General features: G+C 66.3%; 53 protein-coding genes (1 of these 53 running past the window's edge). 35 read left to right on the top strand and 18 right to left on the bottom strand.

All coding sequences use genetic code 11. The annotated features are described in order from the left end of the window. The 5 genes in view from argB to HUW43_RS03500 are tightly spaced (at most 45 nt apart) and all read left to right on the top strand, a layout consistent with a single transcriptional unit that may run on beyond the window. Positions 1 to 716 carry the 3' portion of an acetylglutamate kinase gene (argB, locus tag HUW43_RS03520; protein WP_411157924.1) on the top strand. 193 nt of this gene lie to the left of the window's left edge, so the window shows 716 of its 909 coding nt (coding positions 194–909); its start codon lies off the left edge, out of view; the stop codon is at positions 714 to 716. A 45-nt stretch (positions 717 to 761) separates the two neighbouring features. Beyond that, positions 762 to 1,061 carry a YggT family protein gene (locus HUW43_RS03515; protein ID WP_188236131.1) on the top strand — a complete coding sequence of 100 codons (300 nt, stop codon included), beginning with the start codon at positions 762 to 764 and terminating at the stop codon, positions 1,059 to 1,061. A 3-nt stretch (positions 1,062 to 1,064) separates the two neighbouring features. Further along, positions 1,065 to 1,973: a bifunctional methylenetetrahydrofolate dehydrogenase/methenyltetrahydrofolate cyclohydrolase FolD gene (gene folD, locus HUW43_RS03510; protein WP_188236117.1), complete on the top strand. Its 909-nt coding sequence runs from the start codon at positions 1,065 to 1,067 to the stop codon at positions 1,971 to 1,973. Beyond that, complete coding sequence (locus HUW43_RS03505; RefSeq protein WP_188236116.1) at positions 1,973 to 2,644, top strand: hypothetical protein; 672 nt, start codon at positions 1,973 to 1,975, stop codon at positions 2,642 to 2,644. Before folD ends, HUW43_RS03505 begins: the two co-directional genes overlap by 1 nt. Continuing rightward, complete coding sequence (locus HUW43_RS03500) at positions 2,641 to 3,270, top strand: MarC family protein (RefSeq protein WP_188236115.1); 630 nt, start codon at positions 2,641 to 2,643, stop codon at positions 3,268 to 3,270. The genes HUW43_RS03505 and HUW43_RS03500 overlap by 4 nt, the downstream gene beginning before the upstream one ends. A gap of 123 nt (positions 3,271 to 3,393) precedes the next feature. On the opposite strand, the gene HUW43_RS03495 is transcribed toward HUW43_RS03500, so the two are convergent. Continuing rightward, positions 3,394 to 4,083, bottom strand: coding sequence for an OmpA family protein (locus HUW43_RS03495; RefSeq protein ID WP_188236114.1), 690 nt, complete (start codon positions 4,081 to 4,083; stop codon positions 3,394 to 3,396). Between the two features lie 217 nt (positions 4,084 to 4,300). On the opposite strand from HUW43_RS03495, the gene HUW43_RS03490 reads away from it, so the two are divergent. Continuing rightward, on the top strand, positions 4,301 to 5,623 hold the full coding sequence (locus HUW43_RS03490) for a hemolysin family protein (protein WP_188236113.1): 1,323 nt from the start codon (positions 4,301 to 4,303) through the stop codon (positions 5,621 to 5,623). Positions 5,624 to 5,752: 129 nt separating this feature from the next. Here the strand turns inward: HUW43_RS03490 and HUW43_RS03485 are convergent, their stop codons facing one another. After that, on the bottom strand, positions 5,753 to 6,463 hold the full coding sequence (locus tag HUW43_RS03485) for a hypothetical protein (RefSeq protein WP_188236112.1): 711 nt from the start codon (positions 6,461 to 6,463) through the stop codon (positions 5,753 to 5,755). 125 nt (positions 6,464 to 6,588) lie between these two features. Next, positions 6,589 to 7,866: a phosphoribosylamine--glycine ligase gene (purD, locus tag HUW43_RS03480; RefSeq protein ID WP_188236111.1), complete on the bottom strand. Its 1,278-nt coding sequence runs from the start codon at positions 7,864 to 7,866 to the stop codon at positions 6,589 to 6,591. Here purD and xseA point away from each other — a divergent pair. The 4 genes from xseA to HUW43_RS03460 all read left to right on the top strand — a co-directional run bounded on the left by xseA (position 7,865) and on the right by HUW43_RS03460 (position 13,826). Further along, the gene (xseA, locus tag HUW43_RS03475; RefSeq protein ID WP_188236110.1) at positions 7,865 to 9,292 is read left to right on the top strand and encodes an exodeoxyribonuclease VII large subunit; all 1,428 of its coding nucleotides are present in this window, start codon (positions 7,865 to 7,867) and stop codon (positions 9,290 to 9,292) included. The genes purD and xseA overlap by 2 nt on opposite strands. Positions 9,293 to 9,369: 77 nt before the next feature. Beyond that, positions 9,370 to 9,582, top strand: a complete 213-nt coding sequence (locus HUW43_RS03470; protein WP_188236109.1) for a DUF2093 domain-containing protein — start codon at positions 9,370 to 9,372, stop codon at positions 9,580 to 9,582. Next, entirely contained in the window at positions 9,579 to 10,487 is a 909-nt protein-coding gene (locus HUW43_RS03465) for a M23 family metallopeptidase (RefSeq protein WP_188236108.1), read from the top strand. The genes HUW43_RS03470 and HUW43_RS03465 overlap by 4 nt, the downstream gene beginning before the upstream one ends. 276 nt (positions 10,488 to 10,763) lie before the next feature. After that, positions 10,764 to 13,826, top strand: coding sequence for a TonB-dependent receptor domain-containing protein (locus HUW43_RS03460; protein ID WP_188236107.1), 3,063 nt, complete (start codon positions 10,764 to 10,766; stop codon positions 13,824 to 13,826). Here the strand turns inward: HUW43_RS03460 and HUW43_RS03455 are convergent. Both HUW43_RS03455 and HUW43_RS03450 read right to left on the bottom strand, forming a co-directional pair. Beyond that, positions 13,823 to 14,053, bottom strand: a complete 231-nt coding sequence (locus HUW43_RS03455) for a hypothetical protein (protein ID WP_188236106.1) — start codon at positions 14,051 to 14,053, stop codon at positions 13,823 to 13,825. The genes HUW43_RS03460 and HUW43_RS03455 overlap by 4 nt on opposite strands. 169 nt (positions 14,054 to 14,222) lie before the next feature. Further along, positions 14,223 to 15,230 (bottom strand): hypothetical protein, encoded by a 1,008-nt coding sequence (locus tag HUW43_RS03450; RefSeq protein WP_317450808.1) that lies wholly within the window; start codon positions 15,228 to 15,230, stop codon positions 14,223 to 14,225. Between the two features lie 55 nt (positions 15,231 to 15,285). Between HUW43_RS03450 and HUW43_RS03445 the strand changes: the two genes are divergently transcribed. The 3 genes from HUW43_RS03445 to HUW43_RS03435 all read left to right on the top strand — a co-directional run bounded on the left by HUW43_RS03445 (position 15,286) and on the right by HUW43_RS03435 (position 17,236). Further along, on the top strand, positions 15,286 to 16,476 hold the full coding sequence (locus tag HUW43_RS03445) for an aspartyl/asparaginyl beta-hydroxylase domain-containing protein (RefSeq protein ID WP_223181252.1): 1,191 nt from the start codon (positions 15,286 to 15,288) through the stop codon (positions 16,474 to 16,476). Between the two features lie 96 nt (positions 16,477 to 16,572). Next, complete coding sequence (locus HUW43_RS03440) at positions 16,573 to 16,890, top strand: hypothetical protein (protein WP_188236103.1); 318 nt, start codon at positions 16,573 to 16,575, stop codon at positions 16,888 to 16,890. Between the two features lie 37 nt (positions 16,891 to 16,927). Next, the gene (locus HUW43_RS03435; RefSeq protein WP_188236102.1) at positions 16,928 to 17,236 is read left to right on the top strand and encodes a hypothetical protein; all 309 of its coding nucleotides are present in this window, start codon (positions 16,928 to 16,930) and stop codon (positions 17,234 to 17,236) included. Positions 17,237 to 17,266: 30 nt separating this feature from the next. On the opposite strand, the gene clpB is transcribed toward HUW43_RS03435, so the two are convergent. Then, on the bottom strand, positions 17,267 to 19,846 hold the full coding sequence (gene clpB / locus HUW43_RS03430) for an ATP-dependent chaperone ClpB (RefSeq protein WP_188236101.1): 2,580 nt from the start codon (positions 19,844 to 19,846) through the stop codon (positions 17,267 to 17,269). Positions 19,847 to 20,034: 188 nt separating this feature from the next. Then, positions 20,035 to 21,603: a leucyl aminopeptidase gene (locus HUW43_RS03425; RefSeq protein WP_223181251.1), complete on the bottom strand. Its 1,569-nt coding sequence runs from the start codon at positions 21,601 to 21,603 to the stop codon at positions 20,035 to 20,037. A gap of 153 nt (positions 21,604 to 21,756) precedes the next feature. Between HUW43_RS03425 and HUW43_RS03420 the strand changes: the two genes are divergently transcribed. The 4 genes from HUW43_RS03420 (at position 21,757) to HUW43_RS03405 (ending at position 29,246) form a co-directional block, all read left to right on the top strand. Continuing rightward, complete coding sequence (locus HUW43_RS03420) at positions 21,757 to 23,946, top strand: acylase (RefSeq protein ID WP_188236099.1); 2,190 nt, start codon at positions 21,757 to 21,759, stop codon at positions 23,944 to 23,946. Positions 23,947 to 24,041: 95 nt separating this feature from the next. Continuing rightward, complete coding sequence (locus tag HUW43_RS03415; protein WP_188236098.1) at positions 24,042 to 26,921, top strand: M16 family metallopeptidase; 2,880 nt, start codon at positions 24,042 to 24,044, stop codon at positions 26,919 to 26,921. 26 nt (positions 26,922 to 26,947) lie between these two features. Continuing rightward, a complete protein-coding gene (locus tag HUW43_RS03410; RefSeq protein WP_120220910.1) occupies positions 26,948 to 27,250 on the top strand; it encodes a hypothetical protein in 303 nt (100 codons plus the stop codon). A gap of 241 nt (positions 27,251 to 27,491) precedes the next feature. Then, positions 27,492 to 29,246, top strand: coding sequence for a GGDEF domain-containing protein (locus HUW43_RS03405; protein ID WP_188236097.1), 1,755 nt, complete (start codon positions 27,492 to 27,494; stop codon positions 29,244 to 29,246). A 21-nt stretch (positions 29,247 to 29,267) separates the two neighbouring features. Here the strand turns inward: HUW43_RS03405 and HUW43_RS03400 are convergent, their stop codons facing one another. Then, entirely contained in the window at positions 29,268 to 29,663 is a 396-nt protein-coding gene (locus tag HUW43_RS03400) for a polymer-forming cytoskeletal protein (RefSeq protein ID WP_120222320.1), read from the bottom strand. A 1-nt stretch (position 29,664) separates the two neighbouring features. Beyond that, positions 29,665 to 30,873: a M23 family metallopeptidase gene (locus tag HUW43_RS03395; protein ID WP_188236095.1), complete on the bottom strand. Its 1,209-nt coding sequence runs from the start codon at positions 30,871 to 30,873 to the stop codon at positions 29,665 to 29,667. Positions 30,874 to 31,112: 239 nt separating this feature from the next. Here HUW43_RS03395 and HUW43_RS03390 point away from each other — a divergent pair, with 239 nt between their 5' ends. After that, positions 31,113 to 32,510: an isoprenylcysteine carboxylmethyltransferase family protein gene (locus HUW43_RS03390; RefSeq protein ID WP_223181250.1), complete on the top strand. Its 1,398-nt coding sequence runs from the start codon at positions 31,113 to 31,115 to the stop codon at positions 32,508 to 32,510. A 60-nt stretch (positions 32,511 to 32,570) separates the two neighbouring features. Here HUW43_RS03390 and HUW43_RS03385 read toward each other — a convergent pair whose 3' ends face one another. The 5 genes from HUW43_RS03385 to HUW43_RS03365 all read right to left on the bottom strand — a co-directional run bounded on the left by HUW43_RS03385 (position 32,571) and on the right by HUW43_RS03365 (position 37,334). Beyond that, a complete protein-coding gene (locus HUW43_RS03385) occupies positions 32,571 to 34,811 on the bottom strand; it encodes a TonB-dependent receptor (protein ID WP_223181249.1) in 2,241 nt (746 codons plus the stop codon). A gap of 279 nt (positions 34,812 to 35,090) precedes the next feature. Continuing rightward, entirely contained in the window at positions 35,091 to 35,543 is a 453-nt protein-coding gene (locus HUW43_RS03380) for a Dps family protein (RefSeq protein WP_188236093.1), read from the bottom strand. A gap of 113 nt (positions 35,544 to 35,656) precedes the next feature. Beyond that, positions 35,657 to 36,211: a hypothetical protein gene (locus HUW43_RS03375; RefSeq protein ID WP_223181248.1), complete on the bottom strand. Its 555-nt coding sequence runs from the start codon at positions 36,209 to 36,211 to the stop codon at positions 35,657 to 35,659. 45 nt (positions 36,212 to 36,256) lie between these two features. Further along, positions 36,257 to 36,586, bottom strand: coding sequence for a hypothetical protein (locus tag HUW43_RS03370; protein ID WP_188236091.1), 330 nt, complete (start codon positions 36,584 to 36,586; stop codon positions 36,257 to 36,259). A gap of 52 nt (positions 36,587 to 36,638) precedes the next feature. Beyond that, positions 36,639 to 37,334: a GGDEF domain-containing protein gene (locus HUW43_RS03365; protein ID WP_223181247.1), complete on the bottom strand. Its 696-nt coding sequence runs from the start codon at positions 37,332 to 37,334 to the stop codon at positions 36,639 to 36,641. A gap of 157 nt (positions 37,335 to 37,491) precedes the next feature. Between HUW43_RS03365 and purE the strand changes: the two genes are divergently transcribed. The 8 genes from purE to HUW43_RS03325 all read left to right on the top strand — a co-directional run bounded on the left by purE (position 37,492) and on the right by HUW43_RS03325 (position 45,748). Next, positions 37,492 to 38,001, top strand: a complete 510-nt coding sequence (gene purE / locus HUW43_RS03360) for a 5-(carboxyamino)imidazole ribonucleotide mutase (RefSeq protein ID WP_188236090.1) — start codon at positions 37,492 to 37,494, stop codon at positions 37,999 to 38,001. A gap of 4 nt (positions 38,002 to 38,005) precedes the next feature. Further along, entirely contained in the window at positions 38,006 to 39,091 is a 1,086-nt protein-coding gene (locus HUW43_RS03355; RefSeq protein WP_188236089.1) for a 5-(carboxyamino)imidazole ribonucleotide synthase, read from the top strand. Next, complete coding sequence (locus HUW43_RS03350) at positions 39,088 to 39,579, top strand: dihydrofolate reductase (protein ID WP_188236088.1); 492 nt, start codon at positions 39,088 to 39,090, stop codon at positions 39,577 to 39,579. The genes HUW43_RS03355 and HUW43_RS03350 overlap by 4 nt, the downstream gene beginning before the upstream one ends. A 2-nt stretch (positions 39,580 to 39,581) precedes the next feature. Then, positions 39,582 to 40,763: a dipeptidase gene (locus HUW43_RS03345; protein ID WP_188236087.1), complete on the top strand. Its 1,182-nt coding sequence runs from the start codon at positions 39,582 to 39,584 to the stop codon at positions 40,761 to 40,763. Then, positions 40,760 to 41,689: a bifunctional riboflavin kinase/FAD synthetase gene (locus tag HUW43_RS03340; RefSeq protein ID WP_188236086.1), complete on the top strand. Its 930-nt coding sequence runs from the start codon at positions 40,760 to 40,762 to the stop codon at positions 41,687 to 41,689. Before HUW43_RS03345 ends, HUW43_RS03340 begins: the two co-directional genes overlap by 4 nt. Before the next feature lie 138 nt (positions 41,690 to 41,827). After that, on the top strand, positions 41,828 to 44,785 hold the full coding sequence (gene ileS, locus HUW43_RS03335) for an isoleucine--tRNA ligase (protein ID WP_188236085.1): 2,958 nt from the start codon (positions 41,828 to 41,830) through the stop codon (positions 44,783 to 44,785). After that, positions 44,782 to 45,303: a signal peptidase II gene (lspA, locus tag HUW43_RS03330; RefSeq protein WP_188236084.1), complete on the top strand. Its 522-nt coding sequence runs from the start codon at positions 44,782 to 44,784 to the stop codon at positions 45,301 to 45,303. Before ileS ends, lspA begins: the two co-directional genes overlap by 4 nt. Positions 45,304 to 45,328: 25 nt before the next feature. Next, complete coding sequence (locus HUW43_RS03325) at positions 45,329 to 45,748, top strand: DUF3035 domain-containing protein (protein ID WP_188236083.1); 420 nt, start codon at positions 45,329 to 45,331, stop codon at positions 45,746 to 45,748. A gap of 15 nt (positions 45,749 to 45,763) precedes the next feature. Here the strand turns inward: HUW43_RS03325 and HUW43_RS03320 are convergent, their stop codons facing one another. Next, entirely contained in the window at positions 45,764 to 46,123 is a 360-nt protein-coding gene (locus HUW43_RS03320) for a winged helix-turn-helix transcriptional regulator (RefSeq protein WP_188236082.1), read from the bottom strand. Positions 46,124 to 46,202: 79 nt separating this feature from the next. Between HUW43_RS03320 and HUW43_RS03315 the strand changes: the two genes are divergently transcribed. Further along, positions 46,203 to 46,637 (top strand): PaaI family thioesterase, encoded by a 435-nt coding sequence (locus HUW43_RS03315; RefSeq protein WP_188236081.1) that lies wholly within the window; start codon positions 46,203 to 46,205, stop codon positions 46,635 to 46,637. Positions 46,638 to 46,667: 30 nt separating this feature from the next. Here the strand turns inward: HUW43_RS03315 and dxs are convergent, their stop codons facing one another. Together dxs and HUW43_RS03305 are read right to left on the bottom strand one after the other, a co-directional pair. Next, positions 46,668 to 48,596: a 1-deoxy-D-xylulose-5-phosphate synthase gene (dxs, locus tag HUW43_RS03310; protein WP_188236080.1), complete on the bottom strand. Its 1,929-nt coding sequence runs from the start codon at positions 48,594 to 48,596 to the stop codon at positions 46,668 to 46,670. 46 nt (positions 48,597 to 48,642) lie between these two features. Then, positions 48,643 to 48,882 (bottom strand): hypothetical protein, encoded by a 240-nt coding sequence (locus tag HUW43_RS03305; RefSeq protein ID WP_223181246.1) that lies wholly within the window; start codon positions 48,880 to 48,882, stop codon positions 48,643 to 48,645. Positions 48,883 to 49,055: 173 nt separating this feature from the next. Between HUW43_RS03305 and HUW43_RS03300 the strand changes: the two genes are divergently transcribed. Further along, complete coding sequence (locus tag HUW43_RS03300; protein WP_188236078.1) at positions 49,056 to 50,066, top strand: MipA/OmpV family protein; 1,011 nt, start codon at positions 49,056 to 49,058, stop codon at positions 50,064 to 50,066. 236 nt (positions 50,067 to 50,302) lie between these two features. Continuing rightward, positions 50,303 to 50,761, top strand: coding sequence for a DMT family transporter (locus tag HUW43_RS03295; protein ID WP_188236077.1), 459 nt, complete (start codon positions 50,303 to 50,305; stop codon positions 50,759 to 50,761). A 97-nt stretch (positions 50,762 to 50,858) separates the two neighbouring features. On the opposite strand, the gene HUW43_RS15915 is transcribed toward HUW43_RS03295, so the two are convergent. Beyond that, entirely contained in the window at positions 50,859 to 51,617 is a 759-nt protein-coding gene (locus HUW43_RS15915) for a cold-shock protein (protein ID WP_188236076.1), read from the bottom strand. 261 nt (positions 51,618 to 51,878) lie between these two features. On the opposite strand from HUW43_RS15915, the gene HUW43_RS03285 reads away from it, so the two are divergent. The 6 genes from HUW43_RS03285 to HUW43_RS03260 all read left to right on the top strand — a co-directional run. Beyond that, on the top strand, positions 51,879 to 52,496 hold the full coding sequence (locus tag HUW43_RS03285; RefSeq protein ID WP_188236075.1) for a ribonuclease D: 618 nt from the start codon (positions 51,879 to 51,881) through the stop codon (positions 52,494 to 52,496). 17 nt (positions 52,497 to 52,513) lie between these two features. Beyond that, positions 52,514 to 53,152 (top strand): LPS export ABC transporter periplasmic protein LptC, encoded by a 639-nt coding sequence (lptC, locus tag HUW43_RS03280; protein ID WP_188236074.1) that lies wholly within the window; start codon positions 52,514 to 52,516, stop codon positions 53,150 to 53,152. Continuing rightward, positions 53,149 to 53,724 carry an LptA/OstA family protein gene (locus tag HUW43_RS03275; protein WP_188236073.1) on the top strand — a complete coding sequence of 192 codons (576 nt, stop codon included), beginning with the start codon at positions 53,149 to 53,151 and terminating at the stop codon, positions 53,722 to 53,724. Before lptC ends, HUW43_RS03275 begins: the two co-directional genes overlap by 4 nt. Before the next feature lie 106 nt (positions 53,725 to 53,830). Beyond that, positions 53,831 to 53,980 (top strand): hypothetical protein, encoded by a 150-nt coding sequence (locus tag HUW43_RS03270; RefSeq protein ID WP_188236072.1) that lies wholly within the window; start codon positions 53,831 to 53,833, stop codon positions 53,978 to 53,980. A gap of 119 nt (positions 53,981 to 54,099) precedes the next feature. After that, positions 54,100 to 55,914, top strand: a complete 1,815-nt coding sequence (locus HUW43_RS03265) for an ABCB family ABC transporter ATP-binding protein/permease (RefSeq protein WP_188236071.1) — start codon at positions 54,100 to 54,102, stop codon at positions 55,912 to 55,914. Beyond that, positions 55,914 to 56,291: hypothetical protein (locus HUW43_RS03260; RefSeq protein ID WP_223181245.1), on the top strand; the 378-nt coding region annotated here is incomplete at its 3' end. The genes HUW43_RS03265 and HUW43_RS03260, both read left to right, overlap by 1 nt.

The following is a 56,291-nucleotide window of genomic DNA, read 5'->3' as shown; positions in this document are numbered from 1 at the left end:
TCAATCCCGTCGTCGTTCACGGCGGCGGGCCGCAGATCGGTTCGATGCTGAAACAGTTGGGGATCGAATCGACCTTCGTCGGCGGGCTGCGCGTCACCGACGCGGCGACCGCCGAGGTCGCCGAGATGGTGCTCGCGGGCAAGATCAACAAGGAAATCGTCGGCTGGATCGCGGGGCTGGGCGGCCGCGCGGTCGGCATTTCGGGCAAGGACGCCAATCTCGTCCTCGCTGAAAAGGTGAAGCGCGGCGAGGCCGATCCCAATTCGGGGATAGAGCGCCACGTCGATCTGGGTTTCGTCGGCGAGCCGGTTGCGGTCGACCCGACGATCCTGGCAAACCTCACGAACGACAATTTCATTCCGGTCGTGGCGCCCGTCGCGCTCGGTGCCGACGGGGCGACCTATAATATCAACGCCGACACGATGGCGGGGGCGATCGCCGGAGCGCTCGGCGCCAGGCGTTTCTTTCTGCTGACCGATGTTGCCGGGGTGCTCGACAAGGCGGGCGAACTGCTCACCGACCTCGACCGCGCGGCGATCGATGCGCTGAAGGACGATGGCACGATCACTGGCGGCATGATTCCCAAGGTCGAAACCTGCGTCGCCGCGGTCGACGCCGGGGTCGAGGCGGCGGTCATCCTTGACGGGCGCATCCCGCACGCGATGCTGCTCGAAATTTTCACCGCAAGGGGTGCGGGGACGCTCATTCACCGCTAGAGATGGCGCCATCGACCCTTTGGCCGGAGACAGTCCTTGTATTTCATGCTTCTCGATATTCTGTCGATCCTGCTCAACATCCTGTGGTGGATCATCATCGTCCAGGCGGTGATGTCGTGGCTGATCGCCTTCAACGTCATCAACACGCACAATGATTTCGTGGGGCAGCTCTGGTATGTGCTCGACCGGATTACCGAGCCGCTCTATCGCCCCTTTCGCCGCATCATTCCCGATTTCGGCGGCATCGACCTGACGCCGATGGTGGTGCTGATCCTGCTCATCATTCTCCAGGGTCCGGTGATGGCCTATCTTTACCGGCTCGGGATGCAGGCGGGGATGGCCTGACGCATGACCAGCGCCGTTACCGACGTCAAAGTGATCGACGGCAAGGCGTTCGCCGCGGGGCTGCGCGCGCGAATCGCCGGTGCCGTGCCGGCGTTCAGGGCGGCGACGGGACGCGTTCCGGGGCTTGCCGTCGTGCTCGTCGGCGACGATCCGGCGAGCGCGGTCTATGTCGCCTCGAAGGGCAAGGCGACGGTCGCGGCGGGCATGGCAAGTTTTGAACATCACTTGCCCGCGACGGCGACACAGGATGAGGTCGAGGCGCTGCTCCGCCAGCTCAACGCCGACGACGCGGTCGACGGCATCCTGCTGCAACTGCCGCTGCCCGGCCATCTCGACGAACAGGCGGCGGTGGCGACGATCGATCCCGACAAGGATGTCGACGGGCTGACGCCGGTGAGCGCCGGGCGGCTTGCGCTTGGCATCCCCGGCATGGTGCCCTGCACCCCCTATGGCTGCCTGTTGCTCCTCCAGGACCGGCTCGGTGATCTGAGTGGCAAGGAGGCGATCGTCGTCGGCCGTTCCATCCTTGTCGGCAAGCCGATGGGCCAGCTGCTGCTCGGCGCCAATTGCACGGTGACGATGGCGCACAGCCGGACCCGCGATCTGCCCGCGCTTGTCCGCCGCGCCGACATCGTCGTGGCGGCAGTTGGCCGCGCCGAGATGGTGAAGGGCGACTGGATCAAGCCCGGCGCGGTCGTGATCGACGTCGGCATCAACCGCCTGCCACCGGCTGAGGGCGCGGCGAAGGGGCGGCTGGTCGGCGATGTCGATTATGCCGCGGTGGCGGAGGTTGCCGAAGCGATCACCCCGGTTCCGGGCGGGGTCGGGCCGATGACGATCGCCTGTCTGCTGCGCAACACGCTCGTCGCCGCGCACCGCCGCGCGGGGCTGGCCGATCCGGAGGGGTTCTGATGCGCCTGCTGCTTGCCGTGATTGCGGCCTCGATGCTTGCGGCTTGTGCCGGGCCGCAGGGCGGGCCGCAGGGCGGGCCGCTCGCCGCCAACCCCAGCGGTTTCATCGCGGCCGAAATCGCCTTTGCCCGGCTCGCGCAGGAAAAGGGGCAGTGGACCGCGTTCCGCGAGACCGCGCATCCCGACGCCGTCATGTTCGTGCCCGAACGGGTCAGGGCGCGGGACTGGCTGAAGGCGCAGACCGACCCCGCCGAAGCCGTGAAGTGGCAGCCGCATGCTGTCTATGTCAGCTGTGACGGCAATGCCGCGGCGACGACCGGGGCGTGGCAGAAGGGGACGGCGAACGGCTATTTCACGACCGTCTGGTTGCGCGACCCCAGAAGCGGCAGGACCGAATGGATTCTCGACCATGGCGACGGGTTGGCGAACCCCCGCCCGGCGCCCGAGTTCATCGCATCGAAACAGTCGGCGTGCGGGTCGCGTCCCGCCGTGCCGATCGAGGCGGGCGGCGAGGGCGAGGACATGGCGGTCGGCCTGGCGCCCGACCAGACGCTCAGCTGGACTTCGACCGTCCGCGCCGACAAGTCGCGACGCGTCACCGTCCGGCTGTGGGACGGCAAGGATATGGCGACCGTCATCGACGACCGGGTCGCGGCGCCGAAACAGCCATGATCGACCTGTTCGTCTCGGCCTTTGTCACGCTGTTCGTCGTGATCGACCCGCCGGGCTGCGCGCCGATCTATGCCAGTCTGACGAGCGGGGCGAGCGCGCAGCAGCGCCGGTCGATGGCGATTCGCGCGACGATCATTGCCGGGGCGATCCTCGTCTTTTTCGCGATGTTCGGCGAGGCGCTGCTCGGCTTCCTGCACATCGACCTCGACAGTTTCCGTATCGCGGGCGGCATCATGCTGTTCATCATCGCGATCGACATGGTGTTCGAGAAACGCACCGAGCGCCGCGAGCAGCGCGCCGAAAAGATCAAGGCGAGCCCGGAGGTCGAGGATGTGTCGGTGTTCCCGATGGCGATGCCGATGCTCGCCGGGCCGGGGTCGATCGCCTCGGTGATGCTGCTCGTGTCGCAGAACAGCGGCATCGAGCGCGCCTTCGTCATCTTTGGCGCGCTGCTTCTCGTTCTTCTCCTGACGCTCGCGGCGTTGCTGGCGGCGGGGCCGCTGATGCGGCTGATCGGCCACAAGGGCGAGGCGGTGATCACGCGCCTGCTCGGCGTGCTGCTCGCCGCGCTCGCCGCGCAGTTCGTGATCGACGGGCTGAAGGCGAGTTTTCCGAGTTTGGCCTAAGCGCGCGAATAAGCCGCGTATCCCCGCGAAGGCGGGGATCCATCTCCCCCGTTCAAAAGGACCCCGACCGGCGATGCGCCCCCGCTTTTGCGGAGGCGCACGGAGTTTCCCTTAAGATCAGGCTTAGCCCGCCGCGTTGACGTCGGCCTGCGTCACTGGCGCAATGCGGATTTCGACGCGCCGGTTGCACTGATAATCGGCCTCGCTGCGTTCGGGCGCGCATTTCAGCTGCGATTCGCCATAGCCCAGCGTCGCCATCCGCGCGCGCTGGATGCCGCGCCCGGCGAGATAGTCGGCGACCGACGTGGCGCGGCGTTCGGACAGACCCTGGTTATAGCTGTCGCTGCCGGTCGAATCGGTGTGACCATAAACGTCGATATAGGTGCTCGGATATTCGGCGAGTGTCGCGGCGACATTGTCGAGCGCGCTGCGGAACTGCGGTTTCACGAGCGCGCTGTTATAGTCGAAGGTGACGTCGCCGGGCATGTTGAGCACGAGCTGGTCGCCCTGGCGTTCGACGTCGATGCCGGTGCCCGCGGTGCGTTCGCGAAGCTTCTTTTCCTGCTGGTCCATATAATAGCCGACGCCCGCGCCAGCGACCGCGCCGATGCCCGCGCCGACGATCTTTTCGGTGCGGTCGCTGCGCCCGCCGATCAGATCGCCCAGCAGATAGCCGCCGAGCGCGCCGCCGACGCCGCCGATCGCCGCCTTGGAAATCTTGCGTTCGCCGGTTACCGGATCGGTGACGCAGCCGGTCAGCGCGATCGCGCCGAGGCCGGTCAGAATTGCGAGCCTGGTCGTCCTGCTTTTCATCATGTCGCTCCCTTGTTCGGGCGGATGCCTCTGGTCCTGTGCACGCCGCTGTTTTCCGATAACATCTGGTGGGCGTTCTGGTTCCAGAAAATGACTGAACGGTGGCTGAGCCGGGCGTTCAGCATTGCGCCATTGTGCAGTGCCGCGCCTTTCGCCTATAGGGAGCCATGACCGAAGCCGACAGGGGCCGCACGCCGACGCGCCGCATTGCCGCCCGATGACCCCTTTTCCCTGGTCCGACGTCGCGATCATCGCGATCCTCATCCTCTTGAACGGCCTGTTCGCCATGTCCGAACTGGCGATCGTGTCGGCGCGGCAGCCGCGATTGCAGGCGGCCGAAAAGCGCGGCAGCCGCGGCGCGAAAATCGCGCGCCAGCTGGCGTCGGACCCCGGCCGTTTCCTGTCGACGGTACAGGTCGGCATCACGCTGATCGGCGTGCTTACCGGCGCCTATTCGGGCGCCAGCCTGGGGCAGCCGGTCGCCGACCGGCTTGCCGCCTGGCTGGGGCTCGATGCCGAAATGGCCGAGGCGGCGGGGTTCGCCGCGGTGATCGCGCTCACCACCTATGTCTCGCTGATCGCGGGCGAGCTTGTCCCCAAACAGTTCGCGCTGCGGGCGCCGGAACCGATCGCGATCCTTGTCGCGGTGCCGATGTTCTGGCTGTCGCGCATCGCGGCGCCGCTTGTCTGGCTGCTCGACAATAGTTCGGGGCTGGTGTTCCGTCTGCTCGGCCTCAGCCGCGAATCGGAAGAGCGGGTGACCGCCGAGGAACTGCATCTGATCGTCGCCGAAGCGTCGAAATCCGGGGTGATCGAGGAAAGCGAGCGCGCGATCATTTCGGGCGTCGTGCGCCTTGCCGACCGGCCGGTGCGCGAGGTGATGACGCCGCGCAAGGATGTCGACTGGATCGATATGTCGCTCGACGCGCGCGCGCTGCGCGACCGGCTGCTCGAAACGCCGCACAGCCGCCTGCCCGTCGCGCGGGGGTCGGTCGACGAGATTGTGGGCGTGGTGCAGGCGCGCGACATCGCCGCGGCGCTGTTCGCCGGCCAGACGCTTGATCTGGAACAGCTGATGCGTCCGGCCAAGGTCATCCACGATCAGATCGACGCGATGGACGCGCTCGAAGCCCTGCGCGTCGCCGAAGTCCCGATGCTGCTCGTCCACGACGAATATGGTCATTTCGACGGGCTGGTGACGCCGGCCGACCTGCTTTCGGCGATCGCGGGTGAATTTGCGTCGGACCAGGATATCGGCAGCGACCCTTTCGTGGTCGAGCGCGACGACGGCAGCCTGCTGATCGCCGGGGCGATGCCCGCCGACCAGATGGCCGAACGGCTGGGGATCGAACTGGCCGACGATCGCGACTATGCCACCGCGGCGGGCCACGCGCTCGCGATCCTGAAACATCTGCCCGAAGAGGGTGAAAGCTTTACCGACCGGGGCTGGAGGTTCGAGATCATCGACATGGACGGGCGCAAGATCGACAAGCTGCTCGTTACCGAAGTCCGCAAGCCGAAAGGGGCGGAGGCGGAATAGGCCGGAAAGACGCGGGGACGAAGCATCCCAGGGTTCGGGAAAGGTCAGTCTTGTGCGGCCGCCCAGGCCCCCATGCTAAAGGGAGGGGCTTTCTTTCGGGTTATGGCCGCTTCCGGTCGAATCGGGTCGTCAGAGATCACCTCCCAGCGCGCCATATTTCGCCTCGAACCCGGCCTTGTCGCCACGCGCGAGATAGCTGGCCTGGTCGACGAGATTGTCGCGCGCGATGCGTCCCTGAAAGGCGCCAAGCTGCGCGTCGATGCGCGCGACGTCGGCGTCGGTCCACTCCGCGATCTGCTGGAAACGCGTAACGCCGAGGCTGTTCAGAAGGACGACCAGCTTGGGGCCGACGCCCTTCAGCAATTGCAGATTGTCGGCCTTGACGGCCGTCGGCGCGGGTTCCGGTGCGGGCGGCGGGACGGTCGGCTCGGCGGGAATTGCCGCGGCGTCGGCTGGCGGTTTGGCCGCGACCTTTTTTGACGTGCCTTTGGCGGCCGGGGTTTTGGTTGCGGTTTTTTTTGCCGCCTGTTTGGGCTTTGTCGGCGTCTCGGCCACCGGCTCTGCCACAGGGGCCGGGGGCGGCGTGGCCGCGGGTCCGGCGGCAGGCGGCGGCGCGGGTGCGACGGGTGCCGGTTTGGGCTCGACCGGTTTGAAGCGCGCGGGTTCGGCGGCGATGATTTCGGGCTTTGCGGGTTCAAGCGGCTTCGCTGGTTTGCTCGGTTCCGCCGTCGGCGGCGCGATCTCGGTCGGCTTGGCGCGGCCGAAAAGCCACCAGAGGAGCAGGGCCGCCACGACAAGGCCGACGACCGCAATTACCCAGTTATCCTGAAGCCATATCATCACGATCTCCCTGTTTTGCAGGCCAGATTATGCGCACCCGGTCCTCGCGTCCAGCCCTGGCCATTCTTTATCCATCCCTCCGGCGACCACCGCGATACCGGCCTTCGCGGGGATGACGGGGTGGGCTATTTCGCCTCGCGCGCGACTTCGCGCCAGCCGATGTCGCGGCGGCAGAAGCCGCTGGGAAAATCGATCCTGTCGAGCGCGGCATAGGCGCGCGCTTGCGCCTCGGTCACGCTCTTGCCCGTTGCGGTGACATTCAGCACGCGCCCGCCCGCGGCGACGAGCGTGCGATCCTCGCGCGCGGTGCCGGCGTGGAAGACGCGCACGCCCCCCGCCTCGGCATCGGCGATGCGGCGTATCGCGCCGCCTTTTTGGGGGGTGCCCGGATAGCCATTGGCCGCCATCACCACCGTGAGCGCGTAATCGTGCGAAAAGACGGGCGGTTCGGCCGCGGCGAGCGCGCCCGTCGCGGCGGCGTGGAGCAGCGCGGCAAGATCGCCGCGGAAGCGCATCATCAGCACCTGGCATTCGGGGTCGCCGAAACGGCAATTATATTCGATGAGCTTCGGCCCGTCGGCGGTGAGCATCAGCCCGGCGAAAAGGACGCCGACATAGGGCGCGCCATCGGCGGCGAGCGTCCCCACCGTCGGGCGGATGATGCGGTCCATCACCGCGGCTTCGAGATCGGGGGTGAGCACGGGGGCCGGGCTGTATGCGCCCATGCCGCCGGTGTTCGGGCCGGTGTCGCCGTCGCCGACGCGCTTGTGATCCTGCGCACTGCCGAAGGCGATCACGTCCTGGCCATCGGAGAGCGCGAAAAAGCTCGCCTCCTCGCCGGTCATATATTCCTCGATCACCACCTCGGCGCCCGCGCCGCCAAAGGCGCCGGCGAACATGTCGGCGATCGCCGCTTCGGCGTCGGCGCGCGTTTCGGCGATGACGACACCCTTGCCCGCGGCGAGGCCGTCGGCCTTGATAACCACGGGAACGGCAAAGCCGTCGAGGGCGGCAAGCGCTTCGTCGGCGCTGGCGCAGCGGACATAGGCGGCGGTGGGGATACCTGCGCGCGCACACAGATCCTTGGTAAAGCCCTTTGACCCTTCGAGTCGCGCCGCGGCGGCCGAGGGACCGAAGACCGGCACGCCGACGGCGCGCAGCCGGTCGGCAAGGCCCGCGACGAGCGGCGCTTCGGGACCGACGACGACGAAGTCGATCGCGTGCGCGCGCACGAAGACGATCAGGCCATCGAGATCGTCGGCGGCGATCGGCACGCATTCGGCGTGGAGTTCGATTCCGGGATTGCCCGGCGCGGCATAGAGCTTGGCGCAGCTTGGCGATTGTGCCAGTTGCCAGCTCAGCGCATGTTCGCGGCCCCCCGACCCGATGAGCAGGATATTCATGGCAGTTCCTTTTCCCGATGAAGCGCCCGGCGACGGCACCGACGCGCGGCTGTTAGCCGAGGCGGCGCCCGGCGACAATGCGCCGCCGCTGTCCGTCAGCCAATTGTCGGCGGCGATCCGGCGCACCGTCGAGGACGGTTTCGCGCGCGTGCGCGTGCGCGGCGAGCTGTCGGGCGCGAAGCGCGCGGCATCGGGGCATTTTTATGCGGCGCTGAAAGACGACAATGCCCTCATCGACATGGTGATGTGGAAGGGGCAGGCGGCGCGGCTCGCCTTCCGGCCCGAGGACGGAATCGAGGTGATCGCGACGGGTAAGCTCACCACTTATCCCGGACGCTCCAAATATCAGCTCGTCGTCGAAAGCCTCGAGGTCGCGGGCGAAGGTGCGCTGATGCTGCTCTTTGAGAAATTGAAGGCGCGGCTGGGCGGCGAGGGGCTGTTCGATCGCGACAGAAAGCAGCCGCTTCCCTATCTGCCGCGCACGATCGGCGTGGTGACATCGCCCACGGGGGCGGTGATCCGCGACATCCTCCACCGGCTCGCCGACCGCTGCCCCAGCCATGTGATCGTCTGGCCGGTGCTTGTGCAGGGCGAAGGCGCCGCAGCGCAGGTTGCCAGGGCGATTCGCGGTTTCGACGCGCTCGCGCCCGGCGGGCCGGTGCCGCGCCCCGACCTGGTGATCGTCGCGCGCGGCGGCGGGTCGATCGAGGATCTGTGGGCGTTCAACGAGGAGGTGGTCGTTCGCGCGATCGCCGACTGCCGCATCCCGACGATCAGCGCGGTGGGGCATGAAACCGACGTGACGCTCGCCGATTACGCCGCCGACATGCGTGCGCCGACGCCGACCGCCGCCGCCGAGATGGCGGTGCCGGTGCGCGCCGAACTGCAAGCGCAGCTGGCGACGTGGGGCGGGCGGATGATCGGCGCTGCGAACCGGCAGCAGGCTTTGCGGGGCGAGCGGCTGACGGCGCTCGCGCGGCACCTGCCGCGGCGCGACGCGCTCTATGCGCCGCAGCGCCAGCGGCTCGACGATGCCGGCGAACGGCTCGACCGCGGACAAAGGCAGCGGCTGGGGATGCTGGGCGAGCGGCTTGGCGCGCGCGGCGCGGCGCTGCGCCCGGCCCTGCTGGCGCGCGCGTGGGACCGCGACCGCGCGAAGCTTGACGGGCTGGGGCGCCTGCTCGCCTCGCTCGACCCGCGCGCACTCTTGTCGCGCGGCTATGCGATGGTGCGCGATGCTGGCGGGGTGATTGTGACCAGCGCGGCGAAGGCGCGCGACGCGGGGCATCTGCGGCTCCAGTTCGCCGACGGCGAGCTGCCCGTGACCGTCGGAGAGGGGGGTGATCTGGCGCCATCGTCAATGCCGCGCCCGGCACGCAAGGCATCGCCGCCTGCGCCGAAAGCGGGTCAGGGCGAGTTGTTCTGAGCGCGCGGGGGTGGCTCGCGCAGCCGATCCTGCTATAATCGCCGCCCAACCTCCCCCGTTCACCGGATATATGCGCCATGTTGATCGCCAGCCGTAACCGTCTTGCCCGCCTCCACTATGGGCCGAACGGCTATCGCGTGCTGGCGCCCGGCGACCATGTGCTGTGCGCGGTGACCGGCGTGCCGATCGGGCTTGACGAGCTTCGCTATTGGTCGGTGGCGCGGCAGGAAGCCTATGCGAGCGCGGCGATATCGGTGCAGGCGGAACTGGACGCCGCGCGCACGGCATGAGCTTGTGGACGCACGGGCGCTGCGGTGCGGCCGTGGCGCTGCTGGCGGCGGCAGCCTGCGTTCCCGTGGCGGAGCGCGAAAGCCGTCCCCCGCCGCCTGCCGCTGTGGCGCCTGTCCCCGCGCCGCCGCCCCAGCGGGTGCGCCATGATCTCGTCCTGACCGGCGCCGCCGAACAGGGCGCCGTCATCACCGGGCGTGCGTCATCCGGCCTCAACAGCCTGACTTTGGATGGCATGCCGGTCCCGGTGGCGCGCGACGGGGCTTTCCTGATCGGCTTCGATCGCGACGCGGGGGCCGAGGTCGAGCTGGTCGCGACCTTCACCGACGGGCAGCGTATCGTGCGGCCGATCACGGTTGCCGCGGGACGCTGGCGAATCGAGCATGTGGGCGCGCCCTGGCGTGGCAGCGCAACGAGCGACGCCGATTTCGCGCGCCGTCGCCCCGCCGAACTGGCGCAGATTGCGGCGGCGCGCGCGAAGGCGGTCGAATCGGACGGCTGGCGGCAGGCGTTCCGCTGGCCGGTGACGGGGCGCTTGTCGGGCTTTTTCGGGTCGCAGCGCGTCTATCAGGGCAAGCCCGGCGCCTATCACAGCGGCGCCGACATCGCGGTCCCCGCGGGAACCCCTTTTGTCGCGCCGGCCGACGGGGTGGTCACGCTCGCCGCCGGGACGCCCTTCACGCTGGAGGGCCATCTGCTGATCGTCGATCACGGCATGGGGCTGTCGAGCGCCTTCCTCCATTGCCAGCGACTCGATGTGAAGGTCGGCGATCGCGTCGTGCAGGGGCAAAGGCTGGGCACCGTCGGCCGCACCGGGCGCGCGACGGGGCCGCACATGCACTGGGGGCTGACGTGGCGGGGCAAACGGCTCGACCCTGGCAAGCTTGCGGGGCCGATCGGCGATTGACCCCTGATCGCGGCGACCGCGCCCGTGAAATCGTAACCATTGAAACAATATGTCGCGAAACATGGTCGCACGACGCCTTGTGTGTCGCGACCTTCAGCGGATGTTGCAAATACGTCACAATGCGCCGCGAAACCGCGGTTAGCTGGGCAAATTTCCTTTACTCGAACTGCACGAGGGGTCATCCCGCACCCTATCGGGGCATCTGCACGCGTCGGCTTTGGTCCGTCGCATCAGGGGTCCGGGTAGTTCAATCCACCAGTAGCAAGGGACTGCACTGTGAAGAAAACCCACTATTCCAAGCTGAAACTGGGTGCTGCGCCGCTCGTGCTGAGCGTCGCCCTGGTTTCGGCTCCTGCCTTTGCGCAGGATGCCGAGGAAGGCGCTACCGGCAGCAGCGAAATCGTTGTCACCGGCACGCTGATCCGCAACCCGAACCTTGAACAGTCGACGCCGGTCAACGTCACGACCGCCGACACGATCGAGCTGAAGCAGTCGAACGTCGCCGAAGAGGTTCTGCGCGAACTGCCGGGTGTCGTCGCCAACATCGGTTCGGCGGTCAACAACGGCAACGGCGGTGCGTCATATGTCGACCTTCGCGGTCTCGGTTCGATCCGCAACATCGTGCTCTTGAACGGCAACCGCGTTGCGCCGTCGGACGTCAACGGCCGCGTCGACCTTAACAACATCCCGCTCGCGCTGATCGAGCGCGTCGATGCGCTGACCGGCGCGGCGGTGACCACCTATGGCGCCGACGCGATCACCGGCGTCGTCAACTTCGTGACCAAGCGCGACTTCGCGGGTCTGGAAGTCACTGCGTCGAACCAGATCACCGAGCGCGGCGATGGCCATATCTTCCGCGTCGACGCGACGATCGGCGCGAATTTTGACGACGGTCGCGGCAACGCGGTGCTCAGCATCGGTTACCAGCAGGCCGACCCCGTCTATCAGGGCGCGCGTCCCTTCTCGGAAAACACGCTCGACAGCTATTCGAACAGCTTCATCGGGTCGGGCACCTCGGTTCCGTCGCGTTTCTCGGGCACCCGCCCGCTTGACCCGGTCACCGGACAGCCGAGCACCAATCCGGCGGTGGCCAACGGTGGTCTGCGTCAGGTCAATGCCGCCGGCGCGGCGGTCGGCACCTTCGCGACCTATAACTTCAACCCGTTCAACATCTTCCAGACGCCGTTCGAGCGCTTCAACATCTACGCTCAGGCCAATTATGAAGTGTCGGACTCGGTCGAAGTCTACACGCGCGGCATGTTCTCGAAGAACACCGTTTCGACGATCATCGCCCCGTCGGGTTCGTTCGGCGGCACGGTGACGATCAACCTCAACAATCCTTATCTGCCGTCGACGCTGCGCAACCAGTTCTGTGCGTTCAACGTCGCCGCGGCAGGATCGGGTCTCTATACCCCGCGCTTCACGCCCGCCGAATGCGCGGCTGCGGCCACCGCGACGGGTCGTACCGATCCCAACTATCGTGAAGTGACCGTCACGCTGAACCGTCGCACGCCCGAAGTCGGTCCGCGTATCAGCGATTATCAGACGACCTTCTTCGACTATCGCGTCGGCGCCCGCGGCGGCATCACCGACTCGATCGACTGGACCCTCGAAGGCGCTTATGGCGAATCGGAGAATATCCAGACGATTCAGAACTATACGTTGCAGTCGCGCTTCCGCGAAGCGTCGCTGGCGAATAACACGACCACCTGCCAGAGCGGCAATGCTGCGTGCGTTCCGGTCAATCTGTTCGGCCCCGAAGGCTCGATCACGCCCGAAATGGCCGACTATCTGTCGGAAAACAGCTCGACCACCAACCGCACCTCGCTGGCGCAGGTTCGTGCGATCGTGTCGGGCGACCTCGGCTTCGCCTCGCCGGGCGCGGTTCAGCCGATCGGCTTCGCGCTGGGCGGCGAATATCGCAAATATACCGCGCAGCAGGCGTCGGATCTGCTCGCCAAGACGCCGGGCGAACTCGGCGGCGCTGGCGGTGCGGCCCCGGACATCGACGGCGCCTATGACGTCTATGAAGCCTATGCCGAAATCGTCGCGCCGCTGATCGAGGACAAGCCTTTCTTTGAAAGCCTGACCCTCGAAGCCGGCGTGCGCTATTCGGACTACAGCATCCGCGGCGCCGGTGGCTATGACACCTGGACCTGGAAAGCCGGTGGCAGCTGGGAACCGGGCGCGGGCGTCAAGTTCCGCGGCAACTACAGCCGCGCGGTTCGCGCGCCCAACATCGGCGAGCTGTTCACGCCGCAGACGGTCGGCCTCACCAACCTCGGCATCGACCCCTGCGCCGGGGCCGCGCCGACGACCAACGCCAACCTGCGCGCTGTCTGTATCGCGCAGGGCGCTCCGGCGGGGACGATCGGTTCGATCACCAACCCGACCGCGGCGCAGGCCAATATCACGGTCGGCGGTAACCTGAACCTGCAGCCCGAAAAGGCGGACACCTGGACGATTGGTCTGGTCTGGCAGCCCGACTTCCTGCCGCGCTTCAACATGTCGATCGACTATTACAACATCAAGATCAACGACGTGTTGGGCACCCCGCTGCCGGGCGACATCATCGCCGCCTGTTTCGACAATATCACGGCGGCGAGCGCGAGCGACCCCGCCTGTACGTCGATCCGCCGCAACCCGGTCACCGGCGGCCTCGACGGCGACCCGGCGACCACGCCCGGCCTGTTCGGCCTGACGAACAACCAGGGCCGCCTGTTCACCGACGGTATCGACCTGTTGATGAACTATAGCACCGACCTTGGCTTCGCCAGCCTCGACTGGTCGTTTGTCGGCAACTGGACGAACAGCTCGAAGTTCAACGCCAATGTCGCCAACCCGGATTCGCTCAACCGCGAATGCGTCGGCTACTACAGCGTGAACTGCTCGTTCACCGGCTCGATCCAGCCGGAGTTCCAGTTCTCGAACCGCTTCACGCTGGGCTTCGACAAGGTTGACGTGTCGCTGCTGTGGCGCTGGATCGACCGGGTCGATTTCGAACCCCAGCAGCTGGCCGACGACATCGCCGCGGCGGTTGCTGCCGGCACCAATCCGGTCACCGGTTGCCCGGATCCGACCGGGACCGACCCGAACGGCTGCGTCGTCGATCCGCAGTTCCGCTCGGTCAAGGCGCAGCACTATTTCGACCTGACGGCGCGTTTCAACGTCAGCGAAAATCTGGTGTTCACCGCGACGGTGCAGAACCTGCTCGACAACAAGCCGCCGCTGCTTGGCAACACGATCGGTTCGACCACCTACAACAGCGGCAACACCTATCCGTCGACCTACGACGCGCTGGGCCGCCGCTATGCGGTGTCGGCGAAGCTGAAGTTCTAGTCGAACCCACGCTTTGGCAAGAATTGGGGGCGGACAGCGATGTCCGCCCCTTTTTCTATGCGGATGGCGAGGCGGGTCGATGCCGCGTCGGCGGCGGCGTGAGACAGGATGAAACTCGCGCAGCGGCCGCAGAGCGCGCAGAGGCGATGAACGGCGTTCTTGCGGAGATGCGGATACGCGGAGAGAAAAAGGCCCGCGCGGCGATTGGCCACCGGATCGTCCGGCAACCACGCGCGGCATGTTGAGCGGCTCTGCCGCTTCATCCCCTTCTTCTCCGCGTATCCGCGTGAACAATATCCCGACTGTCGGCGCGCCTTGCGGCCTCTGCGCGACGTCGGTTCCTGCACGTCCTTCCAGCCATCGCAGCTATCGGCTGCAACGGCCGTTTGGGGCGTGTCAGCCTGTCGGCAGTGCCTTTGGCAGCGTCAGCGGAATCCCCGCTTGCGCGGCGACGGCTTCGGCCCAGCCGACAACCTGAGAAATCTCCTCGCCATAGGCTGTCTCGGCCGCCGCGAGGTCGCGCTGCCGTTCGCCCGGAGCGAATGCCGCGCCCGATTTACTGTTGCGCGCCAGCGCCGGATGACCGGCGATCGCGGCGCGATCGCACGCGAGGCGCAGGTGATTCATCGCCGCTGCGACCGCCGCAGCCGGATCCCGCGTCAACGTCTCGCTGTCGAGCGATGCGATTCGTTCGGGCGCCCAGCCCAGCAGCGCGGCAAAGGCCTGTTGCTGCGCGAGCCAGCCGACCGCCGCGACCTGCAGGTCGGACTGGCGAAAATAGTCGCGCGGCTCAAACGCCAGTCGGACGAAACCGTCGGCGAGATAATTTTCGAGAAGCTCGCGGCACCACAGACGACACCACAGCCCCTTGCGCGCCACCGAGAGCAGGAAGGCGCGCAGCGGCGCGTAAAGCAGGATTGCGCGCGCCTGCGGCCGCAGCGTCAGCGCGCCGCGCGCGAGCGGGTTGAAAATGTTCGACGGTTTGACGACCACCGCCTCGCCGTCCGCGAAACCGCGCCCAAGCATGGCGAGCGCATCGTCCATGACGCGGCCGTGCATCCGCGGATCGGCGCCGCGTCGCCGCCACCCGATCATGTCATTGAGCAGCACCGGTTCGGAAAGCGTCGTCGCAACGCCCGGCTGATCGAGCGCATGCGCGAGCATTGTCGAGGCGCAATAGGCCGAATGGAACAGAAAATGGACCGGTGCCCGCTGGTCCGGCGCCGCGGCGGCGCAATCGGAACGGCGCAGCACCAGCGGCGACGCTTCGTCGCCCAGATGTTGATCGGTGAGAAAGGGGGTCGCGGCGCGGACGGTCCGCGCGACGCGGCGAAAGTGAAAGGCGTCGTGGTCGGGATCATAGCGATGCGCAAGCCAGGCGGCGTCGTCGATTACGGCGGACACGGATGGCGCGGCGGGCATTGATCGACCTTGCCGATCGATCCAGCCGATGGCAAGCATGGCTATGGCCAGCGCAACTCCTCCCGTCCCTGCCGTCGAAGCGAACCGTCGTGGCATTGCAGCCTTGCAGGCCGGGGATCATGCAGCGGCCGCGCAGCATTTTGCCGCCGCCATCGCCGCCGATCCACATTCGGGCGCTTTGCAGCGCAATCTGGCGTCGGCGCTGCGTGCGCTTGGCGACGATGCGGGGGAACTGGCTGCGCTTGATGCGGCGCTGGCGATCGATCGTCGCGATCTGATCGCATGGATACGCAAGGGCGAACGACATGAAGCGCGCGGCGAGATGGGGCCGGCGCTGGCCGCGTGGAGCGCCGCCGTCGCCCTTGGCGCGCAGCTCGATCCGGTGCCGCCGCCGCTCGCGCCGCTGCTTGCGCATGGACAGGATTTCGTCAACCGGGCGACGGGCGCGATGTTCACCGCCGCATCGGCGGCGTTTGAAGACATGCGCGGCAACCTGACCGAAACCGAGGCGCGGCGCGGTGAAGCCTTTGTCGCAAGCGCGCTTGGACGCCGTCGCATCTATCGCAACGAATGCGCCGGCGTCTATTATCCCTTTCTGCCCGCCGACGAGTTTTTCGATCGGGGCCATTTTCCCTGGTTTGCCGAGATCGAGGCGCAAACCGACGCGATTCGGGCCGAATTGCGGGCGTTGCTTGCCGATCCGGGCGACGCGCTCAGGCCCTATGTGCGGATGGAGGCGGGGTCGCCGGATACGATCTGGTCGCCGCTCGACAATCGGCTGGACTGGGGCGCCTGCTTTCTGTGGGAATATGGCGAACCCAACCAGCCGGTGCTCGATCGCTGTCCGGCGACGGCGGCGGCGCTCGCCGCCGTTCCGGGTGCACGCATTCCAGGCCGGGCGCCGAGCGCCTTCTTCTCGATGCTGAAACCGCACACGCGCATTCCGCCGCACACCGGCGTCACCAACACGCGCGCGATCGTGCATCTGCCGCTGATCGTGCCGCCGGGTTGCGGCTTTCGGGTAGGGGGCGAGACGCGCCAGTGGCAGGAAGGGGTCGCCTTCGCCTTTGACGATACGATCGAACATGAAGCGTGGAACGACAGCGACGAGCTGCGTGCGGTGCTGATTTTCGACGTGTGGAATCCGCACATGACGGCGGGTGAACGCGAATTGCTGCTGCGCTATTTCGCGTCGGCCGATGCGTCGGGTTATGCGGTGCCGCGCTAGGCGCTTGCGACGATCGATTCGGCCTTGCGAAAGAGCGTATCGCCAATAAGATAGCGAGCATGATCCTGCGGAAATGGCCGCGACAGGAGATATCGCATGACCCGAACTGCAGCTGCTTTTTTCGCCACGGTCGGCCTGCTGTCGGCTTCCGCCGCCCTTGCCGCCGATCAGGCGGCGCCTGCCAAGGCGCCATCGGCGATGACGCCAACCGAGATCAACGCGCATAACGAGGGGCTGGCCCCCACCGATCCCGCCTATATCAAATGCCGCAAGACGCTCGAGATCGGATCGCTGGTGAAGAAGAACCGCGTTTGCCACACCAACGAACAGTGGAAGGAAGTCAGCGCAAGAGGCAACCAGAATGCGCGCGACACGGCCGAGGCGATGACGAGCAAGGCGGGCAATTCGAACTGATCCGCTATCGGGGATCGAGCAGGGAAGGGATATTCCGATGTTGAACTTTGTGGTCATTGCGCTGTTCGCCGCCGCACCCGCGGCCGAAGCGAACGCCGACCGGGCACCCCCGACGCAGGCGCCGTCGGAAATGACCAATGCCGAGATCAAGGCGCATAATGAGGGGCTGGCCGCGACCCATCCCCATTATATCAAGTGCCGCAAGATCGAGGAGATCGGCTCGTGGGTGAAAAAGGCGCGCGTGTGCCGGACGAACGAGCAGTGGAAAAAGGCGTGGGCCCAGGGCAACCAGAATGCGCGCGACACCGCCGAGGCGATGACGCGCGCACCCGTCAACAGCAACTGACGATCATCGAAGGCGGTCGCTGACGCGGCCTCAGGCCACGGTCAGCGCCAGCCCGCCGTCGCCTTCATCGACCCGCACCGTCGATCCGTCCTTGACCTCGCCCTTCAGGATCAGGTCCGCGAGCGGGTCTTGCAGATATTTCTGCACCGCGCGCTTCAGCGGCCGCGCGCCATAGACCGGATCGTAACCGACGCGGCCCAGCCACGCGCGCGCGGCATCGGTCAGGTCGAGCCTGACCTTGCGGTCGTCGAGCAATTTCTGCACGCGCGCGACCTGAATGTCGACGATGCCGCCCATATGCTGCTGCCCCAGGCGGTGGAACAGCACAATCTCGTCAAGCCGGTTCAGGAACTCCGGCCGGAAATGCGCGCGCACCACCTCCATGACCGCGGGTTCGGCCTGTTCGACCGGCGCGTCGTCGGGAAGCGCGGCGATCGCCTGGCTGCCGAGGTTCGAAGTCAGGATGATCAGCGTGTTGGTGAAATCGACCGTGCGCCCCTGCCCGTCGGTCAGGCGCCCGTCGTCGAGCACCTGGAGCAGGATGTTGAACACGTCGCCATGCGCCTTTTCGACCTCGTCGAAGAGCACGACCTGATAGGGGCGGCGGCGCACCGCTTCGGTCAGCGTCCCGCCCTCTTCATAGCCGACATAGCCCGGCGGGGCGCCGACGAGCCGCGCGACGCTGTGCTTTTCCATATATTCGGACATGTCGATGCGGACCATCGCATTGTCGTCGTCGAACAGGAAACGCGCCAGCGCCTTGGTGAGCTCGGTCTTGCCGACGCCCGTGGGGCCGAGGAAGAGGAAGCTGCCGAGCGGGCGATTGGGGTCTTGCAACCCCGCGCGCGCGCGTCGCACGGCGGTTGAAACGGCGCGCACCGCTTCGTCCTGGCCGATCACGCGCCTGCCCAGCGCCTCTTCCATGCCGAGCAATTTCTCGCGCTCGCCCTCCATCATCCGGTCGACGGGGATGCCGGTCCAGCGGCTCACCACCGCCGCGATATCGTCGGCGGTCACTTCCTCGCGCAGCATCGCATTGCCCGATGCCGCCTCGGCCTCGGCGAGCCTCTTTTCGAGCGCGGGGATCGTGCCGTAGCTCAGCTCGCCCGCTTTCGCGAGATCGCCCGCGCGCTGCGCCTGTTCGAGCGCCGAGCGCGCCGCGTCGAGTTCTTCCTTGATCTTTGCTTCAGCGTGGATCTTGTCCTTTTCGGCCTGCCATTTCTGCGTGAGTTCGGCCGACTGCTGTTCGAGATTCGCAAGCTCGGCCTGGAGCGCGGCGAGCCGCTCTTTCGATGCCGCGTCGCTCTCCTTGCCAAGCGCCGCCTCTTCGATCTTCATCTGGATGATGCGACGGTCGAGGCTCTCGATCTCCTCGGGCTTGGATTCGACCTCCATGCGGATGCGGCTCGCGGCCTCGTCCATCAGGTCGATCGCCTTGTCGGGCAGAAAGCGGTCGGAGATGTAGCGGTTCGACAGCGTCGCCGCGGCGACGATCGCGCCGTCGGTGATGCGTACGCCATGGTGCAACTCGTACTTCTCCTTGATCCCGCGCAGGATCGAGATCGAATCCTCGACCGTCGGCTCGCCGACGAAAACGGGCTGGAAGCGCCGCTGAAGCGCGGGGTCTTTTTCGACATGCTTGCGATATTCGTCGAGCGTGGTCGCGCCGATGCAGTGCAATTCGCCGCGCGCGAGCGCCGGTTTCAACAGGTTCGAGGCGTCCATCGCGCCTTCGGATTTGCCCGCGCCGACCAGCGTGTGCATCTCGTCGATGAACAGGATGATTTCACCCTCGGCGGCTTTTACATCGTCGAGCACGCCCTTGAGGCGCTCCTCGAACTCGCCGCGATATTTGGCGCCCGCGATCAGCGCGCCCATGTCCAGCGCGAGCAGGCGGCGGTCCTTCAGACTGTCGGGCACGTCGCCATTGACGATGCGCAGCGCAAGGCCCTCGGCGATCGCCGTCTTGCCGACGCCGGGTTCGCCGATGAGCACCGGGTTGTTCTTGGTCCGCCGCGCGAGGATCTGAACGGTGCGGCGGATTTCCTCATCGCGGCCGATCACGGGGTCGAGCTTGCCCTCGCGCGCGACCTGGGTAAGGTCGCGGGCGAATTTCTGGAGCGCATCGTAGCGGTCCTCGGCCGAGGCCGTGTCGGCGGTGCGCCCGCCGGTCAGCTTGGCGATGGCGGCATTGAGCGCCTCGGGCTTGACGCCCGCGTCGGCAAAGACCTTGCCCACCGGCGTGCCGGGCGCCAGCACCATCGCGAGCAGGATATTCTGGACGGCGACATATTCGCTGCCCGATTTGGCGGCGATCTGTTCGGCCTGGTCGAGCAGGCGCACGGCGTCATTGTCGAGCCCGGGCGTCGCCTGTGCGCCCGATCCCGACACGGCGGGAAGTCTGGCGAGCAGCGCGTCAATGCCCTGCACGGCGCGCGCCGTATCGCCGCCGCTGTTCGCGATCAGTCCCGCGGCCATGCCCTGATTGTCGTCGAGCAGCGCCTTGGCGATATGTTCGGGCGCGATCCGCTGGTGATTCATGCGGATCGCGATCGTCTGCGCCGCCTGCAGAAAGCCCTTGGCGCGATCGGTAAATTTTTCGAGGTTCATAATGGATCAGCCCCTTTCTCAACGGCGAAGATAGTGTTGCTTTTCGGCAACACAAGGGGTGGTTGCGGCTTCTCTTGCGTGCCATTTGTCATCGCGGCGGAGGCCGGGATCGCTACCCAGGTGCGTCGCGCACCGGTAAGACCCCGGCTTTCGCCGGGGTGACGATGTCAACGGAAAGGCGGCTGGCTCTACTCCCCGCTGCGCGCCATCTGGTCGAGCAGGCGGACGCCGAAGCCCGTCATCCCCTTGGGGACGAGCGGGCTCGCCGATTCGCTGCGATTGACGCCCGCGATGTCGAGATGCGCCCAGGGCATGTCCTCGTCGACGAAGAAGCCGATGAAATGTGCGCCGAGGCTCGCGCCCGGCCCCTGGCCCGACGCGATGTTGCGGATGTCGGCGATGTCGGATTTGAGCTTGTCGGCATAATCCTTGTGCAGTGGCATCCGCCACAGTTCCTCGCCGCTGGCGGCGCCCGCGGCGAGCAGCGCGGCGGCGAGCTTTTCGTCGCGCGCGAAGAGGCCGGCATATTGATCGTCGAGCGCGCCGACGATCGAACCGGTGAGCGTCGCGATATTGACGATCGCGCGGGGTTTATATTCGCGCGCGACATATTCATTGGCGTCGGCGAGGACGAGGCGGCCCTCGGCGTCGCTGTTGAGCATCTCGATCGTCTTGCCAGACAGCGTGCGCACGACGTCGCCGGGCCGCTGGGCATTGCCGTCGGGCATATTTTCGGCGAGCGCCGCGACCGCGACGACATGCACCGGCGCGCGCGACTTCGCGAGCGACAGCGCCGCGCCGACCACTGACGCGGCGCCCGACATATCGCCCTTCATGTTCCACATGCCGGTGCCGGGTTTCAGCGAAATGCCACCCGAATCGAACGTGATGCCCTTGCCGACAAAAGCCATTGGCGCGGCGGGGGCGCCGGCGCCGCGGTAGCGCACCGCGAGCAGCCGCGACCCGCGCGGGCTGCCCTGGCCCACGCCGACGAGCGTGCCCATGCCGAGCCGCCGCATCGCCGCTTCGTCGAGCACCTCGATGCTGACACCGGGAACGCCCGCAAAGGCTTCGCGCACCCGCGCGACGAAGCTTTCGGGATAGATGACGTTCGCGGGCTCGTTGGCGAGGTCGCGCGACAGGCGCACGCCGTCGACGAGCGGCTGCCAGCGTGCCGCAAAGGCGGCTTCGGCAGCCGGGGAATTGGCGCCGACGAGCGTGACGGGCGCGGCGGGCGGCGCCTTGCGGTCGACCGTCTTGTAACGGTCGAAGCGATATTGGCCGAGCGCAAAGCCATAAGCGACTTCGGCGGCGGAGGTGTCGCCAAAGGCGCCGGCGATTGCGACGGGGTGCGCTTCGCCCTTCAGCTCCTGCGCCGCCTTGCCGCCCGCTTCGGCGAGTGCGAGCGACGAGGGCGTCGGCCCGGCGCCGACGAGCAGGATGCGCGGGTGCGCGCCGATGCCACGGAGCGACAGCGTCGATCCTGCCTTGCCGTCGAAACTGGCGGCGGCGATCGCGGCCTCGACCGCCTGCCGTTCTGGCGCGGTGAGCGCGACGCCGTCGAGCGGCGGCAGCGCGGCGTCGGTCATCACGATGACGAGCGCGGCGCCCGTCGGGGCGCGCGAAGCGAAGCCGATCGCGCGTTCGGCGCTGTTCGCGGCGCTCGCCGGGGCGACGCCCGACCCGATGACGCCCTGCGCCATCGCGCCGGGTGCGACGGCGAGCGACAGGCAGGCGGAAAGAAACAGTGATTTCATGCGCATGGTGTGATTTTCCCCGATTTTATGACCTGTCTCCTGAATAATCGCGTCCCGCGCGTCGGCAAATGCGGCTCGACGAACGACAGCGGCTTGCCATCCAACGACATGGTCGCCACAGATGCGCGGGAGCCGAAGCGAAGAGGACCAGCGATGTTGCGCCGGATTTTTCTGGGATTTCTGTTGCTGTTGGCGTTGATCGCCGCCTCGCTGGCCATCTGGGAACCGTTGACGGCAGAAGCGCCCGCGGCGCCCGCCTTCAAGCCGACCGACGTCAGCATCGCGCGCGACGAGTTCGGCGTTCCGCACATCTTTGGCAAGACCGACGCCGACGTCGCCTATGGCGTGGCTTATGCCCACGCCGAGGATGATTTTTCAACCTTGCAGGAAGTGCTGGCGATGACGCGCGGGCGCGCCGGGGCGATGCTGGGGCAGGAAGGCGCTAAGGTCGATTATGCCGCGGCGCTGCTCGACGTGCGCGCAACGGCAAAGCGCGACTGGCCGCGCCTGCCCGCCGACGTGCGCGCGCTGTTCACCGCCTATGCCGCGGGGCTCAACCATTATGCCGACAAGCACCCCGACGAGCTGCGCTTGTCGGGGCTGTTCCCGGTGACGGGCGAAGATGTCGTCGCGGGTTTCGTCCTTCGCTCGCCCTTTTTCTTCGGGCTCGATTCGGTGCTGGGGTCGCTCGTCGAAGGCAAGCCGATCGGCCGCGAAGGCGGTCCTGCGCTCGACGCCACCGGCAAGCTCGTCCCGCGCGAGCTGACGCCCGTCGGCCGCGACCCGACCGATCGTTTGACGCCGGTCGGCCGCGACCCGGCGGACAATGGATCGAACGGCATGGCGGTCGCGCCTGCGCGCTCGGCCGACGGCGCGACGCGGCTCGTCTCCAATTCGCACCAGCCGTGGACCGGCGGCGTTGCCTGGTACGAGCTGGTCGTTCATTCGGGCGAAGGCTGGGATTTCGCCGGGGCGACCTTTCCCGGCTCGCCCTATCCCTTCCTCGGCCACAATAAGCATCTGGGCTGGACCAACACGGTGAACCGGCCCGACCTGATCGACGTCTACAAGCTCGTGCTCGACGAAAATGGCGACCAATACCGCTTCGACGGCCAATGGCGCGCGCTCGAGGAAAAGCGCATCTGGCTGAAGATCAAGGTCGGCCCCTTTGTCCTGCCCGTGCCGCGCACCATCTATCGGTCGGTGCACGGGCCGGTTGTCCTGAATGACAAGGGCGCCTTTGCGATCCGCTATGCGGGGCAGGACCAGGCGGCGATGGTCACCCAATATTACCGGCTGAACAAGGCGGAATCCTTTGCCGAATGGCGCGCGGCGATGGCGGGGCAGGGCGTTCCCGCGACCAATTTCATTTATGCCGATGCCAAGGGGAATATCGGCCTTTTCTATAATGCAATGTTCCCCGACCGGCCCGCGGGGTTCGACTGGCGCGGCGTGCTGCCGGGCGACACGTCGGCGGCGCTGTGGAGCAAGACCTTGCCGTTCGACCGTGTGCCCGCGCTTGTCAATCCGCGTTCGGGCTATGTGATCAACGCGAACAACACGCCGTGGGTCGCGGCGGGACCGGGCGACGAGCTTGATGCCGCGGCTTTTTCGCCGCTGCTGGGGATCGAGGACGACATGACCAACCGCGCGGTGCGGCTGATCGAGTTGTTCGAGGCGCCCGGCCGGATCGACGAAGCGCGGCTGAAGGCGATCAAATATGACACCGCCTATGCGCGAACGGGCTATGCCAAGGCGTGGATGGACCGGCTGCTCGCGCTCGATACCACGGGCGATCCCGCGCTCGCGCGGGCGCAGGCGCTGCTGCGCCAATGGGACTGGAATCTCGACGGAAAAGGCAAGGGCGACGCGCTCGCGTTGATGGTGCTGCGCCCGGCGAACGGCCGTCATTATCAACGCCGTGAACCGCCCGACCCGCGCCAGGTGCTGAGCGAAACCGTCGCGCATCTACAGGACCATTTCGGCGGGCTCGACCCAAGGCTGGGCACCGTGCTCCGCCTCCGCCACGGCGAGGGGGCGAACCGCGTCGACCTGCCGCTCGACGGCGGCAACGACACGGTGCGCGCATCGACCCTGTGGGACGAGGAGCCCGACGGGCGGCTCAAAGTGCGCCACGGCGACAGCTTCATCCTGTTCGTGACGTGGGACCGTGACGGCCGCGTGCGTTCCGAGTCGATCCAGCCCTTCGGGGCGGCGACGACGCGACCCGACAGCCCGCATTACAACGACCAGGCGCCGCTGTTCGTGCGCCACCGGCTGAAGCCCGTGCACTTCGACCCGGCGGCGCTGAGGGCCAGTGGGGCGCGATTCTATCGCCCTTGAAAGCCGCGCGGCGCTGTCCTAGACCATTGATACAGTGCCGTCCGGCACCCCGTTTCGAGCAGGCGCCCGCCTGCGCCTTGACCCAGGGGATTTTCATGGCCCGTTTTCACCGTTTCGCTGTCGCCTTGGCCTTGTCGACGTCGCTCGTCGCCGCCGCGCCTGTGTTGGCGAAGGCCGCCGCGCCGGCGCCGACCGCCGATCTCGTCAAGGCGGTCGACATCCCGTATGAAGCGTTCACGCTCGACAATGGGCTGCGTGTGATCGTGCACGAGGATCGCAAGGCGCCGGTCGTTGCGGTGTCGGTCTGGTATCGGGTCGGATCGAAGCACGAACCCAAGGGCAAGACGGGCTTTGCGCACCTGTTCGAACATCTGATGTTCAACGGGTCCGAAAATGCCCCCGACGATTTCTTTGAACCGCTGCGGCAGGTCGGCGCGACCGATTTCAACGGCACGACCTTCCTCGACCGCACCAATTATTTCGAAACGGTGCCAACCGGCGCGCTCGACCTGGCGCTTTTCCTTGAAAGCGACCGCATGGGGCATCTGCTCGGCGCGGTGACGCAGGAAAAGCTCGATAACCAGCGCGGCGTCGTCCAGAATGAGAAAAGACAGGGCGACAATAATCCCTATGGCCTGCTGCGCTACGAGATTTTCGAGAATCTCTTTCCCAAGGGGCACCCCTATCACCACAGCACGATCGGCTCGATGGCCGACCTCGATGCGGCGAGCCTCGATGATGTGAAAAAATGGTTCACCGACAATTATGGCCCGAACAACGCGGTGCTGGTGCTGGCAGGCGACATCGACCTGGCGACCGCGAAAGCGAAGGTCGGAAAATGGTTCGGCGACATTCCGCGCGGTCCCGACGTCAAGGCCCCCGCGGTCTCGGTGCCGACGCTTCCGGCGCCGCTCGCGAAAGAGGTCAAGGACATGATCCCGACGACGCGCCTCTATCGCATGTGGACGATGCCGGGGCTGAACGACGCCGAGGCGGTGCCGCTCCAGATGGCGATGACGGTGCTCGGCGGGTTGTCGTCGTCGCGTCTCGACAATGCGCTGGTGCGCAAGGACCCGATTGCGGTCAGCGTCTCGGCGGGCGCCTCGCCGTTCGAGGACGCGGGCATCATTCTGGTCCAGGCCGACGTCAAGCCGGGGGTCGATCCGGCGCATGTCGCAAAAAGGCTCGACGAGGAAATCGCCGCTTTCCTGGCAAGCGGGCCGACTGCCGACGAATTGCAGCGCGCCACGGCCAGCTATCTGGGCGGCGCGATCTCGCAGCTCGAATCGGTTGGCGGTTTCGGCGGCAAGGCGGTGACGCTCGCCGAAGGCGCGCTCTATTCGAACGATCCCGCCTATTACAAGGTCGAGCTCGACCGGCTCGCCAGGGCAACACCCGAACAGGTGCGCGACGCCGCGCGCAAATGGCTGTCGCGCCCGGCCTTTTCGTTGACCTACACGCCCGGCGAGCGCACCGAGGGCGGCGAGAATCGCGGCGGCGCCGTCGTCGCGGCGAAGGATGCGGTCGCGGTCCAGCCCGACCGATACTGGAACCCCGCGCTGGGCGATGTCGGTCCCGACACCGGGTTTGACGGCGCAAGCTCGATTGCCGACCGCTCGAAGTTCCCGGACGTTTCGGGCCTGAAGGCGCTCGACTTCCCCGATATCGAACGCGCCAAGCTCAAAAATGGCATCGAGGTCGTCTTTGCGCGGCGCAGCGCGGTGCCGACCGTCAATGTCCAGGTCAGCTTCGACGCCGGCTATGCCGCTGACCCGCGCAGCGCGCTCGGCACCCAGTCGCTGATGCTCAGCCTGATGGACGAGGGCACGACGAGCCTCGATTCGATCGCCTTTGCCGAAGCCAAGGAACGGCTCGGCGCGCAAACCTATGGCTATGCCGATGCCGACGAAACCGTGCTCGGCCTGTTCGCGCTCAAGCCGAATCTCAGTGCGTCGCTCGCGCTGCTCGCCGATTATGTGCGCAACCCGGCGTTCGACGCGAAGGAGCTGGAGCGCGTGCGTGCACAGCAGCTCAACCGGCTGAAGGCCGAACTCAACGAACCGCGCGCGATTGCGCAGCGGGTGCTGAAACCCGCCCTTTATGGTGCGGACCATCCCTATGGCATCCCGCCGTCGGGCCTGGGCACGGAAAAGGCCGTGGCCGAAGCGACGCGCGACCAGCTTGCGGCATTCCATTCGGCGTGGATTCGTCCCGACAACGCCCGCATCTTCGTCGTCGGCGATACCACGCTCGCCGAAGTGACGAAACAGCTCGACCGGGCATTCGGCGATTGGAAGGCGCCGGCGGCGCCGAAACCGAGCAAACATTTCGAGATTGCGGTGCCCGCGCCGCAGCCGCGCATCCTGCTCGTCGACCGGCCCAAGGCGCCGCAATCGGTGATCGTCGCGGGCAAGGTGCTCGACGTCAAAGGCGGCGACGAACTGGAAGTGCTGCGCGCCGCCAATGATATTTTCGGTGGCGATTTCCTGTCGCGCTTCAACATGAACCTGCGCGAGACGAAGGGGTGGTCCTATGGCGTGCGCACGCAGGTGACGGGGGAAAAGGATCGGGTGAGCTGGATCGCCACCGCGCCGGTGCAAGCCGACCGCACCGGCGATTCGATCAGGGAGCTGCAAAGCGACCTCAAGGCGTTTCTGGGCGACAAGGGCGTCACGGCGGAGGAGTTGCAGCGCACGGTGAACGGCAGCGTCCGCGAACTGCCCGGCAGTTTCGAGACGTCGAACGACGTGCTCGGCGGACTGCGCGCGATCGCCAAATTCGATCGCCCCGACGATTATTACGAAAAGCTGCCCGCGACCTATGAAGCGATGACGCCCGAAGCGGTCGATGCCGCGGCGCGGGCGGCGCTCAGCACCGACGATCTGATCTATGTCGTCGTCGGCGATGCCGCGGTGGTGAAACCGCAGCTTGACGGATTGGGTCTGCCCGTGGAAACGGTGTCTCCCGCTAACTAACATCAGTTTCAGTAAGGAGAGCCGCAATGTCCCAAGTCGATGGCAGCTATGATTGCGTTACCAAGTCGCCGATGGGCGACCAGAAATCGGTCTTCACCGTCAAGAGCGACGGCGACAGCTTCACCGGCCAGAATGCCGGCGCCATGGGGTCGCTGGATGTCGAAAATGGCAAGGTCGACGGCAACAAGCTGACCTGGACCATGAACATGAAAGTGCCGATGCCGATGACGCTCGAATGCGAGGCGACGATCGACGGCGACACGCTGACCGGCACGATCAAGGCCGGCGCCTTCGGGTCCATGGCGATGACCGGCACACGCCAGGGCTGATCGGTACGCGACCAATCAGGGAAAGGGCCGCCCCGCCGGGCGGCCCTTTTTTTGTGCAGCGCCTGGGAAGGGCGAGCGACGCGCTGGTCGGCGGCGCCGGGCTGGCGGCCTCGCTCTTTTCCCGAACGGCTGGGTTTGGCGATCCCGTCGAGTGTCATCGGACGTTCGCCACCACGGCGATGCGTCAAACTCGCGGCACCATGGTAAAGATTTTCCAAGGATTTTATGCGATAGCGCGGCGATGATCGGGGGACGCGCCCTTCTCGCGACGCTCTGCGGCCGGCTCGTGGTCTGGCTTGGGCTCATGCTGCTCGCGGCGCCCATGTCGTCGGCGCAGGCTCGTGCGCTCGACGTCGAGCGCGATCTGTGCCACGCGGTGACCGACACGGCGCTCAGCGACGATGCGCTGCACCGCCTGCGCTTTGCCTGCCGCGGGGCGCCTCAAGACTATCAGGGGCGCAGCCTGTGGCTGCGCACCACGCTTGATGCGCGGCCGGTTCAGGACGGACTGGCGCTGATGCTGCACAATTCGCGCTTTGACCGGCTGGCGGTCGGCTTCTCTTATGCCGACGGCGCGACGCGCTGGCAGCGGGTGCGCAGCGGCGATTTCGGGTCGCACTGGCGCGCGGGCGGCCAGATTTTGTTCGAGGCGCCGATTCGCGGCGTCGCGGTGACTGCCGTGACGATGCGCTTTGACGGCCTTGCGGCGCATCGCCTCGTCCGCGCGCGCATCCTCGCGGCGGACGAGGCGGGGGTGCAGGCGGCCGGCATGGCCGCGGCGATCGGCGCTGCACTGACGCTGCTGCTGGTGAGCGGCATATACAGCCTGTCGCTCGCGGTTGCGGTGCGCCGCCAATATCTTGCCTGGCAGGCGGCGTGGTCGGCGGCGATGCTGATGTGGGGCGCGCTCTGGTCGCAGGCGCATCTGGCGATCGTTCCGGCGATGGCCGGGACGGCGACGGCGCAAAGCTGTACCTTCCTCGCCTGCTTTGCGATCGCGGTTGCGACCGCGAGCGCGGTCACGGCGGTCGAGCGCGGGCGGGCCGTCCGGGGATTGCGGGTTGCGGCCTTGTCCCTTGGCGTCGGCATCGGCATGGCGGGCATCCCGCTCGCCCTGATGCGCAGCGGCGATCTTGGCCTGTTTGCCGACATACTGGGGCTGGCGATCCTCGCCGACCTGATCCTCGTTGCGATCTATCTGGCGCTGGCATGGCGTCGCGGCTCGGTCGAGGCCCGCGACTTTCTGGCGGCATGGGGGCTTCCCATGGCGGTGCTGGCGTTCGTCCACATCGTCGACGTCGACAGGGATTTCTGGGGCGGCGGATCGCAACTGGTCATGCTGGTCGCCGCGACCTGGCAGGCGCTCTGGCTCGCCGCTGCCGCCACACGCCGTCTTGCGCAGCTTCGCATCGAGCGCGATCATGCCCGCGATGCCGAGGCGCGGGCGCAGGCGCTCGCGCGCCGCGACCCGCTCACTGGCCTGCCGAACCGTCGCGGTTTCATCGACAGCGTGACCCCGCTTCTTGACCGCGCGCGCCTCGATAATCTGCCTGCGGCGCTGCTCCTTGTCGATATCGACCGATTCAAGTCGATCAACGATATCCATGGTCACGAGGCGGGGGACGCGGTGCTGTGCACCATCGGCCAGCGGATCGAACGCTGGGAAGGGCCGATGTGCACGGTCGCGCGGCTGGGCGGAGAGGAGTTCGGCTTGCTGACCATCGGCATGGAGGGCATCGTCCTCGGCCGCTTTGCCGAAAGCGTCCGGCGCGGCCTCGCCAACTGCGACCATCGCGCCACCGTCGGCGACCGGCCGGTGACCGCCAGCATCGGCGTCGCCGAGGTGCGCCCGGCGTGCGACTTCAAGCAGCTTTATCGGATCGCCGACGAAGCGCTCTACGATGCGAAGCGCGGTGGCCGGAACAAGGTTGTCGTCCAGCGGCACCGCGACGGACCGCCGCGCGCGACCGACAGGGAAACGGCCCTGTTGAAATAGCGGGCGCCGCGCGGGACTGTTTTAGAGCGATGCGCTCTTGTTTTCGACAACCTCGAGCGGCGGCGGCGCCTTGGTCGCCATCGCGCCGTGGCGGCGGTGCGACAGCTTGCCGTCGACCTTGCCGCCATTTTCAATGGTGATCGTTTCATAGGTCACGTCGCCGGTGATCCGCGCGGTCGCGTGAACGATCAGCGTCTTGGCCTCGATCGACCCATCGAGCAGGCCCGCGATCTTTGCCGTCTCGGCGGTCACCGCGCCCTTGATCTCGCTCGCCTCGCCCTGCACCAGATTGGCGCATTTGAGGTCGCCCTCGATCTTGCCGTCGACGTGCAGGTCGACGCTGGCAGACACATTGCCGGTGACGACGACGTCCGAACCCAGGATCGAAAAGGTGGTATGGCGCGCGCCGGTCGCCATCTTAGCGGTCGCCATGGGCGGCAGCGACGGAGCCGACTCGCTGTCGGGCGTCGTTTTTGACTTCGAGAACATCGGCTTTGGCCTCCAGGAAGCGGCGCGGGTTGACCGCGACGCCGTTCAAACGGACTTCGAAATGCAGGTGGCTGCCGGTCGAGCGGCCGGTCGAGCCCATCTTGGCGATCTGTTGCCCCGCGGCAACCTTGGTCCCTACCCTGGTCGTGAATCCCGACAGGTGGGCATAGCGCGTCATGATGCCCTGGCCATGATCGACCTCGACGACGTTGCCATAACCCGACTTGACGCCGACAAAGCTGACGCGGCCGGGAGCGGCGGCGAGGATGGGCGTGCCGATGGGGCCGCGGAAATCGACGCCCGCGTGCATCGCGCCCGCGCCGGTAAACGGGTCGCGACGATAGCCGAAGCCCGACGACATCATCAGCACGTTGGCGGGATTGCCCGACGGCACCGCGACAAGTGTGCGTTCGAGCACTTCCATACGGAACAGCGCGCCATCGAGCGCGGCGAAGCTCGCCCCCAGCGCCTTCGCCTGACCCTTGCGACCGCGAAAGGGGATGAAGGGACCGCCCCGTCCCGCCGCGGCGTTGCGCACCAGCGCATCGGGGTTGAGCCCCAGGGCAGCGACGGCGGTTTCGGCCTTGGCGACGCGCCCCCTGACGGCGTCGAGCAAGCGCGCGGCAAAGGCTTCCTGTCGTGCCGCAACGCGCGCCAGCACTTGCGCTTCGGGAGGCAGATCGGGGTCGATCGCGCTCGTCTTGACGGGTTCGGCCGGCGCGGCTCCCGGCGCATCCGCCTTTCGGGCGGCGGCGGGCATGTCCGCCGGATCAATGCCGAAGTGGGTTTCGGCGACGCTTTCGAGCAGCGCCTGCCGCTCCTCAAGGTCGGCGGCGGTTTCGGCGACGCGGTCGCGATATTTGGCGATGCGCGCTTCGGACGCGGCGGCGGCGGCCTTTTGCGCTGCGACCGCGGCGCGTTCGTCGGCGGTGAGCAGCTGGTTGACGAGCACGGCCAGCGTTGCGCCCGCCCAGGCGAGCAGCACCAGCCCGGCGATCAGCGCGACGCGTTTCTGCCAGAGGGCGCTGACACGCAGAAAGCGGACGTGGCCGTGCGTGCGAACGAAGATTTCATGGTCCTGGAACAGCGCAGAGACGCGCTGGCGCAAATCGCGCAGGCCCGTTGGTTTCGACGACAAGTGGCGACCCCATCTTGTTTGTTCTTGGAGCCCTCCGCCCCGATTGTTGCGCGCATTAACAGGGCGCACGGGCCCAGGCGAATCTTTGCGCGCGGAGTCGGGGTGAATCGAAACCAACGTGCGGTGAACGGTGTCAACACGCCGGAACGCTGCCGATCTGACGGGTCATGGCCGGCGAATCGGCGGTCTTCATTGACGGCTTGCTTACCAATTTTGGCTAAGGATAAGCGGTGAATATCATGGCCGAATCCGTTCCGATCAGCGCGGCCGAATCGGCCAGCGATTCCGTCGTGCCGACGCCTGCGCGGCCGCGTTCGGCGGTCAGCGCGGGGGTCGGCCTTGTCGGACTGGCGGGGCTTCTCGCCTATCTTTTGCTCGCGCGTTTCGCGCCCGACATCGCCCGCTTTCTGGGGATCGACTGGGGAATGCGCGGGCCGATGAGCGGACCCAATTCGGCCGTCGCCAGCGTGCTTGCCTGCGGCGTGCCGATGGTGCTGTGGTCGCTGTTCGTCGACAAGGTGCATCGCAATCCGTCGACGGGGATCGACTGGGCATTGCGGCGCCCGTGGCGCGACACGCTCGACATCAGCCTGACCAAGCTCGCCGGACTCTGGGCGACCTGGGGGCTGATCGCGCTCGTTTATGCGACGATGCGCTATTATTGGGAGGGCAATTACGCCTTTTCGATGAAACTGCTCGAAAGTGTCGCGCCCTGGCTGCTGCTCGCCTCGGTGCCCTATATATTGTGGCTCGACCGCCGCATGGTCGAACCGCGCGACGGTTGCTGGCAATTCGGACGCTGGCTGATCGCGCCCGGTCAGCCCGTCGACGGCGATGCGATCGGCCATCATCTGCGCGCCTGGGCGGTGAAGGGATTTTTCACCGCCTTCATGCTGTCGATCGTGCCGGGCAATTTTTCGGCGCTCGTCACCGTGCCGATGTCGGAGGTGCTGGCAAACCCCTATCTGACTGGCATCTGGGCGATCAACCTGCTTTATCTGGTCGACGTCCATATCGCGACGGTCGGCTATATCCTGACCTTGAAGCCGCTCGACGCGCATATCCGCACCGCCAACCCCTATGGCATGGCGTGGGTCGCGGCGCTGGTCTGCTACCCCCCCTTCATCCTGATGAGCGGCGGGCCGCTCGATTATCAGGTCCATGGCGCCGACTGGGGGCATTGGCTTGCGGGCCACGACGGCCTGCTGATCGTCTGGGCGGTTGTGCTGGTGCTGCTCACCGGGGTTTACAGCTGGGCGACGATGGCGTTCGGCATCCGCTTTTCCAACCTGACGCACCGCGGGATCATCACCCACGGCCCCTATGCCTTCACCCGCCATCCCGCTTATGTGGCGAAGAATCTGACCTGGTGGATCGGTTCGCTGCCCTTCCTCGTCACTGCGGGCGGCTGGGCCGAGGCGGCGCGCAATGTCCTGCTGCTGGGTCTTGTCAGCGGCATCTATTACTGGCGCGCCAAGACCGAGGAAAAGCATCTGCTCGGCGATCCGGCCTATGTCGCCTACTGGAACTGGGCGCAGGCGAACGCGCCGGTGCCGCGCCTCGTCGCGAAACTGACCGGTCGGGCGCGCCCGCTGATCCGGCTGGAACCCGACCCGCGCGTGGGGCCGGTGGCCTAGATCCCGTTCCGGCAAGCACTCGCTCCCCATGCCCGGCGGACACGGGGAGGAGCCTTATGGTCAGAACTTCACGCCCGCCTCGACGCCCCAGATGCGGGGTTCGTTGACATAGCTGGTGAGGTTATTTAAATCGATGCCGCCGGTCGGCGATTCATCATTGGTGATGTTGCGCACGAAGGCCGCGACGTCGAAGCGGTCGGTGCGGTATCCGACGCGCAGCCCGCCCTCGACCATCTTGTCGTCCGAAAACTCGACCGAGCGATAGAGGAAGAACTGCACCTTCGAGCGGTAATACCAGTCGGTGAAGGCATAGATGGCGCCGTCGCCGACGGGGATTTCATAGCCCGCGGTCGCGTTGAGCGTCCACTTCGGCGACTGCGGCAGCTGGTTGCCGTCGATCGAGAAGATGCCAGGGCTCCCCGGACGCTGCGGGTCGAGCACGGTGCATGGCGTCGCCGAGCCGCAGCCCGCGACAAAGGCATTGGCGTCGTCGATTTCGGCGACGTTCCACGCGCCGCCGACGCTGAAGGTCAGTCCGCGCGCGGGCGCCGCCTGCAACTCGGCTTCGATCCCATGGCCCTTGGCGTCGACGTTGAGCAGGCTGGCGACATTCGCCGTGCCGCCCACCGCGGTCAGTTGAAGATCCTTGGTATCGAAATAATAGCCGGTGAGGTTGAAGCGCACGCGGTCGTCCAGGAATGCGGTCTTGATCCCCGCTTCATAGGACATCGTTTCTTCCTGATCGGCGGTCGAAATCACGCGCGAGAAGGTGAGGCGGCCCTGCACCGACGGCGCGCGATAGCCGCGCGCGACGCGGGCGTAGAAGGTGACGGCGTCCGACGCTTCCCAGGTCGCGCTGGCGTCCCACGTCAGCAGCTTGCCCTTGACGCGCGCCGCCTGCGGCGGAACCGGCGTGTTCGGGTTGACGACGAAATCGGGGCGCGTTTCGACCGGGCGCGCGGCGACGAAGTCGCGGCGGTCGTGGTTGTAGCGCGCACCGGCCTGAAGCGTCAGCCCGCCCTCGAACGCATAATTGACCGACCCGAAGATGCCATAGGCTTCGCTGTCCTGCCGCTGCACCGCGATCGCCGCGGGCGTCGCATCGGTCGGGCCACCGAAATCGAAGCTGGTGATGTCGAGCCCTTCATCGAAATAAAAGACGCCGAACTGGTAACCGAGCCCGCCGCTGTTGTTCGAGGCGACGCGGATTTCCTGCGTAAACTGGTCGAGGCTGGGGACATTGTCCTGGCTCTGCGCCGCAAAGGGGATGAGCCCCGGCCCCGATACGGGAAGGAAAACCGCGCCGAAGCCGCCGTCGATGTCGCCGCGGCTCTTGAAATTGCCGTTCCAGTAGGACGTGATCGAATAAGCGGTCACCGCGCCGAAATCATATTCGAGATTGAGCGCGGCATTATAGGTGTTGAGCTTCTGGAAGTTGATCGCGTCCTGCCACACCTTGTCGCGCTCGAATTCGGTGCCCGCGCCGCCGAGGCCGACCAGGCTGTTGCTGCCGGGCAGCTGCGTATTGGCGCGAAAGATGATCGCCGAGCCGTCGAAGACGCGGACCTGTCCCGTCACGCGGCCGGTGAAGGGACCGTTTTCATATTGCAGCTGAAGCCGCGCGGCGATGTCGTCATAGCCGCCGAGATCGTCCTTCTTCGTGGTCGCGATATTGTCGACCCAATTGTCGCGATGCTGATAAAGGCCCGACAGGCGCACCGAAAAGCCATTGTCGTCGGCGGCGCCCGCCGCCACTTCAACCTGGCTGGTGCCATAGCGGCCATAGCTGACGCGCGCATAGCCGCCGGTCTTGCCGGGCTTCACCGTGTCGAACTTGACGATGCCCGCGGGCGTGTTGCGGCCGAAGAGCGTGCCCTGCGGTCCGCGCAGCACCTCGACGCGGTCGAGGTCGAAGATCGGAAAGCCCTTGAGGATCGGGTTTTCGAGCACGACCTCGTCATAAACAAGGCTGACCGGCTGCGACGCGTTAAGGTCGAAGTCGGTGTTGCCGAGCCCGCGGATATAGAAGCGGGGAAAGGAGCGGCCATAGGAGCTTTCGATATTGAGGCTGGGGACGCGGCCGGCGAGCGCGCGGATGTCGGAACCCGTCGATGTGATCGCGCCGAGCGTGTCGCCCGACAGCACGCTGACGGACACGGGGACGTCCTGCAGGCTTTCCTCGCGGCGCTGCGCGGTGACGACGATGTCGCCAAGGCCGCTATCGGCTTCGGCGGCGGGGATGGCCGAAGCCTCCTGCGCGGCGGCGGGGGTGGCCGCGCCGGCGGCGAGGGCGAAGCTCATGGCAAGGGCGGAAGGAAGATGGCGCATGACCGGTCCTTTGTGAAAGCAAAGCTGGCGGGTAGAAAATATCCGTCGCCGTTGCCGCGCGCGGGGCGCAGGGTCAACGATCAAGCGCCGCGCCGCTGACGTTCGTGTCAGCAGTGTTGCGCAATTGCTGCACTTTCGGGGCAACCATGTCGGCACCATGGCGACGCGGTCGGCGCTTCGCGCCGCCGCCTCCCGATGGCTTTGCCGCAAGCAGGAGCAGCTGGCCCGACCGGCCATCAGGGGCGCGCGTCGCTATCCCAGCGTCGCTTCCAGAAACCAGATGCGCTGCTGCGTCTCGTCGGCCCAGCCGTCGACCAGTCCGCTCGTCGCAATGTCGCCATCGGCCTCCGCGGCCTTTTTCACGTCCTTGAGCTGGGCGAGCAGCAGCTTGTTGTCCTCGGCAAGATTGCGGATCATCGCGTCGGCATCCACACCGACGGCATCATCGTCGCGGATCGACGCGCGACGGCTGATGTCGCCGATCGACCGCAGCGTCGCGGCGCCATTCTTGCGCACACGCTCGGCAATGAGGTCGGTCGTCGCGAAAATCTGTGCCGCCTGTTCGTCGAACAGCAGGTGCAACTCGCGAAAGCGCGGCCCCTGGACGTGCCAGTGATAATTTTTCGTCTTGAGATAGAGTGCAAAGCTGTCGGCGAGCAGCGCGTTGAGCGCATCGGCGACGGCGGGAGTGTTCTTGTCGGACATGGGAGAATCCTTTCTGTTACCCATGCGATATAGGAACGGCGGACAATTTTTCCCATCGACGCTTTGGCTGAGCTTGATCGACAAAAGCGATCAAGGATGAAGCCATCGCGACTCTATCCGATCAATCCGAACGCGCCGAGCGCCGTGCGGATTCCCCACAGGGCCAGGACCGCCGCCGCCGCCCAGCGGAGCAGCCGCGCGGCGCGCTGCTCGGCGAGCGCAGGCCCGAAGGCAAGGAAGGGGAGCATCGAAAGCGTCCAGCCAACGAGCCCGCCCGCCGCGGCCCATTGCCCCGCCCCGCTTGTCGCCGCGAGCGCGCCGATCAGGAAATGGCTGCGGTCGCCGAACTGCCGCATGAGCATCAGTATAGCAAGTTCGGTCGCCGAAGCTTCGACGAGCTGCCCGGCGCCCTTGGCTGTCGTCCGCCACACAAGCGCGACGGCGGCCGAAAGCAGCGCCAGCGCGACGAACAGCGCCGCAATGCCGGGTCCGATCATCCGGTTGGCGATCGATCCCGCGAACGCCGCGACGATCGCGTTGACGAGGAAGGCGGCGAAGGTAATGCCGACGGTGACGCGCCGATCGGATCTCGCGATGAGGAGCTGTCCGAGCGCTGTTCCGCTGCGCCCGTCGGTATTGGCGAGCAGCACCGCCACCAGCGCGAACATGATTGCGTCCATGACGGCGGGATGTGCGGTGTCAGCCGTCCGGCGTCAATGGCCGAGCCGCGTTGCGACCGACGCGAGCCAGGCTTCATGCATCGCGGCGGGCATCGGCCCGCGCGGCGCCTGCACCGCGTCGCTCATCGCGTCGAGATAGGTCAGGATCGCGGCGCGGTAGCCGCCCCCTGCGACCGCCGATTCGAGCCGGCTTGCCAGCGTTTCGACCGCGGCAAAGCCATGGTCGCGCGCGAGGCAGCGAATGTCGTCGATCCCCTGCACGATCTGCGCGAGCGCGCAATGCGGCAAGGCTTCGGCCAGCGCGCCGATCTGTCCGGTGATGCGGTTCTGGATGTCGATATATGCGTCGGTCTGGGTCTGCATCGTCCACCCCCTGCTTCGGGCATGACGATGCGCGCTTTTGGTTAAGGTCGCGTTAGCGGTGACCCGCAGGGGCGCCCTGCCGTTGCTTGCTCTTGTACATGTCGCGGTCGGCGGCGGCCAATATGTCGGATTCGGTCATGCCCATTTGCAGCATGGCGACACCGAAACAGGCCGACAGCGCGATGTCATGCCCGTCATAATGCGCGGGCGTTGCGGCGAGCACGCTGCGCAGCCGTTCGACCTGGGCGCGCGCGCCTTCCTCGGTCGACTGGTCGAGAATAAGGCCGAACTCGTCACCGCCGATGCGTGCCGCGACGTCGGTTGCGCGGATCGAGGCGGCGAGGCGCTTTGCGATTTCCATCAGCGCGAAATCGCCTGCGGCGTGACCGAAATTGTCGTTGATATATTTGAGCTGGTTGACGTCGACGAACACCACCGCGGCACGTTCGGCGTGGCGTTCGAAACGCGCCATGCGATGATGGATTGCGGTCAGGAAATAGCGGCGGTTGAACAGGGGGGTCAGCGTGTCGCGTTCGGACACGCGTTCCAGTTCGGCGACCGCGATCTTGAGCACGCGATTCTCGCGACGCAGCGCGTCGCGTTCCCGGCGCAGTTCGCGCAGCTGATCCTCGATGGAGTCGACGGAAACGGCGGTAAACTGGTCAACCGCGATCCGTGCCCCCCCTACGCTGTCCATGCCTTGTCCCCGGCGTGCCTTGACGTCCGCCGACGGGATGTCGACGAACATGATGACGGTAACCCTAGCCGCGACTTGATACCAATCGGTAAACGCGGCAGCAGGGATTTGCGAAACGGGCGGCGTTGCCCGCGCGCAACCTTGCCGCTAGGGGGAGGGCGGCGGCGATTCACCGATGGACCGGCCGCCCGCACAAGGAGGGATCGGGATGGGCGACAGTGCGCCGCAGGCCGAGGTGAGCGTGGGCGTCATCATGGGCAGCCAGTCGGACTGGCCGACCATGGCGCATGCGGTCCAGATCCTTGAAGAATTGGGGATCGCCCACGAGGTCCAGATTGTCTCCGCGCACCGAACCCCCGACCGCCTCGTCGCCTATGCGAAGGGCGCGGCGGCGCGCGGGCTGAAAGCCATCATCGCGGGTGCGGGCGGCGCCGCGCACCTGCCCGGCATGGTCGCGGCGATGACGCGCGTGCCGGTCCTCGGCGTCCCCGTCCAGTCGTCGGCGCTGTCGGGCGTCGACAGCCTTTATTCGATCGTCCAGATGCCCGGCGGCATCCCTGTCGCGACCTTTGCGATCGGCAAGGCGGGCGCAACCAACGCCGGGCTTTTCGCCGCTGCGCTGCTCGCGAACGCGGATGCCGCGCTCGCGGACAGGCTCGACGCCTGGCGCGACGCGCAGACCGCGGACGTCGCGCCAACGCCCGTTCGCGAGGGCTGACCGCTTGCTGTCTCCCGGCTCGACGATCGGCATCCTGGGCGGCGGTCAGCTCGGCCGGATGCTGGCCGTTGCCGCGGCGCAGCTCGGCTACCGCGTCCACATCTATGCCCCCGACGCCGAAAGCGTCGCCGCCGATGTCGCGGCAGCGCATAGCCGCGCGGCGTGGGATGACGAACCGCGCCTCGCCGCCTTTGCCGCGGCGTGCGACGTCGTCACGCTCGAGTTTGAAAATGTCCCCGTCGACACCGTGCGCTTTCTGTCGGGGCATGTCGCGGTGCGCCCCGGTGCCGCGGCGCTGGAAATCGCGCAGGATCGCCTTGCCGAAAAGCGTTTCGTCGCGCGGCTGGGCGGTCACCCCGCGCCCTTTGCCGCGGTGCCCGACCGCGCGGCGCTGGACACGGCGCTGGCCGAAATCGGCGTTCCCGCGATCCTGAAAACCGTGCGCATGGGCTATGACGGCAAGGGGCAGGCGCGCCTCGCCACCGCCGCCGACGCCGATGCCGCATGGGATGCGATCGGCCGCCATGCGGCCGTGCTCGAAGGCTTTGTAACCTTCGCGCACGAGTTTTCGGTGATCCTCGTGCGCGGGATCGACGGCGAGGTCCGCTTCTGGGACAGCCCGGTCAACGTCCATGCGAACGGCATTCTTGCAAGTTCCAGCCTGCCGCCGCCGCGCGATGTGCTGGATCAACAGGGGGAAGCGCGCGCGTTGATGGCGGCGATCGCGGCCGAGCTCGACTATGTCGGCGTGCTTACCGGCGAGTTTTTCGCCACCGACGATGGCCCGATATTCAACGAAATGGCGCCGCGCGTTCACAACAGCGGCCACTGGACGATCGAAGGCGCGGTGACGAGCCAGTTCGAAAATCATGTCCGCGCCGTCGCCGGCCTGCCGCTCGGCAGCACCGACACGGCCCTTCTGCCCGTCACGATGCGCAACCTGATCGGCGCCGCGATTGAAAGCGTGCCGCAGCTGCTCGCCGACGATGCGGCGCATGTCCATCATTATGGCAAGGCGGACGTACGCGACGGCCGCAAGCTTGGCCATGTCACATGGGTCGGCTTTGGGGCGGGAACCACACCGGCATGAACCGCCCCGAAATCACGCTGATCCTCGCGCGCGCGGCCAATGGCGTGATCGGCGCGAACGGCCGGATGCCCTGGCACCTGCCCGCCGACCTCCGCCGGTTCAAACAGCTCACCATGGGCCGCCCGATGATCATGGGGCGCAAGACATTCGACAGCCTGCCCGCGGTGCTCGAAGGGCGCCGCCACATCGTCCTGACGCGCGATCCCGATTGGCAGGACGAGGGCGCCGAACCCGCCGCAAGCGTCGAGGAAGCGCTGAAGCTCGCCAATGCACCGCATGTGATGGTGATCGGCGGCGCCGAAATCTATCGCCTGTTCCTGCCGCTCGCCGACCGGATCGAGTTGACCGAGGTTGCACTGGAACCCGCGGGCGACGCGGCGATCGACTATCCCGACCCCGCCCTGTGGCGGGAGGTCGCGCGCGCCGACCAGCCCGCGGGCGAAGGCGGGCGGCCCGCCTACAGCTTTGTGACGCTGACAAGGAGATAGCGATGCGCCGCTGGTTGATCGCCCTCTTGATCCTCGTCGGACTCGCCGCGCTCGCTTTTTTCACGCTCGCGCCGGGGATGATCGAACGCGACCTCAATCGGATCGACGGCAAGCCGCTGCCGCAGGTGTCGGCGCGCGCGCAGGCGTTGCACCGGACGCTGACGATCGTCGACCTGCACAGCGACAGCTTGCTGTGGAAGCGCGACATTCTCGACCGCGCGACGCGCGGGCATATGGACCTGCCGCGGCTTCAGGACGGCCATGTCGCGCTGCAGGTGCTTGCCAGCACGACCAAGTCGCCGAAGGGGCAGAATTACGACGCGAACGGCGCCGACAGCGACAATATCACCGGTCTCGTGATCGCGCAGCTCCAGCCGGTGCGGACGTGGGGTTCGCTGCTCGAACGCTCGCTGTGGCACGCCGAAAAGCTGCACCGCGCGGCAGCGGCCTCTGATGGTGCGCTGAAACCCGTCGCGACCGCCGCCGACGTCGATGCGCTGCTCGCCGCGCGGCGCGGCAAGTCGCGCACGACCGGCGCGATGCTGAGCATCGAGGGTTTGCACAATCTCAAAGGCGACATCGCGAACCTCGACAGGCTGTATGCCGCGGGTTTCCGCATGGCGGGGCTGACCCATTTTTTCGACAATGATCTCGCAGGCTCGATGCACGGCCTGAAAAAAGGCGGGCTTACCCCGCTGGGGCGCCAGGTCGTCAGCGCGATGGAAGCAAAGGGCATGGTCGTCGACATTGCGCATTGCTCGGCCGCGTGCGTCACGGACATCCTCAAAATGGCGCGCCGTCCCGTCGTCTCCAGCCACGGCGGCGTCCAGGCGACGTGCAAGGTCAACCGCAACCTGTCCGATGAACAGATCAAAGGAGTGGCGGCGACCGGCGGGCTGATCGGCATCGGATATTGGGACGCGGCGGTGTGCGATACCTCACCCGCCAGCATCGCGCGCGCGATGAAGCATGTCCGCGATCTCGTCGGCATCGAGCATGTCGCGCTCGGCAGCGATTATGACGGCGCCACCACCGTGCGCTTCGACACCGCGCAGCTCGCGCAGGTGACGCAGGCGTTGATTGACGCGGGGTTCAGCGACGACGAAATTCGCGCCGCGATGGGCGGCAATGCGGTGCGTGTGTTGAAAGCGGGCCTCGTTCCGCTGACGCCTTCGGTGCCATGATCCGCCTTGACGGCCATCATCGCATCGAAGCGCCCCTGCGCGGCGGCGTCATCGCGCTTGGCAATTTCGACGGATTTCACGCCGGGCACCAGGCGGTCGTCGGCCGTGCGGTGCGCCATGCGACGGACGAAGGCCGCCCGGCAATCGTCGCGACTTTCGATCCGCATCCCGTGCGCTTCTTCAAACCCGACGTCCCGCCTTTTCGGCTCACCACGCTCGACCAGAGGCAGGAGCTGTTCGCCGCGGCGGGCGCCGACGCGATGCTTGTCCTGCCCTTTGACGCGGCGCTCGCCGCGACGAGCGCGGATGATTTCATCGTCGACCTGCTGCTCGACCGCTATGGTGCAGCGGGGGTCGTCACTGGCGCTGACTTCGTCTTTGGCAAGGGGCGCGGCGGCAATGTCGTCACGCTCGCCGACCATGCGCGCCGCCTCGGCTTCTTCACCGAAATGGTCGCGCCCGTCGACGACGCCGATGAGGTGATTTCGTCGAGCCGGATCCGCGAGGCGCTCCAGGCGGGCGACTGCGCGACCGCCGCGCGCCTTCTCACGCGTCCCTTTACCGTGCGCGGGGTGGTTCAGCATGGCGACAAGAACGGCCGCCTGCTGGGCTTTCCGACCGCGAACATCGACATGGGCACCTATCTTCGTCCGCGTTACGGCATCTATGCCGTCACCGGAAAGCTTCCCGATGGTCGTGTGCTGAAGGGCGCCGCGAACCTCGGCATCCGCCCGAGTTTCGATCCGCCGAAGGAGTTGCTCGAACCGCATTTCTTCGACTTTGCGGAAAGTCTTTACGGACAGGAAATCGACGTCGCCTTCCGCGCCTTTATCCGGCCCGAGGCCATGTATGACGACATGGACGCGCTGATGGCGCAGATTGCGGCGGATTGCGACGCGGCGAAGGCGTTGTTGAGCGACCTGTAAACCCGTTCGTGCCGGGCGAAGTCGAAACACCTGCAGCCGAATCCCGACGACAGGCATTGCGACTTCGCTCGATGCGAACGGGATCGGGGGTGATCCGAAGGTTTGCGCCCGCGCAATTCTGCGCTAAGCGCCCCGGCCATGAGCGACACTGCACCCGACTACCGCGACACCGTCTTTCTGCCCAGGACCGACTTTCCGATGAAGGCCGGCCTGCCGCAGAAGGAGCCGTTGATTCTCGCCAAATGGACCGAGAGCAATATCGAGGGCCAGATTCGCGAAAGCCGCAAGGGCCGCGAGCAGTTCATCCTCCACGATGGCCCGCCCTATGCCAATGGCGACATGCACATCGGCCATGCGCTCAACCATATCCTCAAGGACATGGTCGTTCGCACCCAGACGCTGAGGGGCAAGGACGCGCCCTATGTCCCCGGCTGGGACTGCCACGGCCTGCCGATCGAGTGGAAGGTCGAGGAGCAATATCGCAAGAAAAAGCTGAACAAGGACGAGGTTCCGGTCGAGGAGTTCCGCGCCGAATGCCGCGCCTATGCGCAGCATTGGGTCGACACCCAAAGGGAACAGCTGAAGCGCCTCGGCATCGGCGGCGACTGGGACCATCCTTACCTCACGATGGATTATGAGGCCGAAGCCACCATCGTGCGCGAGCTGCTCAAATTCGCCGCGAACGATATGCTCTATCGCGGTGCCAAGCCGGTGATGTGGTCGCCGGTCGAAAAGACCGCGCTCGCCGAGGCCGAGATCGAATATGAGGATATCGTCTCGACCCAGATCGACGTGGCGTTCGAGATTGTCGAGAGCCCGATCGCCGAGCTGGTCGGCGCGCATGCGGTGATCTGGACGACGACGCCGTGGACGATCCCGGTGAACCAGGCTTTGGCCTATGGGCCGGAGATTGAGTATGCGCTGTGCGGATACATCACGGGGAGAGCGGTTTGGCTGGCTCCGGGGGATGACATCCCTGAAGATGCGGTAATTCGTGAACGAGGTCATGTCGTTGTCGCAGTTGATTTGATCGACGAATTTGAGAAGCGAACTGGCGCATCGCTTCTTGTAAAAAAGCAATTCAAAGGCTCCGACCTCGCCGGGACCATCGCCCGCCACCCGATGCACGCGCTCGGCGGCTTCTTTGCGCGGCCGCGCCCCTTCCTCGCGGGCGATTTCGTGACCACCGACAGCGGCACCGGGCTTGTCCATATGGCGCCCGATCATGGCGAGGATGATTTCGACCTGTGCAAGGCGAACGGCATCGACCCCGTGTTCGCGGTGACAAGCGACGGCAAATATCGCGATGACTGGGGCTGGCTGGGCGGTCAGGGATCGGTGATCAACCCCAGGTTCAACGCCCCTGACGGGCCGATCTGCACCGACCTTCGCGAAGCAGGCGCGCTGCTCGCCGCCAGTGCCGATTATCCGCACAGCTATCCGCACAGCTGGCGTTCAAAGGCGAAGGTCATCTATCGCTGCACGCCGCAATGGTTCGTGCCGATGGACAAGGTGATGACCCATATCGAGCCCAAGTCGCGCGGCGAAAAGCGCTGGGAAGGCGAAGGCGGCGCGATCAACCCTGCCGAGGAAGGCCTTTGCGACGCCCCGACGCTGCGCCAGGCGGCGATGCAGGCGATCGAGAACACGCGTTTCGTCCCGGCCAAGGGCCGCAACCGCATCGGCAGCATGGTTGAGGGGCGCCCCGACTGGGTGCTGAGCCGCCAGCGCGCGTGGGGCGTGCCGATCACTTTGTTCGTCGACCGCAAGACCGGCCATTATCTGAACGACCCGCAAGTCAACGACCGCATCGTCGCGGCCGTCCGCGAGGGCGGCGTCGACGCGTGGAACGACGCGCGCGCGCAGGAATATCTGGGCGACGCATATAACGCCGCCGATTATGAGCGCATCACCGACATTCTCGACGTCTGGTTCGATTCGGGCTGCACCCACGCCTTCGTGCTCGAAAGCGGCAAATGGCCCGCGCTCGTCCGTCACGACGGCGGCACCCACAGCGCCGACCTCTATCTGGAGGGCAGCGACCAGCATCGCGGCTGGTTCCAGTCGTCGCTGCTGGAATCCTGTGGCACGCGCGGGCAGGCGCCGTACAAGGCGGTGCTGACGCACGGCTTCACGATGGACGCCAAGGGCCTGAAAATGTCCAAGTCCTTGGGCAACACGATCAGCCCGATGGACCTGATGCGCGATTATGGCGCCGACATCCTCCGCCTGTGGGCGTTGTCGGTCGACTTCACCGAGGACCACCGCATCGGCAAGGAAATCCTTGCCGGCGTCGCCGACCAGTATCGCAAGCTCCGCAACACCTTCCGCTACCTGCTCGGCGCGCTCGACGGTTTTACCGAGGCGGAGCGCATCACCGACGTGGCGGCGATGCCCGAACTCGAACGCTATATGCTCAGCCTGCTCGCCGACCTCGATGGCAAGCTGGTGCGCGCAGTCGACGATTTCGACTTCAACAGCTACACGCGCTTGCTCTCGGACTTCTGCAACGAGGATCTGTCGGCCTTCTATTTCGACATCCGCAAGGACGTCCTCTACTGCGACATCGGCCCCGCCGTGCCGATCGGCACCGAAACCCGCCGCGCATACCGCAGCCTGCTCGATGTGCTGTTCCACGCGCTGGTGCGCTATGCGGCGCCGGTGCTGGTGTTTACCAGCGAAGAAGTGTGGGGCACGCGCTATCCGCAAGCGGGCAGCGTGCATCTGCTGGAATGGCCTGTGTTGCCGTCCTTTGAGCATGACAAGGAACTCGTTCTTCGGAATAGCGAACTGCGCGAACTGCGTGGCAAGGTCACCGAAGCGATCGAGCCTCTACGTCGCGAAAAGGTCGTGCGCTCCAGCCTCGAAGCCGAGGTCATGATGAGCGATCTTGAGACCGTCCTGCGCGATTTCGACCCCGCCTATCTGGCAGAAACCTTCATTTCGGGCGCCGTCCATCGGGTTCCGGGACATGAGGGTATCTCGATCAAACCCACCGAAAACCACAAATGCGGCCGCTGCTGGCGCCATCTGCCCGAAGTCGCCGCCGACGGCGCCTTGTGCAATCGCTGCGAAACGGTATTGGGGGCGGGATGAGCAGCGCCCGTTCCCCCCACCTGCGCTTCGGCCTGATGTTTGCCGCGGCCGCCTTCCTTCTCGATCAGCTGACCAAATGGGTCATCACCGTCCCGCTGTCGCTCGAGCCCAAGGGGGTCATCGAGATCACCAGCTTCTTCGATCTGCGCTGGGCCGAAAATTGCGGCATTTCGCTGTCGATGTTCGCCAGCTGCACCGACACGACGCGCTGGACGCTCGTTGCGGTGACGGGGCTGGTTGCCGCCGCGGTCGCCTTCTGGATGACGCGCGAACAGGCGAAGGGTGACGTCGTCGCGCTCGCGATGATCCTCGGCGGCGCGATCGGCAATATCGTCGACCGCGTGCGCTTTGGCTATGTCGTCGACTTCGCCGACCTGCATATCGGCGATTTCCGCCCCTTCATGATCTTCAACGTCGCCGACGCGTGCATCACGCTCGGCGTGCTTTTGCTGGTTGCGCGCGCGCTGCTCTTGGGCGAAAAGGCGGGCCAAGCGGACGCGAAACCGTCAGCCGAGTAAACGGGGCGCATAGGAGAATATTGTCGTGAACCGGACCACCGCCATCCTGGCCGCCTCGATCGTCGCCACCACCCTGTCGGCCTGCGGGTCGAACAGCCTGTTCAGCCGCGACCGTCCCGACGAGATGATGGTGTCGCGTCAGGCGCCGCTCGTCGTGCCGCCCGATTTCGCGCTCACCCCGCCCGCGCCCGGCACCGCGCGCCCCGGCGGCGAATCGACCGCCGAACAGACGCTGCGCGCGCTCTTCGGCGGCCCCTCGGCACGCAGCGCAAGCGAGGCGCAGATCATCGGCAGCGCCGACGGCGCGCGCGCGGACCCCGGCATCCGCAGCCAGGTCGGCAGCCCCGAAACGCAGGTCGTCGACAAGGGACTGGTCGTCCGCGATATCCTGGCCGCGCCCGAAGGCGACGGCCGCGACGCGCAGGCGGCGATTCCGGGCGCTTAAGCCAGCGTTTTCAGATCAACAAGGTCCCGGCCCGGCATCGTCCGGGCCATTTTCTTTCGGCACGCGCGGCAGCCATGCATCGCCCCACGCCTTGATCGCGTCATAGGTGGGGCGCAGCGCCTGCCCCGCGTCGGTCAGGCGATAGGCGGCGCGCTTGCCGTCCGGCGGCACCCGCTCCATCACCCCCGCCGCGACCATCCAGCCGAGCCGCGAGGTCAGCGCGGCGCGCGAAATGTCCAGCCGTTCGATGAAATCCTCGAAGCGGTCGAAGCCCAGAAACGCTTCGCGCAGGATCAGCAGCACCCAGCGGTCGCCGAGCAGCCGCGAGGCACGGCCGACGGCGCAGGGCGAACGCGAGGCCACATAATCCCTCATAAGTCTGGATTTAAGACTTGACGCCGCCGCACGCAAGCGGCGATAAGGTCTGCAATCCAGACTAAACAGGATTCTCCCCATGCGTGGACAGCGCTTTGCCAGCAACGACGAAGCCGTCGCCTATATGAAAAGCGTCGCGGTCGATGCCTCGGGCTTCACCGCCTTTCTGGGCGTCGAACCGATCCGCTGTTTCGAGGGCGAGGCCGAACTTTTGCTCGCGCTGCGCCCCGACATGACCCAGCATCACGGCTATGCCCATGGCGCGATCGTCGGGCTGATGGCCGACAATGCCTGCGCCTGGGCGGCGTCGAGCGTGATCGGCGACGTCGTCACCGGCAGCTATACGATCAACTTTCTCGCCCCCGCGAAGGGCAGCCACCTGCGCGCGAAAGGCAGCGTGATCAAGGCGGGCAAGCGCCAGGCGATCGTGCGCGCCGACGTCTGGGCCGAAAGCGATGGCGAAGAACCGCGCCGCTGCGCGATCGCGCAGGCGACGATCGTGCCCGTGGGGTGATCCGCCCGCAGGCCGCCCCATTTCAGCCGTTCACGCCCGCGCGCCCGCTTCCTCGACCCCCGCGCTGTTGTGGCGCAGCGCCTTCAGCACGCAATCGACGATCTGCGGGGCGTTGAGACCCGCGGCGTCATATTGCAATTCGGGCTTGTCCTGGTCCTGAAACACATCGGGCAGGCGCATCGTGCGCAGTTTCAGCCCCGCGTCGATCAGCCCTTCGTCGCTCGCCAGGGTCAGCACATGCGCGCCTAGCCCGCCGATGCTGCCTTCCTCGATCGTCACGCACACCTCGTGGTTCGCAAGGGTGCGGCGGATCAGTTCCACGTCGAGCGGCTTGGCGAAACGCAGGTCGACGACGCTGGTGGACAGCCCGCGCGCTTCCAAAGTGTCGGCGGCCTTGAGCGCCTCCGCCAATCGCGTGCCGAGCGACAGGATCGCTACCGTCTTGCCTTCGCGCACGATACGGCCCTTGCCGATCTCCAGCTTCACCGGAACATCGGGCAAGGCAACCCCGGTGCCATTGCCGCGCGGATAGCGGAAGGCGATCGGGCCATCGTCATGTTCGGCGGCGGTATAGGTCATATGGACCAGCTCGGCCTCGTCGGCCGCCGCCATCACCACCATGTTGGGCAGGGTCGCAAGATAGGTGATGTCGAACGAGCCCGCGTGCGTCGACCCGTCGGCGCCGACCAGCCCCGCGCGGTCGATGGCGAAACGCACGGGCAGATTCTGGATCGCGACATCGTGGACGACCTGGTCATAGGCGCGCTGGAGGAAGGTCGAATATATGGCGGCGAACGGCCGCATCCCCTGCGCCGCCAGCCCCGCGGCAAAGGTCACCGCATGCTGTTCGGCGATGCCCACGTCGAACGCGCGGTCGGGATGCGCCTTGGCGAACTTGTCGACGCCGGTGCCCGACGGCATCGCGGCGGTGATCGCGACGATACGCTTGTCGGTTTCGGCAAGCTTTGCGAGCGTTTCGCCAAAGACATTCTGATAGGCGGGCGGTCCCGGCGGCGCTTTTGCCTGTTCGCCGGTGATGACGTCGAACTTCTGGACCCCGTGATATTTGTCGGCGGCGGCTTCGGCGGGGGGGTAACCCTTGCCCTTCTTGGTCACCGCGTGGATCAGCACCGGGCCATGTTCGCTGTCGCGGACATTTTCGAGCACGGGAATCAGATGGTCGAGATTATGCCCGTCGATCGGCCCAACATAGTAGAATCCCAACTCCTCGAACAAGGTGCCGCCCATCGCCATGCCGCGGGCATATTCGTCGGTTCTTTTTGCCGCCTTGTGCAGCGGTTCGGGCAGCTTGCGCGCAAAGCGCCGCGCAATCTCGCGCAGCTCGAGGAACGGGCGCGACGACACCAGCTTGGCAAGATAGGCCGAAAGCCCGCCAACGGGCGGTGCGATCGACATGTCATTGTCGTTCAAAATGACGATCAGGCGGTTGCCCGCCTGTTTGGCGTTGTTCATCGCCTCATAGGCCATGCCCGCCGACATCGACCCGTCGCCGATGACCGCGATCGCGCGGCCGGGCTGGTCGTTCAGCTTGTTGGCGATGGCAAAGCCCAGCGCCGCACTGATCGACGTCGACGAATGCGCCGCGCCGAACGGGTCATATTCGCTCTCGCTGCGCTTGGTGAAGCCCGACAGCCCGCCGCCTTGCCGCAGCGTGCGAATCCGGTCGCGGCGCCCGGTGATGATCTTGTGCGGATAACATTGGTGGCCGACGTCCCACACCAGCTTGTCGCGCGGGGTGTCGAAAACATAGTGGATCGCGGTGGTCAGCTCGACGACGCCAAGGCCGGAGCCCAGGTGCCCGCCCGTGGTGCCGACGGCGGAAATCATCTCCGCGCGCAGCTCGTCGGCGAACTGGCGGAGATCTTCGGGCTTCAGCTTGCGGAGGTCGGCGGGGACATCCACCGTGTCGAGCAGCGGCGTATGCGGACGGTCGGTCATCGCGCGGTCATACTGCCAAGCGCATGGGGTGTCGAACGAAAAGGGTTCACTCGTCCCTCTGATCGGACTCACGCTCGCGCCGTTTCGCGGCATCCAGCTGGGCATAAAGCCCGCGCACCATCAGATCGGTGAATACCAGCATCACCCCCACCATGCCGACGAGCAGCGCGATCGCGGCGACGGGGAAGGGGCCGACGCTTTCGACCGTTCCGCGCCGCATCGCGAGCGCCAGCAGCGCCGCGGCCGCCATCAGCGCATAGCCGGCAAGGCGCGGCACGCGGCTCATCCGCGCGGCGACGCGAAGCGGACGCGAAGGACGGGGAAAATGGCGGTGGCGAAGCGGTGCATGCAAGACGCATGGAAGCAAAATCGCCCCATCGCAAGACGAAGTCGTTGCAATAGCGCGCGCTTTACTTACACGCTTGGCAAGAGGGGCAAGAGCATAGGAATGACCAACGCATGTCCACGCCCCGTTCAACGCGACTCCGTCATCCCGCGCCAGCGCTGATCCTGTTTGCCGCCGCGACGCTGGCGATCGGTCCGGCAACTGCCGCGGAAACCTCGCCTCCCGCCGATCTTGCGGAGGAGGGCGGTATCATCGTCCCGCACAGGTCCGACGATGCGCCGCGCTACCTTCAGGATAGCGAGCTTGACGAAAATATCCTGCTGCCCGCAGCGCGCCCCGAGGATGACGATCCCGAACGCACATGGTCGCGCGACTATTTCGCGGTCGCCGCGGGCGTGCTCAGCACCCCCGAATATAATGGTGCCGACGGTCGCCGCCTCGTCCCTGCCGTTTATCTGCGCGGCCGGATCAGCGGCTATTCCTTCTCGACGCGCGGCACCAATTTTCAGGTCGACCTGATCCGCCAGCGCCGCGGGCAGAAAACCGATTTCAAATTCGGCCCGATCATCAGCCTGCGCAGCGACCGCGCCGGCAAGATCGACGATCCGCAGGTCGCGGCGCTCGGCAAGCGCAAGGTTGCGGTCGAAACCGGGCTGTTCGCGGGGATTTCGCACACCGGCGTCATCACGAGCGCCTATGACCAGGTCGCCTTTCGTGTCGTCGCGCTCAAGGACGTATCGGGCCGCCACGGCAGCTGGGCGGCTTCACCGACGATCGACTATGGCACGCCCCTGTCAAAGCGCGCCTATGTCGGCGTGTCGGCGTCGGTCAATTTTTACGGCAAGGGTTTTGGCCGCTATTATTACGACATCGACCCCGCGGGCAGCGCGGCGAGCGGCCTGCCCGTTTATGACGGGGCGGGGAAAAAGGCGACCGCAGGCAAATATACGTTCGGGATCGCGGGTGCCTATGCGCTGTCGGGCGATCTGCGCAAAGGATTCGTCCTGCTCGGCGGCGCGCAATATGGCCGTCTGGGCAAACGCTTCGCCCGCTCGCCGATCGTTGCCGATATCGGTGACGCGGATCAATGGCTGTTCGGCGGCGGGTTGGCATATCAGTTCTGAAAGGCTGCGACGCAGGGCTGCCAACCTTTCCAGCGACATTCCGGCCGGCGCCGGAATGACGAACAAGGGAAGGTCAGGCAAGCGCCCCGACATGGCTCCGCTTCATCCCGCTCGCGCCCGTGCATCCGCGACCATCATGGTCAATATCGACGAGGTCGATCTGGACAATTGGGGGTGGGCGGCGTGCCCGTCGCCGCATATCGCTGGCTGCAAAAGCCAGCCAAGGAGCCTGAGAGATGACCGTGAACAATGCCGCGCCCGCCTTTGCCGCCATCATGTTTTTCACCGGCGTCGGTATTCCGATCCTCGCGGCGCTGAACGGCGGGCTTGGTGCGCGGCTCGGCAGCCCGATGGCCGCGTCGATGATCCTCTTTGGCCTTGCCTTCCTGATCGCGGCGGCGGGTGCGTTGCTGACCGGCTCGCTTGGCGCGGTGCGCTTTACGGGCGACATTCCCGCGCATTTCTATGCTGGCGGACTGTTTGTCGCCTTTTACGTGATCGCCGTGACCTTCATTGCGCCGCGCTTCGGCGTTGGCAATGCGATCTTCTTCGTGCTCTTCGGCCAGCTCGTGAGCGCCGCGACGATCGACCATTTCGGCCTGTTCGGCGCCATCCGATCGGCAATCGACCTGAAACGCGTCGCCGGGATCGCGCTGATGATTGTCGGCATATGGCTTGCGCGGCGCACGGGTTGAGCGCGCCAGGGGGCGGCCAGCCGCCCGTTCCGGCCTGCCCTGCCAATAAAAAGGGCGGCCTCATGGCCGCCCTCTTCCTTTCTGGTCGTGCCGCCGATCAGTCCTGATGCGGCTGCAGGTTCACCGCGGCGAATTTGCCGCGGTCGTCGACCTCGATGTCGAACGCGACGCGGTCGCCTTCTTCAAGGCCCGCCATGCCCGCGCGCTGCACCGCGCTGATGTGGACGAAGGCGTCGGCCTGGCCGTCGTCGCGCGCGATGAAGCCAAAGCCCTTTGTCGTGTTGAAGAACTTCACCGTTCCCGACGTGCGCTCGCCGGTCAGCTGTCGCCGCCCGCGCGCGCCGCCCGGCCGATCCTCGCGCTGGCGCGGGGCAAACTCTTCGACCGGCATCGGTTCGCCCTCGATCTTGAGGTCGATCGCCGACACCTTGCCGTTGCGTTCGACGAGCGTGAAGGCGAGCGGCTGGCCTGACGCAAGGCCCTGAAGCCCCGCCTGTTCGACCGCGCTGATGTGGACGAACACGTCGTCGCCGCCGTCTGCGCGGGCGATGAAGCCAAAGCCCTTTGACGGGTTGAAGAACTTTACCGTGCCCTGGCCTTCGCCGACGACCTGTGCAGGCATGCCGCCGCCGCGTCCGCCACCGAAGCCGCCGCCACGGTCGCCGCCGCCAAAGCCGCCGCGATCGCCATAGCCGCCGCGGTCGCCGCCGCCAAAGCCGCCGCGATCGCCGAAGCCGCCGCGTCCGCCGCCATAGGAATCGCCGCCATAGGGGGCCGGTTCGAAACTGTCGAAATTGCCGAAATCATCGCGCCTGCCGCGTCCCCGATGGCCACGGCGATCCTTGTTGAAACTCATTGCTTAGTAGTCGCTTTCGGTCGTCCACACCCCATTTTACCGGCTCCTTGCGCCGGACGGGGACGCAGTTCACCACGGGCACGGACTCGCCCCATGCCACCAAGGACGCAAGATATAGCCTAATTATCCACAGGCTGCGAACAGAAAATTGCAGCCGCGCCTTTGCGGATATGGCGCGAATTGCCGCGACCCTTGCCGCGCCCGGCAGGCCAGCGAAAACCAGTCATTGAGCGGCGCGGCCGCTTGGCCTAAGGCGGCGGGATGAGCGTATATTTCCACGAAGAAGACCTGCCCGAAGGCGTGCTGGGCGCCGGCGCCGTTGCGGTCGATACCGAAACCATGGGGCTCAATCCGCTGCGCGATCGGCTTTGCCTCGTCCAGATCAGCGACGGGTCGGGCGACGAGCATCTGGTCCGTTTCAAACCGGGCAGCGACTATGATGCGCCGGTGCTGAAGGCGATCCTGACCGATCCCGGCCGATTGAAACTCTTTCATTTCGCGCGCTTCGACATCGCCGCCTTGCAGCAGGCGCTCGGCGTCGTCACCGCGCCCGTCTATTGCACCAAGATCGCGTCGCGACTGGTTCGCACCTATACCGACCGCCACGGGCTGAAGGAACTGGTGCGCGAATTGCTGGGGCAGGAGGTGTCGAAGCAGCAGCAGTCGAGCGACTGGGGCGCCGCCGAACTGAGCGAGGCGCAGCGCGACTATGCCGCAAGCGACGTGCGTTTCCTGCACGCGATGAAAGAGATTCTCGACGCGCGGCTGGCGCGCGAGGGACGCACCGAGCTTGCGCAGGCCTGTTTCGATTTCCTGCCGACGCGTGCGGCGCTTGACCTTGCCGGCTGGCCCGAAACCGATATTTTCGCGCACAGCTGAGGGTCGATACACAAGCGATGTCCGAACGCGCCGATCTTGACCGAACCAAGCGCCAGATGTGGGCGCGCAGCGGATCGAGCCACGATCGTGTGGTGCGGATCCTGCGTTATGGTCTGCCGCTGGTGATCGGCGTGGTCGCCGCGGTACTGGTCTTTTCGCCCTTTACCCAGCGCGCCGAGATCAGCTTCCTGCTCGCCAAGGACAAGGTCGACATGGCGAGCGAACGGATGAAGGTGACGCGCGCCGAATATCGCGGACAGGACGCCATGGGTCGGCCCTTTGCGCTGCTCGCGGGCAGCGCGGTCCAGAAAAGCTCGGCCGAACCCGTCGTACGGATGACCGACCTGTCCGGTGCGATCCGCCTGACCGATGGTCCGGCGACGATCGTGGCGCAACGGGGCGCCTATAATATGGAAACCGGCCGTGTCATAGTGCCGGGCACGGTGCGCGTGCGCGGCGCGAACGGCTATCGGCTCGATGCAAGCAATGTAGCGGTCGATCTGAAGACGCGCAGCCTGGTCGGAACGGGCGGCGTCGAAGGTGCGTTGAACATCGGGCAGTTTTCAGCCAACGCGCTGTCCGCCGACCTCGACAAGCGGACTGTCCGGCTGGAGGGTAATGCCCGGCTGCGGATCAACCAGGGAGTGATCGAATGAACCGGCTTTGGACGCCGAAGAGCCTGATGCTCGCCGGCGCGGGATTCGCGCTGACGGGCCTCGCTATCCTGTCGGCGGGCGGCGGCGACCGCGCAGCAGCGCAGGCGCTCGCCAACCACAACAGCAATGCGCCGGTCGATTTCGCCGCGGGCAGCATCGAGGTGCAGGACCGCGCCGACCGCGTGGTGCTGGCGGGCGGCGTCCGCGTCACGCAGGCGGGGCTGACGGTCACTGCGCCGCGGATGACCGTCGCTTATACGCGCGCCGGGGGCACTGACGTCAACCGGCTCGATGCAACCGGCGGCGTGACGGTGGTGAAGGGCGATGAATCGGCGCGCGGCAATGTCGCCATCTACGACCTCGACCGCCGCCTGATCACCATGGTCGGCAATGTCGAGCTGCGCCAGCGCGGCAACAATCTGCGCGGCGGGCGGCTGGTGATCGACCTTAATAGCGGTCGCGCGACCGTCGACGGTCGCGGCGCGGCGCGCGGGCCCGACGGCAATCCGATCGCAGGCGGCACCGGCGGGCGCGTCACCGGCACCTTCACCGTACCGGAAAGAAAGCAGTAACCAGCGCCTTATACGGTTCTGCAACCATGCGCGTTCACCATGGGCGCCGGGACCAGAACCATTGCGGTGCCGGGGGGCGACGCCGCGCCATGAAAGCGAGCCCCCGATGCGCTTCTCCCCGCTTGTTCCGCCCCGTCGTCCGCTGTTCGGTCGCCGCGCCGAGCCGCCCGCAGCGGTCATCCCGACGCCGACGAGCGAGGAGCGGCGCCTGATCGAACGGATCATGCGGCATCTGGGGCCGCGCGAGAAACTCTAGCACGACGGTTCCCATAATCGTCATCCCGGCGAAGGGCGGGTGACGAATTGCAGGGATTGCTTGACTTTACCCTTCAGTCTGCTTGGCGTTCCGCCCCCGCCCCCCTACATGGGTCGCGCATGCCGCCCGATACCGCCACTTCCGCCGACGCGGCCAAGGAACCGCCCGTTCTCGATACGCTGAAGCGTTTTTTGCCCTATCTGTGGCCCGCGGGGCATCGGGGACACAAGGTGCGCATTGTCGGGGCCGGGCTGATCGTGCTGGCGTCGAAGGGCGTCCAGCTGTCGATGGGCTTCCTCTATGGCGCGGCGATCGACGCGATGGCGCCGGGGATGGAGCAAGGGGTCGCGCTCGCGATCGGGCTGGTGCTCGCCTATGCCGGCGCGCGCTTTGCCGGGGTGCTGTTCGACAACCTCCGCAATGTCGTGTTCGAGCGCGTCGGGCAGGATGCAACGCGCGAGCTGGCGATCGCGACCTTCAGCCACCTTCACGCGCTCAGTCTGCGCTTTCATTTGGCGCGACGGACGGGCGAGGTCACCAAGGTGATCGAGCGCGGCACCAAGAGCATCGACACCATGCTCTATTTCCTGCTGTTCAACATTGCGCCGACGATCATCGAACTCGCCGCGGTGCTCATCATCTTCTGGACCAGGTTCAGTTTCGGCCTGGCGAGTGCGACCGCGCTGATGGTCGTCGTCTATATCATCTTCACGCGGCGGGTGACCGACTGGCGCAATGCACTGCGCACGCGGATGAACGACCTCGACACGCTGACCATCGGGCGCAGCGTCGACAGCCTGCTCAATTACGAAACGGTCAAATATTTCGGCGCCGAAGCGCGCGAGGAAGCGCGCTATCGCGACGTCGCCGACCAATATGCGCGCGCCGCGGTGAAGAGCGAGAACAGCCTTGCGTGGCTCAACATCGGGCAGAGCCTGATCACCAACGCCGCGCTGGCGGGGGCGATGGCCTATACGGTGTGGGGCTGGTCGGTCGGCGCATATAAGGTCGGCGACGTGGTGCTGGTGAACACGCTGCTGGCGCAGCTGTTCCGCCCGCTCGACATGCTCGGCATGGTCTATCGCGTGATCCGGCAGGGGTTGATCGACATGGAGGCGATGTTCCGCCTGATCGACACGCCGCCGGAGATTTCGGATGCGCCGGGCGCGGCGCCGCTGGCGGTGAACGGCGGCGCGGTGGCGTTCGAGAATGTCGTCTTCGGTTACGATCCCGACCGCACAATCCTCAATGGCGTGAGCTTTGCGGTCGGCGCGGGCGAGACGCTGGCGATCGTCGGACCGTCGGGGGCGGGCAAATCGACGATCGCGCGGCTGCTGTTCCGCTTTTACGATCCGCAGGGCGGGCGCATCCTGATCGACGGGCAGGATATTGCGCAGGTGACGCAGCAAAGCCTGCGCGCGAGCATCGGTATCGTCCCGCAGGACACGGTGTTGTTCAACGATTCGATCGGTTACAATATCGCCTATGGCCGCGAAGGCGCGAGCGCCGACGAGATTGCGGCGGCGGCCAAGGGTGCGGCGATCGACGGCTTTATCGCGCTGCTGCCGCAAGGCTATGAGACCGAGGTCGGCGAACGCGGGTTGAAGCTGTCGGGCGGCGAGAAGCAACGCGTCGCGATCGCGCGGACCTTGCTCAAGAACCCGCCGCTGCTGATCCTCGACGAAGCGACGAGCGCGCTCGACAGCCGCACCGAGGCGGCGATCCAGGATACGCTGGATCGGATCGCGGCGCACCGCACGACACTGGTGATCGCGCACCGCCTGTCGACCGTGACCGGCGCCGACCGCATCATCGTGCTCGACAAGGGACGCGTGGCAGAGACGGGGACGCACGACGAGCTGCTGGCGATGCGCGGCCTTTATGCCGACATGTGGGCGCGGCAGCAGGCCGAGAAGGAAGAGGGGACGGTTTGATGAAAAATGATCACCGTCGGAAATCCTACATAGTCGATATCGATAGCCTCCCGGCGTCATTCCCCACCCATAAACATAGTGACGAGTTCTGGGAGGCTTTGGGTCGAGCGGTAGCAACTTTCGGTTTCTTGGAAGAAACGCTTGGAAAGGCCATCTTCGCTTTTACGGCTACTCGAGAATATGCCGCCGACGAAATCGATGAAGCGTATGCGAAGTGGGTTCCTACTTTGCAGCGCACACTTTCAGATGCTCTTGGGAGCCTTATTTCAACCTACGGCACGGTCGTGCGCCAACATGGAAAAGATACCATCGAGAACCTAGATTCTCTTGTTAGCGTCCGCGCTCGTGGTGTAATTTCCGGTGTAGGCGATGGTGTA

Origin of the sequence: Sphingopyxis sp. LK2115, from assembly GCF_014595975.1 — a bacterium.
Lineage (GTDB): Bacteria > Pseudomonadota > Alphaproteobacteria > Sphingomonadales > Sphingomonadaceae > Sphingopyxis.
This window is presented reverse-complemented; position numbering and strand designations above follow the sequence as displayed.

What these genes read in the sequence shown, in the direction of transcription:
- HUW43_RS03435 (WP_188236102.1), top strand. Translation starts at nt 16,928, where the DNA reads ATGTTGAACTTTGTGGTCATTGCGCTGTTCGCCGCCGCACCCGCGGCC.
- HUW43_RS03295 (WP_188236077.1), top strand. Translation starts at nt 50,303, where the DNA reads ATGACCGTGAACAATGCCGCGCCCGCCTTTGCCGCCATCATGTTTTTC.
- HUW43_RS03305 (WP_223181246.1), bottom strand. Translation starts at nt 48,882, where the DNA reads ATGAGCCGCGTGCCGCGCCTTGCCGGCTATGCGCTGATGGCGGCCGCG.
- ileS (WP_188236085.1), top strand. Translation starts at nt 41,828, where the DNA reads ATGAGCGACACTGCACCCGACTACCGCGACACCGTCTTTCTGCCCAGG.
- purE (WP_188236090.1), top strand. Translation starts at nt 37,492, where the DNA reads ATGGGCGACAGTGCGCCGCAGGCCGAGGTGAGCGTGGGCGTCATCATG.
- HUW43_RS03380 (WP_188236093.1), bottom strand. Translation starts at nt 35,543, where the DNA reads ATGTCCGACAAGAACACTCCCGCCGTCGCCGATGCGCTCAACGCGCTG.
- HUW43_RS03390 (WP_223181250.1), top strand. Translation starts at nt 31,113, where the DNA reads ATGGCCGAATCCGTTCCGATCAGCGCGGCCGAATCGGCCAGCGATTCC.
- HUW43_RS03420 (WP_188236099.1), top strand. Translation starts at nt 21,757, where the DNA reads ATGTTGCGCCGGATTTTTCTGGGATTTCTGTTGCTGTTGGCGTTGATC.
- folD (WP_188236117.1), top strand. Translation starts at nt 1,065, where the DNA reads ATGACCAGCGCCGTTACCGACGTCAAAGTGATCGACGGCAAGGCGTTC.
- HUW43_RS03490 (WP_188236113.1), top strand. Translation starts at nt 4,301, where the DNA reads ATGACCCCTTTTCCCTGGTCCGACGTCGCGATCATCGCGATCCTCATC.
- HUW43_RS03270 (WP_188236072.1), top strand. Translation starts at nt 53,831, where the DNA reads ATGCGCTTCTCCCCGCTTGTTCCGCCCCGTCGTCCGCTGTTCGGTCGC.
- HUW43_RS03265 (WP_188236071.1), top strand. Translation starts at nt 54,100, where the DNA reads ATGCCGCCCGATACCGCCACTTCCGCCGACGCGGCCAAGGAACCGCCC.
- clpB (WP_188236101.1), bottom strand. Translation starts at nt 19,846, where the DNA reads ATGAACCTCGAAAAATTTACCGATCGCGCCAAGGGCTTTCTGCAGGCG.
- HUW43_RS03405 (WP_188236097.1), top strand. Translation starts at nt 27,492, where the DNA reads ATGATCGGGGGACGCGCCCTTCTCGCGACGCTCTGCGGCCGGCTCGTG.
- HUW43_RS03300 (WP_188236078.1), top strand. Translation starts at nt 49,056, where the DNA reads ATGTCCACGCCCCGTTCAACGCGACTCCGTCATCCCGCGCCAGCGCTG.
- HUW43_RS03320 (WP_188236082.1), bottom strand. Translation starts at nt 46,123, where the DNA reads ATGAGGGATTATGTGGCCTCGCGTTCGCCCTGCGCCGTCGGCCGTGCC.
- HUW43_RS03445 (WP_223181252.1), top strand. Translation starts at nt 15,286, where the DNA reads ATGGCTATGGCCAGCGCAACTCCTCCCGTCCCTGCCGTCGAAGCGAAC.
- dxs (WP_188236080.1), bottom strand. Translation starts at nt 48,596, where the DNA reads ATGACCGACCGTCCGCATACGCCGCTGCTCGACACGGTGGATGTCCCC.
- HUW43_RS03425 (WP_223181251.1), bottom strand. Translation starts at nt 21,603, where the DNA reads ATGAAATCACTGTTTCTTTCCGCCTGCCTGTCGCTCGCCGTCGCACCC.
- HUW43_RS03410 (WP_120220910.1), top strand. Translation starts at nt 26,948, where the DNA reads ATGTCCCAAGTCGATGGCAGCTATGATTGCGTTACCAAGTCGCCGATG.
- HUW43_RS03470 (WP_188236109.1), top strand. Translation starts at nt 9,370, where the DNA reads ATGTTGATCGCCAGCCGTAACCGTCTTGCCCGCCTCCACTATGGGCCG.
- HUW43_RS03415 (WP_188236098.1), top strand. Translation starts at nt 24,042, where the DNA reads ATGGCCCGTTTTCACCGTTTCGCTGTCGCCTTGGCCTTGTCGACGTCG.
- HUW43_RS03465 (WP_188236108.1), top strand. Translation starts at nt 9,579, where the DNA reads ATGAGCTTGTGGACGCACGGGCGCTGCGGTGCGGCCGTGGCGCTGCTG.
- HUW43_RS03515 (WP_188236131.1), top strand. Translation starts at nt 762, where the DNA reads ATGCTTCTCGATATTCTGTCGATCCTGCTCAACATCCTGTGGTGGATC.
- HUW43_RS03315 (WP_188236081.1), top strand. Translation starts at nt 46,203, where the DNA reads ATGCGTGGACAGCGCTTTGCCAGCAACGACGAAGCCGTCGCCTATATG.
- purD (WP_188236111.1), bottom strand. Translation starts at nt 7,866, where the DNA reads ATGAATATCCTGCTCATCGGGTCGGGGGGCCGCGAACATGCGCTGAGC.
- HUW43_RS03345 (WP_188236087.1), top strand. Translation starts at nt 39,582, where the DNA reads ATGCGCCGCTGGTTGATCGCCCTCTTGATCCTCGTCGGACTCGCCGCG.
- HUW43_RS03365 (WP_223181247.1), bottom strand. Translation starts at nt 37,334, where the DNA reads ATGTTCGTCGACATCCCGTCGGCGGACGTCAAGGCACGCCGGGGACAA.
- HUW43_RS03500 (WP_188236115.1), top strand. Translation starts at nt 2,641, where the DNA reads ATGATCGACCTGTTCGTCTCGGCCTTTGTCACGCTGTTCGTCGTGATC.
- lptC (WP_188236074.1), top strand. Translation starts at nt 52,514, where the DNA reads ATGTCCGAACGCGCCGATCTTGACCGAACCAAGCGCCAGATGTGGGCG.
- HUW43_RS15915 (WP_188236076.1), bottom strand. Translation starts at nt 51,617, where the DNA reads ATGAGTTTCAACAAGGATCGCCGTGGCCATCGGGGACGCGGCAGGCGC.
- HUW43_RS03400 (WP_120222320.1), bottom strand. Translation starts at nt 29,663, where the DNA reads ATGGCGACCGGCGCGCGCCATACCACCTTTTCGATCCTGGGTTCGGAC.
- xseA (WP_188236110.1), top strand. Translation starts at nt 7,865, where the DNA reads ATGGCAGTTCCTTTTCCCGATGAAGCGCCCGGCGACGGCACCGACGCG.
- HUW43_RS03485 (WP_188236112.1), bottom strand. Translation starts at nt 6,463, where the DNA reads ATGATATGGCTTCAGGATAACTGGGTAATTGCGGTCGTCGGCCTTGTC.
- HUW43_RS03495 (WP_188236114.1), bottom strand. Translation starts at nt 4,083, where the DNA reads ATGAAAAGCAGGACGACCAGGCTCGCAATTCTGACCGGCCTCGGCGCG.
- HUW43_RS03350 (WP_188236088.1), top strand. Translation starts at nt 39,088, where the DNA reads ATGAACCGCCCCGAAATCACGCTGATCCTCGCGCGCGCGGCCAATGGC.
- HUW43_RS03340 (WP_188236086.1), top strand. Translation starts at nt 40,760, where the DNA reads ATGATCCGCCTTGACGGCCATCATCGCATCGAAGCGCCCCTGCGCGGC.
- HUW43_RS03505 (WP_188236116.1), top strand. Translation starts at nt 1,973, where the DNA reads ATGCGCCTGCTGCTTGCCGTGATTGCGGCCTCGATGCTTGCGGCTTGT.
- HUW43_RS03440 (WP_188236103.1), top strand. Translation starts at nt 16,573, where the DNA reads ATGACCCGAACTGCAGCTGCTTTTTTCGCCACGGTCGGCCTGCTGTCG.
- lspA (WP_188236084.1), top strand. Translation starts at nt 44,782, where the DNA reads ATGAGCAGCGCCCGTTCCCCCCACCTGCGCTTCGGCCTGATGTTTGCC.
- HUW43_RS03375 (WP_223181248.1), bottom strand. Translation starts at nt 36,211, where the DNA reads ATGTTCGCGCTGGTGGCGGTGCTGCTCGCCAATACCGACGGGCGCAGC.
- HUW43_RS03275 (WP_188236073.1), top strand. Translation starts at nt 53,149, where the DNA reads ATGAACCGGCTTTGGACGCCGAAGAGCCTGATGCTCGCCGGCGCGGGA.
- HUW43_RS03385 (WP_223181249.1), bottom strand. Translation starts at nt 34,811, where the DNA reads ATGAGCTTCGCCCTCGCCGCCGGCGCGGCCACCCCCGCCGCCGCGCAG.
- HUW43_RS03370 (WP_188236091.1), bottom strand. Translation starts at nt 36,586, where the DNA reads ATGCAGACCCAGACCGACGCATATATCGACATCCAGAACCGCATCACC.
- HUW43_RS03285 (WP_188236075.1), top strand. Translation starts at nt 51,879, where the DNA reads ATGAGCGTATATTTCCACGAAGAAGACCTGCCCGAAGGCGTGCTGGGC.